The organism is Microcoleus sp. LAD1_D5 (assembly GCF_036702115.1).
GTDB lineage: Bacteria > Cyanobacteriota > Cyanobacteriia > Cyanobacteriales > Microcoleaceae > Microcoleus.
On sequence record NZ_JAUBSA010000028.1, the window covers coordinates 1 to 57,671 of the forward strand.

The window sequence follows — 57,671 nt, forward strand, 5'->3', positions numbered from 1 at the left end:
ATTTTGGTTTGTAAGGCAATTATCTATGTATATCTTGCCTTACAGATTTTTTTTTGCTCACTTTTTCAGTGCCATTGGAATATGGTCCTTTCTCAAATAAGGCATTGGAGGGGACCTCTGGTGATGCACTGACCCTCTGGCGACGACGCTGCTTAGACACGATTCTTCCGAACAACCAGAGGATAATTGGGTTAATTGAGGCTAATAAGAAAAATTTCCCTTATCCGTGGGAAGTTTATAGGCAAATGATGGGTTACAAACTTCATGCAGATTCCTTTCGAGACAACTGCCTGTTGGAAAAGAAAGTCAACGACTACAAGCTATTTCCCAGAGAATTTGATAACTTTATCAAACAGAGCCTTGGTCTACCTGTAGAAAATAGAGAGAACAGACCCGAAGAAGAGATTGAATTTAGACAGGCGACAGTTTCAGCCTACATCGAAAAGTTCTTGGCAAACCACTCGTTTATTGAGCGAATGGAGAAACTCAATATAGCCATGTTTGATGTTGATCTGAAGGATGAGCGCAGCCTTCGAGTATTTGCGACAAATACTTATTTCTTCACCGAATATACGTTTGAGAAGATCATGGCGATTGATCCAGGGGTTGATGCAATCATTTGCTCTAACCCCTATGGGAGGTATACGTGGGAAGCCAAGGCCCTCTGTATAGACCATAAGATCGGCTTATTCACGCTTAGGACATTTATGGGTGCCATCCGTAAAAATGGTGATGAGTTCCTGGACTATCTACTACAAGAAGACAAATCTAGTCGTCTTAGCTACTTAAAATCTCTGCTTGATAAAGCCTCAGTTCCTGTAGGTTTTCAAGTGTATATATTTGGTTCGTATTTGAGACGAGAAATTTACAAAGATATTGATCTCATTCTGGTCTATCCAGTAGGAGCGGCTGAAGGAGTGCTCTTTTCAATAGTGGAGAGCATCAATCAAGCATTTAAAGAAAAATCATCGCAGCTTGATATAACAGTATGTTCGGAAGCAGAGTATAAAGCTATGAGTTTTGAAAATGACAACCGTACCAAAATTAGATAATTCAATAAGGTGACAAAACAGCCCAACAACCGCAATGCACCGGAACTTTGAAGAATGATGGTTACTGACAAAAATTGTCTGAGTCCGGTGATTACGAACGTTATGAGTGGTACAAACTCTCGCTGAATAGCAATGTTTAATCGTGCGATCGAGGCCGCCACTTAATAAAATTTGACAGTCAGCGCTAAAGATGAAAGTGTTGGGCGAAGCGAAGCATTCGATCGCGCTCAACCCAACCTCCAATTTAAAACGGAAAATAATTAATCCGAAAGTATAGGCCTTTTTCCTGCAAAGTTCGATCGCCCGATCGAGCATTTATCAAAGGAATACCATAGTCTAGACGCACATTCAACCGATCGCCCATCTGCCAAACCAGCCCCAAACCCGCACCCAGCAGTTTATCCGAGTCAGGATTCGGCTTTTCCTCCGAATGGTTCCACCCTACCCCAAAATCGATAAACGGAGCGATTTGCAACAAACCTTGGACTTCCGGGACACGCCAAACCGGGATTCGCACTTCAGCAGACGCGATCGCACCGCTATCAGTTAACAGCAAATCTTGGCGATATCCGCGCACGCTTTGAACGCCACCGATCCCAATTTGTTCTAGGGAAAGCAGAGGGCGATCGGCTAATTGAATATCGGAACGCACTATCAGCAAGGTTTCTGGCGCTAACAGCCGCACGTACTGCGCTTGTCCGCGCCATGCCAAAAAGCGGCTGTCGGGCCCGCTATCGTTCGCAGTAGCGCCGAACAGATTAGTACCGACGGAGAATTGCGATCGCGCCGCGAACACTTGGCTGGAACTCCGCTGCACGTATTCTTGAAAAAAGCGCACAGCCGAAACTCGCGTTTCGCCACGCTCATTTGCTCCCGCCGAAAGCGCAAATCGTTCCCCCGACAGGAATGTATCGCTTTCTTGCCGCGAAAAACTCAGTCCCAAAGCCAAAGTGCGATCGGGCTTTTCGACAATCGGCTGGCGGTAAGTTAACTCGTAAGTCCGCGATTTCCCCTCAATTTCAGCAGCATCAAACGGTTCCTCGATGATATTGGTGCTAGCAGCACTCGCAGCGAACGCAATCGTGCCGTTGCGTGCGTTGACGGGGACGGTGTAGCTGCCGTTGAATTCGTTGCTGCCGTCGGTGTTAGCATAAGATACCTCTAATCCGTCGCCCAAACCGAGCAAATTTGCTTGATTGATGCGAACACCGCGGCGAAAACTGCCGACGCTGGGCGATCGGTTGTTGTCTGCGAACACTTCACCGTTAAAGCTGTTTGCTTCTTTTACCCGCACTTCTAAGCGGCTGTTTTCCGGGCGGCTTCCGGCTTGGAGTTCGGCGGAAATATTGCCAATTAAGGGGTCTAGTTGCAGCAGTTGCAACGCTTCCAGCAGGCGATCGCGATTGAGGGGCCGTCTGGTAGCGCGCTCAAGGCGCGATCGCACGTAATTTGAATTCAAGCGCCTGTTTCCAGTAATCACAATTTCATCTAATCCGCCTTCTACAATCCGAATTTTCACCACACCTCCGTCTCTCGGAAAGGTTTGGTTGGCTGTAATTACAGCGCCGGAATTGATGTATCCTGCCGCTACATATTTTTGAGTGACGGCTGCTTCGGCTGCGATCAGTTCAGCAAAGGTGATTTCGCGCCCCGCAAACTGTTGCGTAACTTCTGCTAGTTCGCGATCGCTAAAAGCCGTGTTGCCCTCAAATTCAAAGCCATCGACCCTAATTGTACCCAGAATGCTTGGTCTAGAATCGCCGGGAACAGGTGTTAGCGGCGTTGGTTGAAGGGGAGACGGCGCAGGCGGTTGCGGTGCTGTTGGTGCAGGTAATTCCGGCTCTCTGGGCAGAATTGGGTTGGGCAGTTGGCTTAATTGCAAAGGTTGAGCGATACCCAAATCGGTTTTTTTTCGGTCAATCTTTTCTTCTAGTTTTTGACCTCGGTTAAAAAGCTCGGTTTCTTGAGTGTTTGTGCTAAATGTGCGATCGGCTGAATTAGCCGCTTCCGGCTCTAAGTCGGGAATTTCCGCAGGTGGGGATAAGGGTAGAGTTGTCGCCAAAGCCGATCGTTCTGATTCAGCCGGTAACTCCGTTTCCTCGTCTTTTACGGGCAAGTCTTCGCGTTTGTCAAAAGTGGTATCGTTGGGGGCTAAAGCTCGATCGCCTCCGCTGCTGACTGCTGCCAAATCCTCAACATTTGAGGTCAAAATTTTAACTGTGCTAGCGGATGTTTTCGCTGGTTTTCCCAGCCAAACTAACCCAAAAATTCCAGCGAGTAAAAATAGTTTTTGTGAGCGACAAGCCATAGGATCTAATTATTATCTCGCTTAAGTGGGGAAAAATATTTTTAGGAAGTGAGCACCTAAGAGTAAAAATCAATCTTAACAGCAAAAAAGGAAACAGCCGTCGCAGCCAACAGTTTCGGCGACGCTACAAACCAAAAGATCGATCGACGACTGTTCATTTCCCAAGACTTACGCACCAACCCGGTTCTTATCAGAAAAAATATCGTGTAAGGCGATCGTAAACGGTAAAAAAAACCAATTTTTTTTTTGCAAAACCTACGCTTTCATGCTAATGCAGCAACCAGAATAGCCCTGCACGCCAGGGTAAACCAGAAACCGGGTTGTGTCCGAAAAGACGCGCTACAAATGAGATCTGGCATCATTCTCAATAATCTTTTTATGAACAGGCTTTCCGGCCTGTTCCACAAGAGATAAATTTTCTTGTGGAACGGGCATCTTGCCCGTTCTTGAGAATCGTGCAATGAGATCTGGCACATTCTCAATAATTTTTTTATGAACAGGCTTTCCGGCCTGTTCCACAAGAGATAAATTTTCTTGTGGAACAGGCATCTTGCCCGTTCTTAAGAATAGTGCAAGGTGTGAGTGACAACCCGCAAAGCCACTAAAAAACCCGGTTTCTTTGATTTTGGTGCATCATACCAAATCCGACTTTAATACCCCCTTTATTATTGAGTCAGCGTCTACCCACATCCTGTGCGTAGACGCCGTTTCAACCGCCCTGTGATCAAGAGGATTTGTAACTTTGAATTATGCAGAGCGGCCCGCACCAGTCGCAGCACCAATTTGAGCCCCGTCAGCCAATCCCACCAACTTAGCGCTCAACTCCCACATCCGCTCGCCTTTTTCATCATCGCGAGCCTGGGGAGAAACCTTCTGTACAAAAGACTTACCATCTTTTTTCTGGCGGTTCCCCCAACTCCAATAAGCCCCAGATTGCTTGTATTCTGGATCAGCAACCACCATCGCCAGCCTTTCCCCCGCCAACTCCTGCGAAACGTAACCGCCGGTGATATTCTTCTGAAACAGCGGGAACAGCTTCTGAAATAGGGGATAGTGGTTGCGGAACAACGGGGTATCCGCAACGCATCCCGGATACAGCGAAGTGAAAGTAATCCCCGTGGATTCGTGAAAGCGGCGGTGCAATTCCCGCATCGTCAGCACATTGCAAACTTTGCTATCTTTGTAAGCCTTGACAGGTTCAAACTTCTTGCCATCAACCATCGAAATCGGGTCTTTGAAACCCGCTTCAAAACCCTCAAACTTGCCCAAATCCGGGCGCGGCGGAATCTTCCCGCCCAACTCGTCTGGATTGTGAGTCACAGTTCCCAAAATCACGATTCTCGCATCGGAATAATAGGAAGGCTTCATATTTTCCATCATCAGGTTGCACAGCAGAAAATGACCCAGGTGATTGGTAGTCATCGTCAACTCATAACCCTCGGGGCTCCGCAGCGGTTCCTTAATCAAAGGCATATAAATGGCCGCGTTGCACACCAAAGCGTCCAGAGGCCTGCCGCTGGCCTTAAATGCCCGAGCAAATCGACGCACGCTCTCCAAATCGCCCAAGTCAATCTCCATGATGGAGAAACTGCCTTCAGGTATGCCCAACTCTTGGGCGGCGTCTCCGGCTTTCCGCACGTCCCGACAGGCCATGACTACGTGCCATCCCTTGTCTGCGAGCGCTTTCGCGCCGTACAAACCGACGCCGGAGGAAGCGCCGGTGATGATAACCGTTGACTTGTGATTTTGTGCCATCTTGTTAAAAGCGCTTCCGCTATTGATTTTTTTCAGGCTCTCAAAAGCTGAGCTAGCAGCTCGGATGTTTTGAAGTACCCTATGGTTATTAGGATATGAGGAAACGTTCTCGATCTCAACTGCCTTTTTGCCCTTGGGCTAGATCAAGTCATTTTCGCTCTCTTTGCGGGAGTTGCCCCTCAAACACCGATCGAACATAAGACTGTCATGAAAAACGTAAATTGGTTGATTGAAAAAGATATTTACGATCGCGAATCAGAATTTTTAGCAGAATTGCAGAAACAAGGATACATTTACCAAGAAACTAAATATCTGACTTTTCGCCCCGAAGCAGCTCATCAATATTTTTCCCCTGATGATTGTGTTTTATTCATGGGAACCCTAAATTTAGGTCGGGATATCTTAAGAACTTCGTGGATTCCGGGAGCTTATATGGACGAAAAGAATCTCCGTTGTTCCAGTTACTACACTTATTTCGGTCAATACTTGTTAAATAATAAATATTTCCTTCTTTCTTTCTTTGGGCGAATTGGTCAGAAGAAAAACCGAAATTCTGGAATACTTCAAATCCGATGGAAATTTGTTTGTGCGACCTGACAGCAATATGAAGTCATTTCGAGCCGGGGTTTTTAACCTGAATATTTTAAATACTATGCAATCTCTTGGAAGCAAATTAAAAAGAGATGAAACTACATTGGTATTAGTCAGTGGTAAGCGAGCAATTACGAAAGAATGGAGATTTTTTGTTTATAAAAATCAAATTATTACTGGTTCTCTGTATTTAGTGGGAGAAGAAAGAGTTGATGAAACAATCAGGGGAGGATATTTAGAAAAGTATCTTAGCGAAGTTTTCAAACAAGTGAGTTGGTATCCAGAATCTGTCTACACGATCGATATCTGCGAGTCAGAGGGAGAGCTTTATGTCTTGGAACTTGGTTCTTTTAGTTGTGCAGGAGAATATGCTTGTGATTTGAGTGCGATCGTCGAATTTGGTGCAAAAGCAGCTTGGGAAGATTACCAAGCAGTCAATCAATTTTAGGTTACCCAGAGCCCAGACTTCTTAAAGAAATCTGGGCTCTAACAGCAGGTGTCATCCCTGTAATCTGATGCTCAGGAAATAGCTGCCGGTTCCTGATAGCTAGGGAAATCGATATAACCTTCAGGCCCAAAAGAATACCAGACGCTGACTTCAGCAGGCGGATTGAGTGGCCAACCATTAGTAAAACGCTCTACCAAATCGGGATTGCTGATAAAATCTCGACCAAAAGCAATTAAATCCGCAACTTTGCTGCTCAGGGCCGTTTCAGCCTGTTCTTGAGTATATCCGCAGTTGCCGACGAGCGGCCCTGCAAACACATCGCGAAACTCTGCTATCATCATCGGCGTTCCCAATTCATGAAACCCAAATGCTAGACCGTCCACTAAGTGAAGGTAAGCTAAATCATAGGCATTTAACTGCCCTGCGAAATACAGAAAATCTTCTCGATATTCGGGAGAACCCATGTCATTGAAATTACCGTTGGGAGAAAGTCTAACTCCCACTCGGTTGGCCGGAAATACTGTGATAATCGCTTCTACAATTTCCTTAAGAAAACGGTAACGGTTTTCCACTGTACCGCCATAGGAATCAGTGCGGTGATTGGTTTTGGTTTGCAGGAATGTGTCAATGAGATAGCCGTTTGCAGCGTGAATTTCTACACCGTCAAAACCTGCCATTTTTGCCCGTTCGGCCGCCTTGCGATAATCTTCTACAACCAGGGAGATTTCATCGGTTTCTATACCGCGGGGGGTTTCGTAGGGTTGTTTGCCTAGAGGGGTATGAATGCCTTCTCCGTTTATTTTGATGGCAGAGGCTGCAACTGGCAATTGATTGTTTTCATGAAAACTGCTGTGGGAAGCTCGTCCGCAGTGCCAAAGCTGCATGAAAATCGGCGTTTCGTGGGCATGAACCGCAGTCACAATTTGTTTCCAAGCTTCCCCTTGCTCGTCTGAATAAATACCGGGGGTATTGAGCCAACCCTTAGCTTGAGTAGAAACCACTGTGGCTTCTGTAATGATTAAACCAGCGGAGGCTCGCTGAGTGTAATACTCTGCCATCAAGGCGTTGGGCATCCGCGCTTCACCGGCTCTGGCTCTCGTTAGGGGTGCCATGACTACCCGATTTTTTAAGGGTAAATCTCCGATTTTGAATGAACTTAGTAGGAGTGGAGAAGTTGTTTGAGTCGTCATAATTTTGAGGTTTTCTCAACTGAATAATCTGGGAAATCACATATACCAACCGCTCGTGTTAGGATGCAAGGCGCAAGACATCCAAGGGTCGCCAAAATATAAGCAATCAAACTCATCAAGCTGTTTACGAATTTGACTTTTTAGCCAAGACTCTTCATTGTTCAATTTTGTTAAACTCTGGAGAGTATGGCGGTAAATATAATAGTCTACACCCTGCTGTTTGAATCAATTCCTGAATCTGACCACTTTTATCAAATGTGAGATTATCCATCACCACCACCTGTGCTGTGACAAGTGTTGGAAGTAAACTTGTTTCTAGCCAAAGAGATGAGTAAGGAGATAGATAGCTGCGAGGTTTCAATCCCTGATAGGGTTTTAGGTTGTTTTCGGCGCACTTTTTGGGTTACGACCAACAAACCAAAAAATGGTTTCAATCCCTGATAGGGTTTTAGGTTGTTTTCGGCATGAAGAAGAACGGGAAACAGTGAAGCGGTTTCAGGTTTCAATCCCTGGTAGGGTTTTAGGTTGTTTTCGGCTTGACGGGATAGAGCAGTGCGTTGAGTCGAGATGTGTTTCAATCCCTGGTAGGGTTTTAGGTTGTTTTCGGCAGAACAACAATACCGTTTGGGAAGTGGAGGGAGCTGTTTCAATCCCTGGTAGGGTTTTAGGTTGTTTTCGGCATTATTGGTGGTGGCATTCGGGACGACAAACCAGTTTCAATCCCTGGTAGGGTTTTAGGTTGTTTTCGGCTCTAGATTTAATCAGTGTAGAAAGAGGGGTATTGGTTTCAATCCCTGGTAGGGTTTTAGGTTGTTTTCGGCCCATTTGGGTTGCGCCACTTACATCCCACCTTTGTTTCAATCCCTGATAGGGTTTTAGGTTGTTTTCGGCACGGCGTGAGTGTAGCACTACCGCCAGGAATTGCCAAAGTTTCAATCCCTGATAGGGTTTTAGGTTGTTTTCGGCTCTAAGGCGTACATCAATCCCACTAAAGTCTTCTGTTTCAATCCCTGATAGGGTTTTAGGTTGTTTTCGGCTGTTCTTGCCTTGCTTTCTGTTCGGCTAATTGCATGGTTTCAATCCCTGATAGGGTTTTAGGTTGTTTTCGGCGTGAAAACGCCCCCAATCAATCATCATTTCTGTGTTTCAATCCCTGATAGGGTTTTAGGTTGTTTTCGGCGCAGTCATCACCCGCGCCGATGCAGGGAAACTTAAAGTTTCAATCCCTGATAGGGTTTTAGGTTGTTTTCGGCGGTTTCCGAGAGCTAATCTTTCGGATCGAGCTTGTTTCAATCCCTGATAGGGTTTTAGGTTGTTTTCGGCACCTTGGGCTATATACAGTTCAAGATAGATTTTCTGTTTCAATCCCTGATAGGGTTTTAGGTTGTTTTCGGCGAGGATTACAAGATTTTGCTGCTTTTACTCTTACGTTTCAATCCCTGATAGGGTTTTAGGTTGTTTTCGGCCAGACACAGCAGCATCAAAGCTAATGATAGGCTGTTTCAATCCCTGATAGGGTTTTAGGTTGTTTTCGGCGGTTGTTTATTGTTTGACGAGGTATTAATGAATGTTTCAATCCCTGATAGGGTTTTAGGTTGTTTTCGGCTTAACTGTGCGATAGCTAGCAAGTAGACCATCCTCGTTTCAATCCCTGATAGGGTTTTAGGTTGTTTTCGGCGTTTATCATCCTGCTGGATTTACTGTTGTTTCATGGGAGTTTCAATCCCTGATAGGGTTTTAGGTTGTTTTCGGCCAGGAATCATCAATTTTATCCAATTCCTTTTGGGGTTTCAATCCCTGATAGGGTTTTAGGTTGTTTTCGGCGCCAGCGTCAGAATTCCTTGCCGTTCACCCTTCCAATGTTTCAATCCCTGATAGGGTTTTAGGTTGTTTTCGGCAGCGCGAAACATCAAAGCGCCGAGCCAATAACCAGTTTCAATCCCTGATAGGGTTTTAGGTTGTTTTCGGCAGAAATTGCACCAGCCAATAAGGCGAATCAAATGTCGTTTCAATCCCTGATAGGGTTTTAGGTTGTTTTCGGCGATAAGATGCTGTCAGGGCTGGTATCGACAGCCCATTATCAGTTTCAATCCCTGATAGGGTTTTAGGTTGTTTTCGGCTTTGATCCGTTGATATATTTCCGCAATTCCTTCGTTTCAATCCCTGATAGGGTTTTAGGTTGTTTTCGGCTTTACCCCCAGTCCCGATCTGCGACTTGTCCGCAGTTTCAATCCCCGATAGGGTTTTAGGTTGTTTTCGGCCAACATTTACAAATAATTCCGGTACTTGGATTTTTGGGGTTTCAATCCCTGATAGGGTTTTAGGTTGTTTTCGGCTCAAAAGCGCCGCCGATCGCACTGCCTGCGTTACGTTTCAATCCCTGATAGGGTTTTAGGTTGTTTTCGGCTTTCTTAGGAATGGTGTTTGCCTTTGATTGAGCGCGGTTTCAATCCCTGATAGGGTTTTAGGTTGTTTTCGGCACGTACGCTTACGGCGCATAGATTACTACAGCACGTTTCAATCCCTGATAGGGTTTTAGGTTGTTTTCGGCGATATTTGCTGGCAAAGTCGCGCTACTGGTTAAGTTTCAATCCCTGATAGGGTTTTAGGTTGTTTTCGGCATGAGTGGCATCGCATTGCTCGGTGTCGCTGGTTAAAGTTTCAATCCCTGATAGGGTTTTAGGTTGTTTTCGGCAGCCTCAATTTCAGCAACCTAAAGATTCGTAATCGGTTTCAATCCCTGATAGGGTTTTAGGTTGTTTTCGGCGATAGTGACGATGTGCTTCACCCTGATGCTCTTTGGTTTCAATCCCTGATAGGGTTTTAGGTTGTTTTCGGCTCTAAAATCTAAATCATGTTTACCTCTAAATTGTAGGTTTCAATCCCTGATAGGGTTTTAGGTTGTTTTCGGCTTACGAGCGCTTTTATTGTAATGCAGGTTATCGGTTTCAATCCCTGATAGGGTTTTAGGTTGTTTTCGGCCTAGCTCGTTTAAATGTGCCGATCCGCTAACATCCCAGTTTCAATCCCTGATAGGGTTTTAGGTTGTTTTCGGCGTTAGAATTCACAGTAAAAGGCATCGCCGCCCAGTTTCAATCCCTGATAGGGTTTTAGGTTGTTTTCGGCAAGTAATCGCTCCGGGTATCTCTTAGGGTGCTAGGTGTTTCAATCCCTGATAGGGTTTTAGGTTGTTTTCGGCTGTGGTACGGAAGCGCTAAAAATCGATCGTCAACGGTTTCAATCCCTGATAGGGTTTTAGGTTGTTTTCGGCGTGACACTGTTAATTCCTATCGCCGAGCAAGTCCGTTTCAATCCCTGATAGGGTTTTAGGTTGTTTTCGGCGCACCAAGGAGCATAAAAACGGTAAAACGGTTTGTTTCAATCCCTGATAGGGTTTTAGGTTGTTTTCGGCCTCACACGATCGCAGCCAGTGGGGGAACCAATGCGTTTCAATCCCTGATAGGGTTTTAGGTTGTTTTCGGCCCGGCATTTTCCGCCTCTACCTGCTCCCGATTGGCTTCTCGTTTCAATCCCTGATAGGGTTTTAGGTTGTTTTCGGCCCATACTTTTTTACCATTGCAATCAGGAGGAGTACATGGGTTTCAATCCCTGATAGGGTTTTAGGTTGTTTTCGGCGTGGAGGATTACTGGATTTTCGCCGTCCTGGCAATGGTTTCAATCCCTGATAGGGTTTTAGGTTGTTTTCGGCCGATATTGGTGTCGCCTTCTTCCCATTCCCCAAACGTTTCAATCCCTGATAGGGTTTTAGGTTGTTTTCGGCCGTCTCTGCTTGCTCCCAGTTCTAGTACGGGTGTTTCAATCCCTGATAGGGTTTTAGGTTGTTTTCGGCCCTTCTGTACCAACTACCAACTACCAAAATGATTGTTTCAATCCCTGATAGGGTTTTAGGTTGTTTTCGGCTTTCTTAAATCTATCAGCTTTATAATATTGGTCTGTTTCAATCCCTGATAGGGTTTTAGGTTGTTTTCGGCCAATTTGTGGGAATTTCTCAATCAAAACCGCATCGTTTCAATCCCTGATAGGGTTTTAGGTTGTTTTCGGCATTAGCACAAGCTGCCGAAGATGCTTTAATGCAAAAGTTTCAATCCCTGATAGGGTTTTAGGTTGTTTTCGGCATTGACCGTCCACGAGTAGAACAACATCAAATAAGGTTTCAATCCCTGATAGGGTTTTAGGTTGTTTTCGGCACGATAAGGGATGCAGATAAGCCAGCGCCGAAGTGTTTCAATCCCTGATAGGGTTTTAGGTTGTTTTCGGCCAGTTTCGGGTTAATTGCTCGATCTTGCGCCTATGTTTCAATCCCTGATAGGGTTTTAGGTTGTTTTCGGCTATTCAGCGCGTCGCGGGTTTATCACTCGGCTCAATGTTTCAATCCCTGATAGGGTTTTAGGTTGTTTTCGGCAGGAATTTGACTTGCTCCGATCGCTACAGCTAGGTTTCAATCCCTGATAGGGTTTTAGGTTGTTTTCGGCTGTTCGTCGGTGCGTTTACGGCAATGCCTTCTGTTTCAATCCCTGATAGGGTTTTAGGTTGTTTTCGGCCTAACTTTGCTCCCTTGATTGCAGCATCTGGTTGTTTCAATCCCTGATAGGGTTTTAGGTTGTTTTCGGCCGGGCATTCCCTTCAATTGCGGCAATTTTTCTAGTGTTTCAATCCCTGATAGGGTTTTAGGTTGTTTTCGGCGTACCACGCCACAGGGGTTCCTGTTCCGAGTTAGAATTTGTTTCAATCCCTGATAGGGTTTTAGGTTGTTTTCGGCTTTGATTTTTTCACCTAAAATTTCGATGTCTTGGGTTTCAATCCCTGATAGGGTTTTAGGTTGTTTTCGGCTATTACGGCCCCAACAAAGCCGAGGAGTATGACGCGTTTCAATCCCTGATAGGGTTTTAGGTTGTTTTCGGCCCGTTTGCTTCTACATGGCTCTCACCTCCTGGGTGGTTTCAATCCCTGATAGGGTTTTAGGTTGTTTTCGGCAGCTTATGCAATGGTTAAGTCAGCAGGCAATAAGTTTCAATCCCTGATAGGGTTTTAGGTTGTTTTCGGCTGGTTGTTTAGCCAACTAATTGTAGGCCTGTATGGTGTTTCAATCCCTGATAGGGTTTTAGGTTGTTTTCGGCTGAGGATTAAACGCGGCTAAGAACCATGTTTAAGTTTCAATCCCTGATAGGGTTTTAGGTTGTTTTCGGCAGCGGTCAAGCTAGCTTGGTGAAAATGTTGGGAGGTGTTTCAATCCCTGATAGGGTTTTAGGTTGTTTTCGGCCTGGTGATTTCTCTGACGATTCTGCTCCTAAGCCATGCCCCAGTTTCAATCCCTGATAGGGTTTTAGGTTGTTTTCGGCACGGGCAGCCCAAGGAGCTAAGCCCGCGCTGAAGTTTCAATCCCTGATAGGGTTTTAGGTTGTTTTCGGCTGTTTGAATGCGAGTCAAATAAGCAAGTAGATTGTTTCAATCCCTGATAGGGTTTTAGGTTGTTTTCGGCATTAACTATATTCTGCAACAGTTAAAAACTTGTTGTTTCAATCCCTGATAGGGTTTTAGGTTGTTTTCGGCCAGACGAAGTAATAACGGAAAACCAACGCCTGCGAGGTTTCAATCCCTGATAGGGTTTTAGGTTGTTTTCGGCTCTACAGTTTTGGCTGATGTTTATGGTTCTGAGTTTGGTTTCAATCCCTGATAGGGTTTTAGGTTGTTTTCGGCTTGGAAGCTTGGGAAATTTCCACTATTAGCAGCCGGGTTTCAATCCCTGATAGGGTTTTAGGTTGTTTTCGGCCAGATTGCCACCAATGGTGAGGAATTAGATCCTCAGTTTCAATCCCTGATAGGGTTTTAGGTTGTTTTCGGCTTAAAAGGCTGACGGCGTATAGGTTTCAGAAATTGTTTCAATCCCTGATAGGGTTTTAGGTTGTTTTCGGCCGCCGGGGTCTGGGAGGCTTGAAATATAAGGTTTTCAAGGTTCAGTTGCGTCTGACTGCAATCAATATACCGTTTCAACGATCGCTCTGTCAAGGGGGTAAAATTCAAATAGACCTCAAACTCTCTTCCCGTAAAGCTTTCAGCATTTGCGTCTGAGCCTCATGAGGTACAAACCACCGCAAACCCAGTCCTAGTAAAGCTCTCAGCCCTTAAAATTCACCCCCTCCGTTCAACACCTACAGCCAGACGCAAAATCAAACCATAAAAATCGTAGTATCCAGCGGTGCCCGGCCGCCAATCCGCTCGATCTTGCCCTGACAGCAAGCGCACAAATAGTGAAACAGGATGCTATCTTCTTCTGACTTAATCACCTTACTCAAACGTTGGCGCATCCGGGCATACTGAGTATCCGTCACCTCGCAATGAAACACCGAATACTGCTTCCATTCCCCATAAGACTTGAGAATGTTGTGAATCTTAGTGCGGCGCTTGTCCTCAGATATATCGTAGCAAACCAAAACAAACATAACTCGATCGCCTCCCTATTTAAGAATCAAAGGTGGATACTTATCAACTTCACCCATCAAATACTTAGCCATCAACCGCCCTTGAATTTCAAAAGCTTCTTGATAAGTACACAACTTTCCCATCACTGGATGCTTGAACTTTGACTGTTTCTTTTGTTCGTAAAGTCGCAAAAAATTGTGCAGCGCTTCTTTTGTCAAAGAAACCGCCCCGCTCAACGGTTCTGCTGTAAAATCATTAGGCGAAACTTTCTGCAAATTAATCGCCGTCAACACTACAGCATCAACTACCAAAGGCCGAAATTCTTCCATCAAATCCAGCGCTAAGGAAGGACGGCCATAGCGCTCAAAATGCAAATATCCCAAATACGGATCAAACCCCACAATATTCACCGCACTTTGAACATCGTGCCGCAGCAGAGAATATCCCAAACTTAACAGAGAATTTACCGCGTCAGTAGGCGGACGGCGGCGGCGAACTTCAAAGCTAAAATCCGGCACCCGAATCAGTTGATTGAAGCAGCCAAAATAAGTCGCACTACCCGCCCCCTCCAATCCTCGCAGAGAATTAATACTGGAAGTTTTGTCAATAGACGCAATTACTTGTTTCAATTGGGCGATCGGCTTTTCAAAATCCTGGGGAGAATATTTGCGCTGACACTCTAACAAAGTATTGCGGTAATTCTTGAGTTTTCCCCGTACAAATCCCCTAACTAAATGCACGGCTTGTTCCGATTCCCCAGCCGCTTGCCACTGAGCTTTTCGCACAAATATATTTTTTGTCATTTCCGGTTCCAACCTCCCCAAATAACGTCCGTTTACTGTCAAAAAACTCAAAGGAATGTGACGTTCCAAAAGTTCCACAACGACAGCGGGCGAAACTGTAGCGCGTCCCAATGCAACAACACCATCAATCTTAATTAATGGCACGTCCAACAGATTTTTCTTGTCAGCTTTAACCGTCAGACGTTCATCCACTTTGCCGATAAAAGCATCTTCTTGAGTAATATAAACTGTTCCCATTGTGAAATCTCCTATTTGCAGGTTAACTTGCTTCTTGATAGCGGTTGACTTTGGCGGCAGCTTGGGGCAGACATTGGGGAAAAAGACTGCATCCCGTACACCGAGCGGTGTAAACTGGTAAAGGGATATTTCCCGATCGCCAAAGAGCAGCGACTTTTTCAATAGTGGCGATCGCTTCCTGTCTCAATTGCTCAGAAATCTCGACTAATTGCCGCTGATGCGATTGCGCGTAATACACATATCCAGCCGCAATAGTTTTCCCGGTCATCTCCTCCAAACAAAGCGCTTGAGCGCAAACTTGCAACTCATCATTATCCCATTCCCCCTTCCGTCCCCGCTTATATTCCACGGGGTAAATCTCACCATCAGCCGACTCAATCAAATCCGATTTACCAATCAGTTTGTAGCGCTCCGACTTCAGCCAAATCGCCCGCACCTGCCAAGTTTCATCCCGGTTAATCTCGCCCATCGTGTGAACGCGATCGTGCAAACTCGTGCCTTCAATGGTATACTGATTATCTGCAAATTCCCCCGCACAAGACATTCGCCAACAGCGGTGAGGACAGTAAGAATACTGGTTGAGAGTTGCGATCGAAATGTAATCAGAATCGTTCATAATTTTGATGGTTTGTAAGAGATTGGTAATTTGGAATTAGTGATCCGCCAGTCCGCCAGGGGTTTCAACCCCTGGCGGACTATGGGTTTTACGTTAAGTTTCAAGAACTTTTTTTAACAACTATTCGCCTAGTCATGCCCATCCCCATCGGAGTTTTCCTCCCCACCCCGCAGTAAACAGCAAAATCAGCCAAAGCATTAATTTGCTTAATCACTAAAGGCTCCACATCTCCCAAAATCCGATAACTAACCTCCCCAACCATGCCGACAAAATCGCTTTGATAGTTAGTCAATTTTTCACTTCGGATATTGACAAATGTAGAAAAAAGTGCATCGAAGGAAAGATCCGGAATTGCGATCGGGCTGTACTTATTCCAGCGACTGAGGAGACTATTAAAAACGCAGTCTCTAGTAGGAATCACTGAATCGAATTTTCCCTGTCGAAAGGTAGTAGGAGTCGCAAAACTGAAGGCAATTAAACGATTAGTTTCGGAAGCGCGATCGTACAATTGAGAGTAATCGCAAGCATTAGCCCAAGGCTGATCTACTTGGGGCGTTCCGAGAATCTTAGTAATCATCAAATCGGCGGGCCCGATATGCCACGGTTTCGACGGATTGAGGTTCAGCCAAAGCTGAGTTAACTTGCCAAATAAAGTGTCATCAAGCAGAGTAATCCGCCACCAACAGAGGGTGTGTTCTGGAATCGATTCTGTGTGTTCCCATTGCAGGAAATGGTGTTTTTTGAAAGGGCATTTTTTAGTTTGCAAAGGGCTGAGGGTGAAGGATTTTTGGGCGGCGGCATCGTGGAGGTAATCGCCGAGTTTTTTGTCAACGGAACTCACGAGGGTGAGGAAGAGGGCGTGCAGGTGTCTTCCGGTGAGGTATCCGGGGGGAATTGGGGCCAGGGGAAGGATGTTGAGGACGAGGCTGTGTGGCATAATTGGTTAATGGTTAATGGTTAAAATTGGTTTAATTTTTATCGTTCCCAGGTAGAACCTGGGAACGCATTTCTAGAGGCTCGGCTTCCTATTAATCGGCCCGAAAGCGGTATTCCATACACGCCGGAATTTTGAGTTTGTCAAACTCGTAATATCGCCCTAGCATTTTGACATTTTGAATGAGGCTAACCGGAGGCATATTAACCACATCGTAGCTAATCACTTGATGGGAAAACATCACATCTAAAGGGTTGAGAAGATAGGGAAAGATGAAGTCTGTTTCTGAGGGCGATCGCTTCACTTCCTTCTGTTCTACAATTTCGACTGCTGCTTTGCTCATCCACTTTCCCAAACGAATCCATTTCGCTAGTTTCAGAGACTTCTCTGAGATTAGGAAAAACTCAAATTTGCTTTCCGGCGCAATTTCTTTTGTTCTTCCAAAACTAGGGATATTTTTCTGAGTTTTCTCCATCTCAACGTGATAGTTGTTGTTGGCGTATTTCCAAGTATTAAGAGTGGAAGAGTGAGAAAGAGAACGCCCCGGAGTAACATAAATCCCCTGTTGGTTGAGCGCCGTTAAATGCGGCTCGTATTTAGGAACTTGTTCGGGACAGAAATAGCGATAGGAATCTTCTTCAGAAACGGTGGTGGAATAGATTTCGCTATCCACCAAACCGAGAGCGTAACAAAGCGCGTAATTGTGAATTACCGGCTCAGTTTCGTAAAGTCTCCCTATCTCGCGAGTTGCAAAATAAAGGCTATCGTGCAACTCGATTTGACAGCGGTAAATAAAACTCATGGTTGTTACTCCGCTGCTGCTGTAGCTCCTGCCTTACTTTTGATATGCTTCTTCGCGTAAGCTTTAGCTTCATCATCGGCTTTCTTCAACATTTTTTTGAGTTCATCTTCATTGCCAATAACAGCTTTAACCTCTGTCACTAATGGTGTAAACTTATCCCCAATAAAGTCTTCATGCACGATAAATTCCTCAGACAGTAACGTTTCGATAGCAGCCCTAGCAGCCATAATCACATCATCTTCATTGAGAGGGTTGTTGGAATTAAGTTTATCCTCAACCTGCAATTTGTCGTAAATTGCTTGCGTCCAGCGGAGGTTACTGGTAATTTCGCCATCGGCAAATACGACACCTATTAACTCATTTCTGACTCTACCTGTGCGGGTGGTTTGAGCGCCATAGTGTCTGGTTCTGAGGATGTTGTTGAAAACATACAAAAAACTAGCTTCTGTAGGGTCTTTCAGGGTGACAATGCTAGGAAAGAAAATCTGGGGTTTGATGTGGTCTTGCTGATTGATGCGACTGGTAACTTCGCCTGGTTTGGAACCTGCTTCACCCTTAGATGCCATTGTGCCATTCTCAAAGGGAGCATTGAGGGTAAAAGTCTCGTGAGATTCATCAAAAGCGGTAATTGAAAATGCTGTATCAACTACGACTTTTGATTTTTCTGAACCAGAATCACCGATCGCAAATCCGTAGATAATGCAATCAGGATTATTCATTGCAAACTTGACATTATATTCGCAATCTTCAGGCGTCATAAAACCGTAGTTACGCAGCAACTCGCGACCGACCAAACGTTCTGGTGTCGATTGCTTGCGCTTAAACATGGTAAGGCGGCTGATAGGTTTTTGGTCTTCAATTCCGGCCCGAACTCGTGCTTTATTCAGTTCTCCATCGGTCTGAAATAGGGGATAAGATTCCGTCACCCGCACAGTCAGGAAGTGGGCATATTTTCCCATTGGTTTGTAAGGAATGTTAGTGTGGAAAAATTTAGAGTCAACTGTTTTCAAGAAAGCCATGATTTGTGTCCTCTGTAAAAAGGTTAGTTTTGTAGTTAGCTTGTAGCCGATCGAACAAGAGATTCAGCTTTAATCATCACCTTCTTCGTGAGATCCGTCAGGAGATTTGTCATTTCTATCGCGATTGTCTTTGTCATTTTCTAAACGGTAAAGGAATTCGCAGGTATCTCGGATTAAGTTGATTTGGCGGCCGGCTAAACGAGCCCGATCGCCTGCAAATGATTTCTCAAATACCTCCTCAACAAAGTAGCAAGCAAACTCTAAAATGGCCTCTCGTTCTTGCTCTCGCTTGCTGAAAATCCAGCGTCCTTCAGCAGTAGAAGAGTGAACGCGATCCATGAGCTTTGAAACTTCAGCAGCCACAACTGAAACTAAAGCATTCCCCTGAAAACTTGGATCGGCTTCCAGGATGGTTTTAGAAGCAATATCAATCGGTTTCAGCACAGCATTTGCCTTGGGATTATATCGCTTACTTGCACGGTAAAATCTGCGATACAATTCCGTCAATTTTTGGGGGTGGTTTAAACTTGATGCTGTTGTCACAGTCAATCGTTCCTCTTCATGATTATATTGGGCATAAGCGTCAAAACAAGGGTAAAAATGATAAGCATAAAGCTTGATTTTTTGAATTGGCGCCGTTTCATTTTTCTGTTTCCGCACCCACTTATTGAGGTAGCTAAACACATAAAGAGGGCTGGTTTCAAAATCAGTGGCGAGTTCAGTTAATTTTCCCCAGTTGGAGTCATAGCCGGACTTCCCCTGTTTCGCATTAACATCAAGGTGAATGGCATAAGCAGCAGTTAAGACATTTAAAGGTGCAGGATAAGATTTGCCGTTTTCCTCCCAACCTTCTAGGATATAGTCGAGGCGGAAGCGATCGCGCTTCGTCAATACCCTAAAAGCTTGGGGTACACTGTCAAAAAATACGGTTTCTTCAAATTCTGCACCGTCGTTAAAAGGCGGAATTGGCGACTCTGAAACTACGGTTTTAACATCTAGAATCATGGGAAAAGCAAAAGCTAGCCAAGCTGGCATTACCCAAGATTCGGTATCAGTTGCATCTCTACCGGGGGGAAGCGCCATGAAGTAAAATGTTAGGGGCTGGTCTTCGGGATAGGAAAGTTTGAAGGTGCGGTCTTTTCCTGGTTCGATGTTTTCATCTATGAGGAAAGCATCGATGCTTTGGTAGCGATCGCGTCCAAAATCGGCTTGCAAATCCTTGCTGATAAAATGATTGCGTATGCTGGTATCAAAGCGAGTTTGGAAAATGCTAGTGTAGGCTTTTTGCAGAAACTTATTTGTTTCTGGGGTGAAGTAATATGTGGGATAAAAATAGAGATAGCGATATTTGCCATCTTCAAATTTTTTGCCCACAGCTTGAGTTTGATTCATTAAAATTTGCCTCAGCATCATTTCCAAACCTGCAATACTAGAAATATTGCGTTTAGCGTTAGAACCTCCCAACATTTGTTTATTAGTGTAAACTTGAGGCGTGAACAAAACGGCTGATTCCATTTGTTCTGTCACCGTGTAAGCTGAATGGGAAATTGAACAGATTAACTGTCTTCCTCTACCCTGTTTCTTAGCGAGTTGGTAGCGTTCCAACTCATCTAAAAATACGTCACTGGATGCTGTGTCCAAGGGTGTCTTTCCGGGTAACATGACAACCCGCGTTACCCACAGTCGCAAATCGTCCCAACCGTCGGGCAATTTGTACTGTGAAAGAATGGGTTTTATCATTTGGGAAATGTGGGCGATCGCCTGTTCGCAAACTTGCCGGCCATCCTCAATTCCTGGGTGATGTTCTAGGTACTTTGCTGCTAAATAGTACCATGTTACCCACAGCCACAAATCATCCCAACAGTCTGACAATTTGTACCGTGAAAGAATGGGTTTTATCATTTGGGAAATGTGGGCGATCGCCTGTTCGCAAACTTGCCGCACATCCTCAATTCCTGGGTGATGTTCTAGGTACTTTGCTGCTAAATAGTACCATTCGTAAGGAACGCCGCCTGTATTGCCTTTTAGTTTAAGTTCTTTGAGGCGTTCATTAATCCGTTGAATTTCTCTTAGGGCTGGTAGATAGTCGGACAGGTTCCAAAACTTAGCAATTTCATCTACAATATCTAGATGAGTTAGGGCGGGTAGTTTTTTGTCTTTCTTGCGTGCCGCTTCGATGGTATTAACCTGTTCTCCCCAAATCTTGCGACTCACTAAGTCGCCAAGTTCAGCAATCTGATCGATCCGAATATCGTCGTCAAAGTTGAAGTTATAATCAGCAGACAAAACATCCTGACGCTGAAATTTTATCAGATTATCGCTGCGACTTTTGGCAACAGAGTTTTTTCCTATTTTGAGAATGCGTAAAGTAGCATCAACAGCAACTAGCATCAACTCTGACGTATCAAAAAACAGGTTATAGTAGTCGGCATATTTCATGCCTTTACCATCTCTGCCAAAACCAGTTTGTCGCCGTTGCAATTGTCCGGCGCAGAGTTGTTTAATCTTGCTAACTACTCGTTTGGGTAAGTCTACAATTGAAATAGCAGGAGCATCCGATCGAGCTAAGTAAATTACACCTGTTGGTAAGTAAAGCAGTGGTTCGTAGTAGGTGCGATCGTCGGTATTCAGCGCCGTATGCACTTCCATTAAAGCGTTATTGACGACGTTAGTAAGTACGCCTCTGTTTTCAGCGATGCTGTGATAAGTAAATTTTAATTGCCCGTCGCTGAGGCTGTGGATTAACTCGTTTAGTCTGGTATTTTCTGCATCTTGGGGATGTTTGATAATAGATGCTAGGGAATCTGCTAAACAGGTCAAGTCTGAGAGACTGCGGAGTGTGCGATCGCGCAACACTGGATTTAACCCAAATTCGGAAAAATTCCAGTTAGTATCCCAACGCCGCTGAGCGTTGTAAGCAAGGCAGAGCAAATCGTCAATATATTCTCGATAAGCCTCTGGATCGTCGGGATTGATGAAGCTATCTATTCCTAACTGTCGCACTTTTTCATCAATAATTTGACGGTGCTGTTCTAGCGGTAACTTGCGGCAATCGTTGGGGACATCGGGGAATTTTTCAAAGTCGTGGAGAATAAATCCAGCAATTACTAACCGCCGTTCTTTTTCTCCCACCGCTCGCCGCACGGTGGTGTCGATTTTTTCTAACCGCTGTTCAATTAAATTAGCAGGAAATAATCCATTTAGCAGGTGAGTATTTAGAGACTGATCGCCTGCATTATGCCGTCTCACATTCTCTTTTCCTTGCTTGCGATCGAGTTCGTCAAAAAATTTGCCCCCTTTGGCTGTTACGCCAATGGCAACTCGCAGCAGATTTGGCAAGACATATTCTGCGAAGTCTGCCATGACGCGATCGCCTGGATTTTGACTCTGAATGGCTTCTCGCAAGAGTTTGAGCGTTAGTAAGTCGCGAGTTTGAGGTTCGATTGTGCGATCGGACGTTTGAAAGTTTGACCCTAATTCTTCATCTTGCAACCAGTCATCATCTGGATCATCTAATTGTTCAGAGTTCAAATTAACTGGGATATCAAAATTTAATGAGAGTTGTTGGTACTCTTCGTCTGGTTTGTGACGTTTTTTAGCCATTTTATGCCTCTAGGGAGTCTATGAAAGAATCTCACTTATCTTTTTTTTGACAAAAAAGCTCTACAGGCTCTGATTTAGTTACACTAATCCTGTAGAGCCTAACTATTGAAAATTCGCAAAGTGCTACTATCTAGCGCCTTTGAGATACCTTTTTAGAGCCTCGGAGGATTACTAAAAAGTCATAAACTTCTGCTTTGACCTCCTCTGACTCAAACTCATTTCTGTCCAATGCAGTTTCTAATAAGTTCTGAACTTTTTCCAGCAACTCAAAGGGGTGGCGATTTCTCCCTCGAACTTTCTTTTTGTTGTCCAAAAAAGGTTTCCGCGAATAGGGAATAAATAGCAAAGGCCCTCCCTCACCAGAGCGTTTTAGCTTTGGCATTGTTAATGTCTCCTGTTTAGTTTTTACAGACTGGAAAGACTCACGGCTGCTGACTGCTAACAGCAGCAGAAGGGGGGTGTTATACCCCCACCCAAATAAAGTGACGCTAAAAACCGTTCTGTCTAAAGAACAAGAAGGGCTGCGATTACATATCTGTGTTCCTACTCGCGATCGTTGCTCACAGAGCCGCGAAGCTTTCCATTGCCTGAGTATAAATGATCTAAACAATTGTTGTCATCCTTGGTATACTGATGTAGGGTGTGGATAGGTAGAAAAAGCTTTACAATTTTTATTTAGAGCTTAAACCCCCTACTAGGGATTGAAAAGATGCCCTGTGCTGCTAATGGCGTTCGTTCCTCTACCTTCCTACCTGATTTAACCAAAACCCCTATCAGGGCTTGACCTTCTACGCAATCCATATTTCATCCCCCTTGCTCTTGAGCCAGTGGGCCAGCGTGTCCACCAACAGGGCCGACTGCCCAAAGGCGATCGAATAAGGTGCAGTCGCATCGTGGATACTGTACCGATCGCAAATCGGATAAATCTGAAAGTGCATCGGCAGTCGCAGGCGCGATCGCACTTCAGCCACTGGATAGCGCAGCACATAACAAACCAATGCTTGCTTCTTCAAACGCTTGTTGATTTCCCCGATCCAATAATTCTCAGGTTGCACAACCTCAATCCCCGTTAAAACCTGAACCTTCCAAGCAGAAGCATTTTCCTCTAAATTTCCCGAATAAGTAAATTTCCAATTCAGTCTTTCCTCCCGATAACTGTGCAACTTCAAAAAAGCCAGACAGTGTTTAAATCGACCTTTGGCAATTGGTTGCCCAAGGCGTTCCGATGTCTCGTTCAACATTCGCATAAATGCAGATTCCGTCATCGGTTCGATTTCCAAGTTGCTCAAAATTCCTGGTAACTCGTAGGTTTTAAATTTGTCTGCCTCATGGGAATCGGTTAAATCGCAAATGCCGCATTGCAGGGGACTAGAACCTCGAAAACTGCTAGCATCCTCAACTATCGGATTTCCTGTCTTATTTCCCGATCGCTCTTTCCACTCTTTACCCCACTGTTTAATATCACCTGCCACTTTCCCCAAGCTAGTTTTAAATACTTTTTGAGCAGCTTCCTGAAAAGCTTTCTGACTTGATGCGTACTGCTGTTTAATTGTCTTGTGCCCTAATTCCCAACAAATTTGAACTGACTGCACCGCACCCCACCGCGAATAATATCCCTCAAAATTGTTGATTTGGCGGTACTTTTCGCGAATTTGTTGATAGAAAAAAGGACGATCGTAAATTCCGTTAGACTCTAAAGTGGCAGTCTCACCCGAAAACAAGCGTTCGACTAAGAAATTAGGGGTGAGTGCGATGGCTGTGAAATTTTTAAACTGAATAAACTCTCCATTGCGATCGCACCCATCGTGTCGCCCCAACCTTCCCAATCTTTGGATGAAGTTGCCCGCATCGGCGGATTCAAAAATTAGCAAATTGATTTTGAAGTCTACCCCGACATCAATGGTGCTAGTACCGAGAACTAAGTCTGACGAGAGCGATCGCTCTTTTTCCCTCTTTCCCGACAACCCGGTATTTTCGCCCACAACTAAACCGTGAGGCGCGAAGAATTCCCGAAAAAATGGTGTCAGCCGCTTGACGGCAGCAATTGAATTCAGGATAATAGCTCCTTTACTTCCCGGATTGTGTTTAAAGTGAGTCAGGATGAGATTTGCGCTGTCCTTCAGCCAAGTTTCAGAAGCTTTTGAAGTTGGTTCTAGGGAAATAAAAGTCAGCGTACTTTCCCTCAATATCTGCCGCCAGGAGTCTGCTTTCAACTGTTCGATTTCAGCAGGGCGATCGGGAAACTGATATTTGCCTGCTTTTAAAGGGTCGATAGTTTGACAGCGAAAACCTGCTATTTCTAGTCTGCTAATTAATTTGTCGTCAGGAGTTGCTGACAGGAATACAAACTTTTTTCGGCGGTTTGTATTGCGAATTAACAACATAGTATTGATGACGCTGGCAATCTGGGGAGCCGCCAAAACATGAAATTCATCAAAAATGGATAGGTCAAAATCTTTGTCGATGCGACCCCACAGTTTATCTGGGCTATCTTCAGAGCTTAAATACGCTCCTCGGTGGAGATAGTGCAAGATATCAGGGTTAGTTAATAAAATCTCTGATTGACCTGTGCGAGATGCGATCGCGGCTGCTTTTCTCAGTTTTTCATTTTCTGCATAGATTTCTAATTCCGAGCCGCTGAGTCGGACAACGCGGGGTTGATGATCGGGTTGGAATTGTTCGATATAGCGCTGAATTTGAGTCTCCTGATCTCGCGCCAGTTCATTCGTTGGATATAGCGCCACTACACAACAATCTGTCTGCAATGTTTCTAAAAAAGCAGCTAAACTTTTGCCATCGCTAGTGATAGCAAAGTTGAAAATGACATCAATATTGGGATTGCGAATTGCCTTTAAAGTTTCGGCTTGATGCCAAGAAAGTTTCCAACCTTCGGGTAATTTAACTCCCTTGGGAATCTCCGCAGCGGGACAGGAGTAAACGGATTTGAGAGTAATTTGGTAATCGGACATATGCTGAATCTGTGTCCGTAGAAACTGGATATTCCCATATTGACACCGACAATAGAGATAATCAAGCCTGTACAATGAGAAAGTGTCCGTATATTTATGAGTCGCAAAGGTCAATCGATCACCCTGTCGGTTTCTGAACGAGATAAAGCCCAGTTGGAAGCCTTGGCCCAAGAATTCGGGAAGACGTGGGGCGATCGCCCGAACATATCCAAACTGATAGAAGCGATCGCCCGCCGCCAACTGACGATCGCCCCCAACCACGATTGGCCGCAAACCCGCATCAAAGCCCTAGACATCGCCCGACAGCAATTGCTTGACTTGGGCAAAACTGATGAAGCGCTGGCCATTGCCCAATTGTTGAGCGATCGCAGCGAACTGACTCTCCCTTTCCGGGCTGAAATCGATCAGTTTTTGAGCAACCCCTTACCTACTTGGCGGCAAAAAATCGATAATTTTATCCACAGACAGCAACCATTTCGCCTTTCCTATCGAGATGCAGCCGATCGACTTTGGCATTACACCATCTTGCACGCTCGCATTGTCCCCATAGAAAAGCGACAGTATTTAATGTGTCGCTGCGAAGAATCGGAAGGTAATCAAGACGTACTAGGACTCGAACATAACTGGACGCTGCTGCTCGATCGCATTGAAGATGCTGCGGTGATTTCGGTCGATCAACCTTGGCTGCCAAATTTAGCGCGGATTCCCGTAGAATTTCATTTATCCGGCAGACTTGCCTTTAACTACAGACGCAAGCAGGAAGATGAGGAAGTCAGCGAACCAGAAGGCGATCCGCCTATCAAGCGAGTGATTCGGAATATCTCAAATACCTTCTGGTTTTTTCGCGAAATCGCTCCTTACTGGGAAGATTGCGCGATTGTTGCCCCAGAGTCAGTGCGCGATCGCTTCCAACAAAAACTGATCGCCCTCTGCCGCCAGTACAACCTCGAAATCCGCGATTAGATCAAAAAAAAGCAGCCTGTAAAGGCTGCTTTGACAAATAAACCGTTGTTGAGTTAGAGGAGAAAACTTTAAATCGAATTCAAATTACTGCTGTTTCAACTCCTGCCTGAGTTTCCACTATTTTCATCTACCGCTGACTCACCTTGCCTTCAGAACAAAACTTCAAATCCCGATTAGAATGCTGCTGAAAGTTCGTTGACTACTGTCACTCGGCCTCTGAGCACCGCCCGCAACAAGCGGTTGACACAGCCTCTGTCTTCGTCATTCAGAGAGTCGTCGAAGGTGGCGGCCATCAAACCGTAGCGATCGGCCAGAGTCAAAACGCCTGTATCGGTTACAGAAGCGAGGATTTCAGAGATAGCGCCGGGGAGAAGTTGTACGGGGTGCATGGCAGTGCGGTTGAATTCGATATATTTATCATCTTCTGGTTTCCTCAAAAGATCGGTGATATTAATGAGGCCGCGAAGGTGATTGTCAGGGGTGAAAGCAAGTGATCCGAGTAGAGTAAAGTTGTGACTTCGGTCACAGGGCGATCGCCCCACAGCTTAAAACCCACCTCTGGCAGATGCGCCAATACCAGCGGAATTTATACACTTGGTATGATTTCTAAATGAGTTCCACCCCTACCCCCCTACTGAAAATGCTTGATTTTCTCAATCCTCTCTTGGGCCGTAAGCCCGATCGCATCAAAGCCAATGTGGAAATCTATACTTGGCAAACCTGTCCCTACTGCATCCGCGCCAAAACTTTGCTGTGGTGGAAAGGCGTAAATTTCACGGAATACAAAATTGATGGCGACGAAGCCGCTAGAAAAGCAATGGCCGAACGCGCTAACGGACGCCGCAGCGTACCCCAAATTTTCATTAATAAGCAACACGTAGGCGGCTGCGATGACATTCACAAACTTGATGCAGAAGGACAGTTAGATCCGCTGCTAGCTCAACCAGCAGTTTAAACTGAGATATTGCAGCATTCCCAAGAACAGGCAAGATGCCTGTTCCACAAAGAGTGAATTTTCTGCTTGTGGGGTGGGCATCTTGCCCGCCCGCGAAAGGCTTATTGACAAAAATCGTGACTACAAATCTTTGGCAAATTTACCTAGATTGTCTTGCCGCCATTTAGCATCCGATCGCCTGTCTGTTTGCAATTCTAAGACGCGAATCCCGCTATTTGGCAGCAAATTTAATTTTTCTTTGAACTGTTCCCAATCCTCAATTACCTCGTGTTCCACGCCATAAGTTACACACAACTGAGCAAAATTTATCTGCTGCGGCGTGGCAAAAAACTCTTCAAAGGGCGGGTCAAATTTGGCAACGGGCAACATTTCAAAAATTCCGCCGCCGTTGTTATTAATTAATATGATTGTCAGATGACCGACAAATTTATTTTTAATTAAAAAACCGTTTGTATCGTGCAAAAGTGTTAAATCACCTGTTAGGATGATGCTGCTTTGATTGCGGTGAGCAACTCCCAAAGCTGTTGATAATGTGCCGTCTATACCGTTAGCGCCGCGATTGAAAAACGGTTTTATTTCTAAGTTGTTCGGCTTCCAGAAAAACTCTACATCTCGGACGGGCATACTGTTGGCAATAAATATCGGTGTTGCTGGGGGCAAAATTTGGGAAAGCAGCCAGGAAACTTTGGGTTCGATTATGTTGTTAATTGCTGATATTTTGTGATCTATTGTTTCTCTGACTTGGATTTCGGTGTTGCGCCAAAGTTGGAGGTATTCGTTTGAGGGAGAGGTTTGAACCCCGCCTAACCCCCCCTTGCTAAGGGGGGGGACTTGAGTTGACTCGCTCTTGTTAAGGGGGGGGACTTGAGTTAATATAGTTGCGAGATTAGTTGCGAGATTTTCTACGGAGGTTCGCAGGTGAATTGTTTTGCCGTGTAGCGGATCGAAGTTGTGGTGGCTGGGGTCGATTATGTAGCGTTTTGGTTGGGTTTTGTCTAGCCAGTTTCGCAGTTCTTTGCTTGTGGGTAAGTCTCCGATTTGAATGGCGATTTCTGGGGTTAATTTATCTGCTAGTTCGCGGTTTCGCAGGATTAAATCGTAGGTAGAAATTAGATGGGGATTTAGTTTGGCGTAGTTTCTGACTGGGGATAGTCCTTCTGCTAAAACTGGCCAGTTTAATAATTGGGAAATTTGGGCGATCGCACTACAGTATTTTTCGGCAAATTGAGGCTGTGCAACGCCTGCAATAATTATCCCTTTGCTGCACTTGTGCCATTGTTGCATGGTACTTTCTTCTCCCCCCCTTAACAAGGGGGGGCTGGGGGGGGTAGAGCTTTCTCCGGCAAAAATTGGTTCTAATCCTGCAAAGAAATGTTCGGGATTGAACTGTGTTTCTAAAGCTTCTACAGCAATGTCTGGAACGGGTACAAGCGGGTCGCGAAAGGGGATATTGAGGTGGACGGGGCCTGGTGTTGGAAATTGCGATCGCTCCCAAGCATACATTACCGTCTGCCGCAGATAGTCTAGCATTCCTGTGGACGCAGAAGGTATCGCTAATTCGGCTTGCCAGTTCGGATAATTGCCGTAGATTTTCACTTGGTCGATCGCTTGTCCGGCGTGACAGTCCCGCAGTTCGGGAGGTCGATCTGCTGTGAATATTAGCAGCGGAATTCGACTTTCTCTGGCTTCTATTATCGCAGGATAAAAGTTCGCGGCGGCGGTTCCAGATGTGCAAATTAGTGCGGTTGGTAAACCGGATTTTTGGGCAACTCCTAATGCAAAAAAGCTGGCTGAACGTTCGTCTAGTATGGGAATAGTTTCTATTTTGTTGTTCTGGGCAAAGGCAATTGTTAGCAGTGCCGATCGCGAACCGGGACAAATCACGGCTGTAGTTAATCCCAGTCGTTGCAATGTCTCTGCTAATACGGAAGCCCAGACGGTATTTGTGTTGCGAAAATCTATTGGCATTGCTAAACCTGAGTAGCTCAACTCTGTATTGTGCTACGATATTATACCCAAATAATTGTCAGGATACATTTTTATGATTCTTGAGGCGGTTGTGCTGAATGTCAAATCTGGCTGTGAGGGGGATTTTGAGATAGCTTTTAGAGAAGCCTCCCGTCTGATAGCGTCTATAGATGGATATTTATCTCACGAACTTCATCGCTGCACACAAGTTCAAGGAAAATATCTATTATTGGTTAGATGGGAAAATTTAGAAGCTCATACAATTAGATTTAGGAGTTCCCCTGCATATCAAGAGTGGAAAAGAATGCTGCACCATTTTTACAATCCTTTTCCCATAGTAGAACATTTTGAGGAAGTGAAAATTAATTAACATGACTTACCCACTCCAACCAAAGAAACCGGGTTTTTACGGAATATTCGGGCTATAACGCGTCTTTTCGTAAAAAACCAGGTTTCTGGGAGCGGATTAAAATTAGTTTAATTAGACCAAAGCGTTTAAAAGTGGTTGTAATTTGAGCTGAATTTCTGCTAGTTCTTTTTCCGGTTCGGAACCTGCCACAATACCATTACCAGCATAGAGTATAGCCCGATCGCCGTCGATTAATGCCGATCGAATCCCGACCGCGAATTCCCCATTGCCACGGGCATCGATCCAGCCGATGGGTGCTGCGTAGAGGGAGCGATCGCAGGTTTCGCAGCGGCGAATTTGTTCGAGGGCGATGTCTCTCGGAACGCCTGCTACCGCTGGGGTTGGATGCAGTTGAGCTAAAATCTTTAATAAATGAATATCGGCGGGAATTTGAGCTGTGATTGGTGTCCACAAATGCTGAATGTTTGATAGTTGCAGCAGTCTGGGAGTTGGGGAACAATTGGGGGTTATGCCTAGTTTAGAAAGGTGATGGACTATAAAATCAATCACAACTTGATGTTCTCGAATATCCTTCTCACTCTCTAGCAATCCCTGGGCTAGTTTCGCATCTTCTGCTTCAGTTTTTCCCCTCGGTGCTGAACCTGCTAAAGCATCTGTTGATAACTGATTGTTGTGAATGCTAATTAAGCGTTCTGGACTGGCACCGATGAAATTTTGACCTTTGCCGTTACTGGTTGAAAATACATAGCAATCTGGATAACTGAGGCGCAAGTTATTTAAGGAATCTATTAAACTGAAAGGGGTTTTAGAAATTACACTTATGGCTTGGTATAAAACAATTTTACTAAAATATTGAGATTTTATCAATTCTAAAGCCGACTTGACTGATGTTTTAAATTGACTGGCCTCATTGACGGGGATTTGTTTCAAAGATATCGAACTGTCGAGCGCAGTAGTTAATTTATGGTATTTTCGAGAGGCAATTTTATCAAATGTTTGCCAGATATTTTCGGCGATGCTTTTAATGTTTATATCTTTTTCTATGACGGCATTGGCGACGATAATGCAGCTATCTTTCTGTCGGGAAATTTGCCATTTGGGTAAAAATATGGTAGCGGGCGGAAAGTAAGAATTAGCCGAAATGTTCTCATCAAAAAAAGTAAAACTGCAAAAAAAGTGAGGCCCGCTAAATGGCAAGCGTTCCGCACCAAGGGTAATTGTATTGGCAAGTGTTGAACGAATAAAATTTTGAGCTAAGGTAAATCGATCGGTTCCTGCTACTGTGAGATGGATTGCCGAATCGAGGGCTGCGATCGCAAAACTGTTGCCGACAATTGGGTTTCTTTTTTCAAAGTAAAAGTGCCGCTGACAAGGTTCGGAAATCTCTTGCAGTACAGCTAGCGGATCGACGGGGTAAATTTCCTGAGAAATACTAACTATTTTTGTGCGATCTTTTTCGGTTAAAGACTGCTGGCAATTTAACAGAAACTGATGCAGTTGATTGCGGTTTTGCAAGAGATTAGCGCGGTGCGGTATTACTGTCATGAAAGCGAGAATAGCAGATTTGTCAGATAGAGTGTGGGTTTGTCCGGCTAAAACCCCTATTTCGATCTAAGCACGGGAGGGCGATCGCAAAACATGACCTTTCGAGTTTCCCGGAAAGTTTGGGCTCGCTTGGGGCAAAAAACAGACGATCCTCTTCGAGGGCTTCGCCAACGCGCGATTAATCGAAACATTTAGACATAAAACTTTAAGATTGAGCGACTCAATTTCGACAAAAGTCGATCGACCCCGCAGAGGTTTGCAGACGGGCATTACCGGGCGTGCGATCGCCCGCAAAGTCTCTCAACGGATGCCCCCCGCGCACTCAACCCGATACAGAGTAGAGTTTGTTCACCAATAAAATTGTAAAATTACTACGCTGCTATCAATTGCATCAAGTTTGTGTAATGACAACAAAGTTAATTGAACGTCCAAATAGTAAATTGTGGCTAGCGGCAATCAAGCCGCCCATGTACAGCGTTGCGGTGATTCCTATTTCAGTAGGAACAGCAGTTGCTTTTGCCGAAACTCAAACGATTAATTCGTCAATTTTTTCGACATTTTTAATGTCAGCCATTTTGATTATAGCATGGCTGAACCTCAGCAATGATGTATTTGACTCGGAAACAGGAATCGATAAAAACAAAGCGCATTCCCTAGTTAACTTAACCGGAAATAAAGCTTTAATTTTCGGGCTGGCTAACCTGTTTTTAGCAGTCGGAGTGTTGGGAATCTGCGCCATAAGCTGGTGGCAAAAAGACCCAACAGTAATTTTGCTAGTAGTTTTGTGCTGTGCTCTGGGCTACACTTATCAAGGGCCTCCGTTTCGTCTTGGCTATCAAGGTTTAGGGGAAATCATCTGCTTTTTCACCTTTGGACCGCTAGCCTTCGCCGCTGCTTATTACAGTCAGACTCAAACTTGGTCTGCAACTAATTTTGCGGCTTCGGTAATCGTGGGAATTACTACGAGTATCATCTTATTTTGTTCCCACTTTCATCAAATTGCGGATGATGTGGCGGCGGGTAAAAAATCGCCAATTGTGCGACTCGGTACAAAGAAAGGTGCCCAGTTGTTGCAGTGGTTGTGCGGCAGCGTTTATGCTTTGACGGTGCTATTTGTGGCTTTGGGAATGTTCCAAATTTGGACGCTGTTGATTTTTGGGAGTTTGCCATTTGCGATCGAGCTTTGCCGCCATGTCACAGACTATCACGACCAACCTGCAAAGGTCAGCAACTCTAAGTTTATCGCAGTTACGCTGCATTTTTCGAGCGGATTGCTGCTGGCGTTGGGCTTTGGTTTGTAGATCGGGCGATCGAGAATTCCGCTAAATTGGAGGTATGGTTTGCTAAGCTGAGGGAGTTGGGGGAGTGGGCAGAGTTGGGCGACTTCTCAAAATCTTCTTTAATTCAGCAATCCGTACCTCACATTGAATCGTAAAAAATGAGCATCAAAGCATGAGTACGCAAGTAGAAAGTGACAAAATCCTGAGCCTAGAAGAAATCATCCACTTATATCCTAGCGAGTAGGTGCTAATTGCTTACACTGAACTGGATGAGGATTTGAATGTAATTCGAGGTGAAGTTTTAGCACACTCACCGGAGCGCGATTTGCTTTACAATCATGCTTTGTCAAGGAATTGAAAATCTCTAGCACTAGAATATACTGACTCGATACCTGACAACCTAGCACTGATGTTATGAGGAAATGGCAAAATTTAATAATTATCACTTTCACTATTTCTTAACTGGCCACAAGAATCAGCAGACAATTCTATTCTTGCATGGATTTACTGGAAATTTTCAAGATTTTAGCAGCGTAATTTTCTTACTTTCTAACAGTTATTGCTGCATAGCAGTTGACCTTCCCGGTCACGGAGAAACCGGAGTCAGCGGCGACGAAAGTTGCTACAATATATCAAATACAGCCAAAGCATTGATACAGTTATTAGATGATTTACAAATAGACAAATGTTTGTTGTTGGGCTATTCAATGGGCGGTCGATTGGCACTTTACATGACTTTACATTTTCCTGAGAGATTCGAGAAAGTAGTGTTAGAGTCAGCCTCTCCGGGATTGAAGACAGAAAAAGAGCGATCGCACCGCCGGGAAGCCGATTCACAGATATCACAAAAGCTGGAAAATAGCAACATTAAAGATTTTTTATTAAACTGGTACGATCGCCCTTTATTCAAATCTTTAAAAAACTCTCCCCACTTCGACAAACTCATAGAAACCCGCTTAGCAAACAATCCCTTAGAATTAGCAAAATCCCTCCGCAACATGGGAACCGGCAACCAGCCCTCTCTCTGGGAAAAACTCGCACAAAATCAAATTCCCATCCTCTTGCTAGCGGGAGCTTATGATGATAAATTTACAAATATAAATACCGAAATTGCCAGCTTGTGTCCGGCCGCTAGTCTGGAAATTGTACCAAAAGCAGGTCACAATATCCATTTTGAAAATATTGATAAGTTTGTCACAGTTGTGAGACAATTTTATGATTAACTAAAAAACTAATGCTTTATCAAGTCGAGTTTCGCACTTATCAGCGAAAATTTAAGCGCCCCTTGCAAACAAGTCACGGCATCTGGGATACTCGCTCAGGAATTATCCTGCGACTTGTGGGCGAAAATAATCAAATGGGTTGGGGAGAAATTGCCCCTTTGAGTTGGTTTGGTTCGGAAACTTTTGAGCAAGCTTTAGATTTTTGTCAGCAGTTGCCAGGTAATATTTCATCAGAGATGATTTTCGCTATTTCCGCTGAATTGCCGGCTTGTCAATTTGGGTTTGAGTCAGCACTCTCAAACGACAAAAATTCACCCCCCCCAGCCCCCCCTTGGCAAGGGGGGGAGAAAAGCGAAAATTTAACTTACCTTTCCCAAGAGGAGGAGAAGAAGCTGAGTCAGTACAGCGGTTTATTGCCAGCAGGTGAAACAGCTTTGCAGGCTTTACCAATGCTTTGGTTAGAGGGATATCGCACGTTTAAATGGAAAATTGGTGTTGCTGCAATTGAACAAGAATTAAAGATTTTTCAGCAGCTAATCCAAGCAATGCACAATTTGTGCGATCGAGAATCGGCATTTTTGCGGTTAGATGCCAACGGGGGACTCAGTTACTCGCAGGCTAAAACATGGCTGGAAGCTTGCGACAAGGTAAAAGCAACTGACTTTTCCCCAAGCATTGAATTTTTGGAACAGCCGCTGCCCGTAACACAGTTTCAGGAAATGGTAGAATTGAATGCTATTTATGCAACTGCGATCGCCCTTGATGAATCTGCAGCCAACCTCGATCGCATCCAAGAGTGCTACAGCCAAGGCTGGCGGGGAATTTTCGTCATTAAACCTGCGATATGCGGTTCTCCATCCCAACTGCGAAAATTTTGTCAAACTCACAATATAGACGCTGTTTTCTCATCCGTATTTGAAACCCAAATCGGCCGACAAGCAGCATTAAATTTAGCAACACAATTGTCTTTAAATAATAGGGCACTCGGCTTCGGCACCGATTGCTGGTTCGATGACAATCATTCGATTTTAGATTTTAGATTTTAGATTACTCCCACGACTAAATCAACCGGGTTAGGTAATTGTTTTGAATCGAGAAAGTTGGTGAAAGCATCTATGGCAACAAATCTAACAGTAAATATCCTGGATATCGCGTCTGGCTTGCCCGATGATTGGCTTATCGGTTGTGACAGTCGCGAATTTGCCCGAATTGTCGATCGGCTATTTCAAGAAATTACCCAAAATCCCGCACAAAAAACACCCCCAAAAATTTGCCTCGCAGAACCAGAACCCGTGCAATTTCTTGCCAGTTTCACCGCCGCCCGCGCCGCCAAATGCCCGATTTTTCTCTGCAATCCCAACTGGGTAAAACAAGAATGGCAACAAGTCTTTGATTTAGTTCAACCAGACATATTTTTAGGAAAATACCCGCTTCCCAAAAATCCCTATATCCCCGTCCGCGAAGGCGGACTTCGTTTGTATAGCCGCGAATTCCATTCGCCCGACTTCAATTCGCCCACTAAAAACGGTTCTGATACGATCATGATTGCCACCGGCGGTTCTTCAGGAAAAATCCGTTTTGCCATCCACACTTGGGAAACGCTAACAGCATCAGTGCAAGGTTTTCAACAATATTTTCAAGTTGACAAAATTAACTCATTTTGCGTTTTGCCCTTATACCACGTCAGCGGTTTAATGCAATTTATGCGTTCCTTTACTACCGGAGGAAAACTCGCTGTTCAGCCATTTAAAGAATTAGAAAATGGTAAAAAAAGCGATATCAAACCCGAAAAATTTTTCATTTCTTTAGTTCCAACTCAACTGCAACGGCTGCTGCAAAACCCAGATACAGCTAATTGGCTGGGACGGTTTTGTACTGTACTTTTGGGCGGTGCTCCCGCTTGGCCGGAACTTTTAGAAACAGCTAGAAACTATCACATCAACTTAGCGCCCAGTTACGGCATGACCGAAACTGCCTCGCAAATTGCTACACTAAAACCCCAAGATTTTCTCGCTGGCAATAACAGTTCCGGTCAAATTTTACCCCACGCGCAAATAACTATTCGCAGTGCAAAAGGCGAGATTTTGTGCGATAATCAAATCGGAAACATTGCGGTAAACGCTAAATCTTTGGCGTTGGGTTATTATCCTGAAAATTTTGGCGATGCTGGCGAATATTTCCAATTAGACGATTTGGGATTTTTTGATAAAAATAACTACTTAAATATCGTCGGACGCAGCAGCGACAAAATTATCACAGGCGGAGAAAATGTATTTCCGGCGGAAGTGGAAGCCGTTGTGCGAGCGACTAATTTAGTTGCGGATATAGCTGTAATTGGCTTGCCAGACAAAGATTGGGGTCAAGTCGTTACGGCTATCTACGTTCCCGCTAATTCCGAAGTTACTCTCAAAAATCTGCAAGCGGCAATAGAAGATAAGTTGAGTAAGTTTAAGCGACCGAAATATTGGGTAATCGTCGAACAATTGCCGCGCAATTCTCAAGGCAAAGTTAATCGAGAACAATTGCAAGAAATTGCGATCGAATATCAATAATTATTAGATGATCGCACTCAATGCAAAAGGCCGAATTTCTCATGCTTATTTCCGACTTCTGACAACAGTCAACAGTCAACAGTCAAGAGTTAACTGACTAATTACGATAAACCTAACAGCCTTCTGGTCCTCTCTGCTTCTTGTCTTTGAACATCCACAAATTTCAACATTCGGTAAAGTACCTCTATTTGGGGCAACTTAATACCTGCTTGCTGCGCCACCCGTATCGGATTACCAAAAATCGCCTCAACTTCCAGGGGTCGCGATTCATCATAATCGATTTTCATGCTGGTGCGGTAAGGCTTCATTTTCTGAGTGTATTCGAGCATCTGTGGGATAAAGTCATCGGGAATAATGCGATCGCAACTTTTGGCGGCTGCTATCACTTCCCCCATGATTTCCTTGACTAAAATCAGAGTATCAGGATTAGCCATCAGTTCATCTGTTCTGGCATCCAACACTACAGACATCCCGTTATAAGGAATATTCCAAACCAGCTTTTTCCACCTTGATAATAACAAATCTTCGCTCATTTTAATAGGAATATGAGCACGTTTAAAGTCCGCAGCAATTTTGTGCAATCTATCAGTAATACCGATTATTTTGTAGTCTTGGGCGTATTCTCCCAGCGTGATAGTGCCGTAATCTAGGTGGCAGATGTGACCTGGCCCAACTTTATAAGAACAGAGAAAACACAGCCCGCCAACCACTCGTTCTGCGCCGACAATTTTAGCGACTTCCGGTTCCGTATTTAATCCGTTTTGCAATACTAAAACCGCGCCGTTATCCTTTAATAAAGGAGGCAAAATTTTGGGCAACAAGTGATTTTGAGTTGTTTTCAGCGCTAGAATTACTACGTCGCACTGAGGCATTTTGTGCGCGTCGTGGTAGGCGCGGACGTGGGGGAGGGTGAAGTCGCCTTCGGGAGACTCGACAATTAAACCGTGTTTTTTGACCTGATCGTAGTCGCTGCGTAGCAAAAAATTGACTTCTAAACCTGCTTGTTGCAGTCTAGCACCGTAAAATCCGCCTAAGGCTCCCGTGCCCACAATGGCATAATTGCGATTTGACATAATATCAAAAAGTCAGAAATAATATCAACAAAAAAGAAATTTGACTGTCATACCCTGCTATTATTTAAAGATAGAGCTAATCACAACTCTCAACTCTCAAATTTTCTCATCCACTCCATCAAGTCTTCCGATAGCTGTTTTCGAGTTCGGCTAACTGCATCGATGCAGACGTGCTTAGTAAGAGCTTTAGCAGCGCTTCTTCCTGCAACTTCCTCAGAAAATACTTGATAGGCAATTTCAAATTCATCGCCAGTAACTTGTTTGGGCGTCAATTGAATCGTCAGCCGATCGCCCGCAAACATTGGGCGATAAAAATCTACACTAGCATGAATTATGGGAAAGGCAACCTCGGTATTGCTGAAAAATGCTTTGAGATTGATTCCTGATGCTGCTAGAGATGCCTCGTAAGCTTCGTGGCACATCGCCAAAACGTTAGCAAAGTAAACGACTCCAGCAGCATCGGTATCTTGAAAGTGAACAGTGCGGGTGTAAGTGAAAGGCATTTGAGGTAGTAACGGGCGATCGCAAATTTGATCGCAATTTTACCAACCATCATATCGGTAAAACCGCACTTATGCAGAAGTGATCAGCTAAGTAAGTAGGCGGTAATTTTTTATATTGGAAAATTCGCCCTCCTCACTCCTTCCCCTTCTTTCTTAACCTTTGTTCTTAATCAACATCACGTCTATAATCTTGAGTGCAACATCTTCGGAAAGCCCCAATGCACTGTAAAGATCGTTCAAAAGTTGTTCTTCTTCTTCTGAAACCTCGCCATCGGCTAAAGCGATATCAGTTGTCACAGCAAAAACAGTTTCTTTAAGTTCGTCGGGAAGCGTTGCTAAAGCCGCATTAAACAGTACCTCCACTCCTTGCCGTTGCAGAATCATCAGCAGGCGATCGAGCATTTTTCTCATCACGTCATCGGGATAACTGCGGAACAGTTGCATCCGAGATAGGGTCATGCTAATCGCTTTACTTTCGCTGTCATTGATGTAACCGTCGGCTGCTACGGCAATTAGCGCGATCGCCGCAAATGATTCTGCCGGCCCTAACGTTACGTCCGTTTCTTGACGAGTCTGCGATACTTTATCAAATAAACCCATGATATTTTCCTCATTATTTAGTGGTCGATCTTATGGAGTCAGGATGGGTTCTGGCTCGGGAGATTTCTTTGGGGATTTTGATAATTATATCAAAATTTGTTAGTTATTTATTCTCAATAAAATTAGGAAAAAATTAAGAATTTTTATTTCGCCCTTTGGCGCTGCAATGGGGGGTTTATTCCGATCGTGAATTGCCTTCCCATAGGTCAGGTAAAACCCGCCCTCCCACCGCAGACGATCTACTTGTCCAAAATGGCTAAATCTGCTTTCAGGAAATCAACAAACTGCCGCGCAGTCCTGCCCGATCGCCCATTGCGACGAGTTGCCCATTCTTTAGCGCGGTGTTCCAAATCCTCAGCAGCGAGTTTGATTCCAGCAAGTTCTGCCAGATGTCGGACAATTGTTAAATAAGTGTTTTGATCGGCCGGTTCAAAAGTTAAAGTCAAGCCAAATCGATCGCTAAATGAAAGTTTTTCCTGCACAGTATCCCAAGCGTGAACTTCTTCTCCATCGCGGGGGCGAGGCCTGTCGTCAAAAAACTCTCGAATTAAATGCCTGCGGTTAGATGTTGCGTAAACTACCACATTTTGAGAGCGAGCAGTGACATTTCCTTCCAAAACCACTTTCAGAGCTTTAAAAGCATCGTCATCTTCTTCAAAGGAAAGGTCGTCTACAAAAACAATAAACTTTTGAGGAACTCCCCGCAACTGCTCGACAATTAGTGGCAAATCTTGCAAATCCGATTTAGATACTTCAATCAAGCGCAGATTGCGAGAGCCAAATTCATTTAACAGCGACTTCACCAAAGAAGACTTGCCCGAACCGCGGCTGCCGTACAGCAAAACGTGCAAAGCCGGATAACCTGCCAACAAAAAATCCGTATTTTTCACCACAGCATCCCGTTGCCAATCGCAGCAAACCAACTCTTTTAAAGTTATGCGATCGGGATGTGAAATACTCGCAAACTGCCCTCCCCGCCACGCAAAAGCGCGATATTCGGCAAACAAACCCGTGCCAAACTGTCGGTAATAAACTGCCAAAGATTCCGCAGCGCTCGACCATTTTTCCAGTTTTCCGTGCAGGGGCAAATCTCCCTGTTCGGCTACAGTTTCTGAATGCCAAATCGGAGGCACCGCGCCAAGTTGACCCGCTACCGCCACCCACTTGCTCAATTGTTCGCTGCTGCATTCGTAAATATTTTGCAGCACTTGTAAATCATGTCGGGCAGCCTCCACCAAAGCCGGAGGCAAACTTGCAAAATCTGTTTGCTGTGCTCGGCGTGAAAAGGGGTTTTCGTCTTTGAGAATTTCGGAAATCAGAGAATCTTTCCAGCTCAGATTTTTAGCAGCCTGAACTTTGAACCAGTTCCCGTAAGCTACCTGACATTCTAAACCGCTGACTTCGTTGTGGTGGAGGGCTTGCAGCAAATCGAGAAAAGCTTGACCTGCGGGGCTTTTGAGAACTGATTGATACAGCAGCAGGGATGCGGCTTGGCGCTGGAGGTAACGGATTTGGGCGATCGCACCAGAAGTTAGGGCTGACATAATGGCAATTGTATAACAGTTAGATATCCTGACAGGGTTTAATAAATTTTCTAACAATTCGTGACACTAATTGCAGGTCGCGCTGTATAAATTTAGATGCAAAGAGTGAAATTTGGAGGATTAAAAATGAATTTAGGGACAGCAGCGGCGATCGGCTACGGCATTTTAACACTGGTTGGCGGCATCATGGGTTATATCAAGGCCAAAAGCCAAGCCTCGCTCATTTCCGGCCTGATTAGCGGTTCGCTGCTAATTTTTGCTGGCTCCGCGCAGCTTATGGGACAAAGTTGGGGTTTAACATTAGCAGCAGCCATCTCCGCTGTTTTAGTAATAGTCTTTATTGTGCGCCTGGTTAAAACTCAAAAATTCATGCCGGCAGGAATGCTAATTTTAGCTAGCTTAGCGTCTTTGGGCGCGATCGTTTACGAAATCAGCGGTCAATATCAATAGTCATTCGATTTTAGATTTTAGATTTTAGATTTTAGATTGACTCCCCAGCCTTGAGTGGGAGCTTTAACTAAAGTCTAATTTTTTGATTTCCATGACTTATACCAATTCTGAAAAGGACGCGAGTAGGGACACGGCAATGCCGTGTCCGGTGCGGGAAGATGCGACTTTTAATAATTGGTATAATTATCAGCTTCTGTGGTTGAAACCGCCACTACACTTACCTCGGAGCCGAGCGAGCGAAAAACTAAAGATTCAAGGAGTATTAAAGCCGGATTCGGTGTCAGCCTGCATTACCAATTCCCAATTACTAAGGACTGATAAGTGCTTCAATATACTGCTGAACTTCCCTGAGTTGCTGCCGCTGGTATTCGATCCAATCTTTTTCCGCAGCTCGCTGTTCCGGCGTCTCTTTCTGATACCGCGCCTGCTTCTCTAAAAAATTATTGTAGAATTTAATTGCTTTTTCAACTGTTTGAATTGCCAGTTTCATACGCGCATCAAAAATCGCTATAATTACATTATCCAGGATTAACTCAATCACTTTACACGAATCTTCAAAATCGACCAAACTGATTCCTATCTTGCTTTTATGAACTAGAGTTTCTACAGGCTCTTTCAGCGTTTCTTTAAAAGTCTTCATATAAGAATCCGGCAAATATTTTAGTGGCTCGGTAAACTTCGATACAATCTCCCCTCCTATAGATTGCAGTCGCTCTCTAAATTTCGACTGACTATTTAGGTCAAAGCATTCAATACAAACTTCAATTTTTTCTATATCAATAGATTGTAATTCTTGAAAAATTAAACTTAGTTCATTCTCCATAATTAAAATCACTCGCTCGGCTTGGACATCAACTTCATTCCGCAACTCTTTGTGCAAATTATCTTTTTCAAAAAAACCAATAGTATCTCTTTGAAAGACTTGAGGGTTTTTATCCCACAAAAACCACTGATTTTTTAACTTGGTCGCCTTGTCGATCCAAGATTGGCGAACTTTAGCAATAGCATCATATTTGCCCTGTTTTCCTAAACTGCGAATTCTCACATCGCATCCGCTTAGTTCGCCAATTTGCTCCCAGACATCAACAGGAGATGCTCCAGCAATTCTCGGCTTGCTATTCCAGACATCCTCAGCCTGAGATACATCTTTGAAACATACCTGAAGTAACCCCTTGAGTCTGATGGCAGATTGCTTAATTTCGTCAATACAAGGTTCCACATCTAAACTGAGTTGGGTAGCTGACTGTTTAATCTCCACGGATTGATATTCGTCTGCCAACAATCGATCGCTAAACAGGGTAATAGCCTGGAATGCCTTGAGATACTCATTCATTTCCTTTAATCCCTCGTTTCCCTAAACAGCATACAATACAGAACATCTGCCTTTTTGAATGGAAACTGAGTCACAACATGGATTATATATTCACTCCTGCAACTCAGGCGCGACTCAATAGTGGCAACCTTGTACAGCCTGCTGTCAAAACAGGAAAATTGCTCCCTGCTGCTAGAGATCCGGTGACAGGGGAGTTTGTGGAGATCGGAAAAATTTTTTATCAATCAAGAAGTGAAACTCTATCCTCGCGCGGAGTTATAGGATTGCTCGCACAGTTAGCCGGAGGTGGCCCCGTACAGCCCCTGGTAGCTCCCGTATACGTGACAGTGGCGCCGTTGCAGGTTGCTCAAACTCATCAGGGGTTTCAAAAAATATACAGAATGCTTAACTGTCTGAAAATTAATTTGGCAGTGATGCAAGCGACTGCTGCTGTCATGGGTATTGGCGCTGTATCGAGCACAGTTTTGTCAGCAGTAAACCTCAACCAAGTATTAAAAATCCGAGAAGAGGCCAAGCACCAGAAGCTAAAAATTAAAGACGGGTTTATCGATCTCAGACACATCCTCAAAGATAGGGGAGTAGAGGTAATCCAGCAGATTTTTAAGGTGGCTCACGACTCTAGTTTTGAAATGCACCGCCAGAAACTGGTTAACGGTTATGAAATTTTTTCTAAAGCTATTAAACGCTGTCAGTCAGCCCTGACAGTGCCAGATATTAAACTTCGGAATTCCGAAATTAATAGCGGGCGGGATATGCTGTTTGAGGCTTTAAAAATTTATGATAATCCTAGTTTGTTGGAGGGGGTGTGTTCTGCCGGACAACTCAGGCAAATGGAATGTGTTTGGGCGATCGAGCAGGCGATCGGGGTCACGTTTCACTTGCAGCGAGCCTACGATAGGGTGAGCGATCGCCTGCTGGAACTCCAATCAAAAATTCGTCAAAATCTTCTAACTGTTGTTAAAAAATGTCAATCAGAAGCCGAACTAGATTTTTTATTTCCTGAAGTTACTAGGATTCTCGGTCATGATTTAAGTGTAATAGAATTTTGGCAAAATGAGGTTGATTGGATGGAAACTTTGTCTCCAAAAGAGCAGCACCAGTTAGCTAGTTTAGATAAACTCACCAGCGAGAGCTTAAAAAGCAGCGTGTACACTACATTCACGGTATTAGCTGCGGAACCTTCCCTTTATGAAAGTTTAAAGCAAAAGTCTCACTTTCTATCCTTGCGCGACCAGCTAACCTTCGCTGTGTCGCCGGAAATCCGCCGGGGATACGAATTTTATATCAGCCAGCAGGCGATCGCTACTGGCTATCAAGCTTTAGCTGCCTCGAATTGGCAAGAAATATCCGATTTAACTGTCGCTAACCTCTACTACTTTTTTCAAATCCGAGAAAACTCAACTGAAAATTATCCAACTGAGGACGAATTAGAAACGCCTTATTGGCACTTTCCCAAAACCTTAAAAAACGAGCTTAATTACAGCAATTAAATGACAGGAAACCAATTACCTCAGCCACAACTTAATAGTATTGTCTTTAGAACCGCTAGCAATAGTTTTGCCATCAGGACTAAAAGTCACCACATAAACCTCATCGGAATGTCCCGTCAAAGTATTCAGCAATTCTCCGGTAGCAAAATCCCAAATTTTAATAGTTTTATCCTTGCTCCCGCTCGCAATAAACTTCCCGTCGGGGCTGATAGCAACCGAGACAATATCGTCAGAATGTCCCTTGATAGAGCGAATTAAATCTCCTGTTTCGATATTCCAGATTTTAATACTTTCATCGTAGGAACCGCTAACAATTGTCTTGCCGTCTGGGCTAACAGCAATCGACCTCACGGGGTCGCCGTGTCCCTCAATAGTTTTGAGCAACGCCCCTGTTGCGACATCAACAACTGTAATTTTTTTATCCTTAGAAGCGCTCACCAAACTTTTTCCATCGGGAGTGAAAGCAACAGAATAAACAAAATCTGTATGGTCTGGAAAACTCTGAATCAAACGACCAGTTGCTGCCTCCGAAATCTTTGTGGTTTTGTCTCCGCTACCGCTAGCCACAAGCTGTCCGTCGGGACTGAGAGCGACAGACCAAACAGAAGCAGTGTGGTCGAGACTGCGAATCACTTGCCCTGTTTTCAAATCCCACAGCATGACTCGCCAAAAACCGGTTCCAGTCGCCAGTTTCGTACCGTTTGAGTCAAAAGCAACCGACCAAATAGTGGAGGAATCTCCTGGAAAAGTGCGGATCGACTTGCCTGTAGCTAAATCCCAAATTTGGATGGTTTTGTCTTTAGAACCGCTGGCTAACATTAAGCCGTCTGGACTGAAAGCAACAGACCCAACGGCATCTGAATGCTGAGCGAAGTTTTTGACTTTGGCGTTCTTCCACCGCAGACCTGCTTGGCACTGTTCCTGTAACTCCTGAGCGGACGCATAGCTGCTGGAAGTATCGGCAATTGTTGGTATTTGGCTGATGCAGTCTTCATAATTACTGCCTTTATAAAGAGCTGCAATTTGATTGAGCTGTTGGGATTCTTTCTGGACTCGCTGCTGCCATTCTTGCCACTTGAGATATCCGTAAATTCCGCCGATCGCAGCTAAGATAGCCGCAATTGTTGCCCCGGCGAGATAAGGATTGAATTTGCGAGTTTCTCTGGGGACAAGTGCTGCTGGGCTGGCGATCCTCTCCGAGGGCTGCGCTAACGAGAAATCGGTTTTTCCGTTCAGATTTACCTGCGAGGATACCGCCGGACTTGCCTGCAATTCGAGTTGAGGGGCGCTGCTGGCTGGTGGCCCATTGGGGTTGCGGTGTCCCTCCAAAACTGTGGAGATCGCCTTGTACAATTTAGCAAATAAAGATTTAGGAATGACTAATTCTTCGATTTTCGCGGCATCTTCGTCGGTAAGCCCTAAAACTTGCTGCAAGCGTTTTAATTCGCCGCGAGTTTCCACAGAAAAGGGATATTCTTGCTGCATTGCTTCTTGCAGTGATTGTTCGTAGCGTTCGCCTTTTTGCCTATATTTGCGGTAAGGGTTCAACACCTCATCTTCGATCGCCTCTGCTTCTTCTGGCAGCAATTCCAAACTGACGCGCAGTTCATCTAATATTCTCCGACCGACGACTGTAATATCACCCCGGCTGCTGCTGCGCCGATCGACTTCTTCGCGATATATTGTCAGCTTGGGAATCCGCGCCCGCGAGCGATCGCCAATTTTCCTCAAATCGGCTAAAGCTTCCGCCGCCGACTGGTATCTCTCCCGAAAATCGTAGCGCACCATATTATCCAAAACATCGGCCAGCGCTTGGGAACACGTGGCTAAATGCCGCCAAACAATTTCGCCTTTATTAGAATTTTTCAAATCCCGCAGTTTCGGCAAATCGTAAGCCGGCAAACCCGTCATTGCTTGGATGCCAATCATTCCCAAAGCGTAGATATCGCTGTTGAGTTGCGGGTTGTATTGAAATTGTTCGATCGGCATATATTCCAGCGTGCCAATCCGCACAGTTACCGGCGCTTGTCTTTGAGCGATGTGAATTTCTTTCACCGAGCCAAAGTCGATTAAAACTAACTTATTGTCTGAATAGCGGCGGATTAAATTGGCTGGTTTAATATCTCGGTGAATTACTCCCTGTCCGTGTACAAACACTAAAATTTCTAACAGTTCCTTCAGCAAAGCAATCATTTTTTCTTCTGTTAGAGGTTTGCCCGGTACAATCTCGGTTGATAGCGAGTGACCTGCAACAAAGGATTCAACTAAGAAAAATTCTTCATTTTCTTCAAAATAAGCGAATAGCTGAGGGATTTGGTCGTGTTGACCGAGCTTTTCTAGAACTTCTGCTTCTTTTTGAAAAAGACGGCGCGTAGTATTAATTAATTTCGGTTCGGTGGTACCGGGACGCAGGTGCTTGACAAAGCACTGCGGTTCTCCGGGACGGCGAATATCTTTGGCCAGATAGGTTTGTCCAAATTCTCCTGTTTCTATGACTTCAATGATTTGATAGCGTCCATCTAAAAGTTGGCTCACCATGATAATAACGCAGCCTTTTTTTGGTTGATTTTCGCAAGAAACAGTTGCACTGTTGAGTCAGTTGTAAAGCCTTTTTCCGGTAAATTAGGTGTTCCTGGGCCTTGGCAAAACAGGGCATTGGGCCTTGGCAAAACAGGGCATTGGGTATTGGGAATAGTTGTTTCTTTCCTTCTTCTTTCTGTCCTTCTTCCGACTTCCATCGGACTTCTTCCCTCTTTCTTTTTTCCTTCTGACTTCTTTCCTTCTGACTTCTGACTTCTGACTTCTGACTGAGATATTACACCATTCTCAATTACTTGTTGAGGAACAGGCAAGATGCCTGTTCCACAAGAAAACTCATTCTTTGTGGAACGGGCATCTTGCCCGTTCTTGACAATTGTGCAACATCTCAGTTCTGACATACTTTATTTTTTCAACATCTGCAAAGCTTGATATCCCAAAAAGAAAAAACCCAAAGCGCCGAGTACCGCTATCGTGTTCGCAAACACATCGACTGTAAAAAATTCGCCCATTGCAATATCCTCTGAAAACTGATATCTATCCTCGGCTTTTCGGTCGCTGTCTGGGTGAGGGGTCTTGCCCCTCGCTGCGGGCGAGCCGAAAGATGCTCACAAATTATAGCAAAAGAGGCGGTCAAAATAACTTTTCGGGCGATCGACTAGCTTTTTGTTTTAATATTTTTTAATATTTAGGGAGACAAATCGTGTACCGAAATTTTGAGGTCAGTTCGCTTTGATATTGTTAACCCTGCTAATTTTTTCTCTGATTGTAAGTAGAGCTTACACTAAGAATTTGCGCCGATCGGTCGAAAATGCGCCTCGAACGGACAGAAGTTTGGCTAAACTGTCACCGGAGTCCACCGCGCAGTTCCCTAAAGTTTCGGTAATCGTACCAGCATACAACGAGGCAGAGAATATTCGGGATTGCGCGATCGCCATTTTGGAGAGTACACCGCTGTCTGTGGGCAACTTAGAGGTTTTAATTGTAGACGATCGATCGACAGACGACACCAAGGCGATCGGGCAAACCCTGCAACAGCATCTCAACGACCCCCGGCTTAAAATATTAGCAGGTCAGCCGCGACCAACCAACCAATATTGGGCGGGCAAAAACTGGGCCTGCGCCCAAGCTGTTCAAATAGCAACCGGAGACTTCTTATTATTTATCGATGCCGACGTGCGACTCAAACCAGGGGCGATCGAAACCGCTATCGCCACAGCCGAAACCGAGAAAATAGACTTGTTTACCTGTATGCCAGCGCTGGTTTGCGAGTGTTTTGCCGAGTGGTTGGTGCAGCCGATAATGTTCAATAACTTAGCAGTTTGCTTCGACTTCACCGCCGTCAACGATCCCTCGAAAACAGACAGTGCTTTTGCCGCCGGCCCGTTCATGTTATTTAGGCGATCGGCTTATGAAAAAATCGGCGGTCACGAAGCAGTTGCCGGCCAAATTGTCGAAGATGTGGAATTAGCTAGGCGCATTAAACGTGCGGGTTTAAAGCTCGGACTTTATTCCGGGTCAAATTTGGCATCCGTGCAGATGTATCGGTCTTGGAGCGCCTTGTGGGAAGGCTGGACAAAGAATCTGTATCTCGGCGCTAACCGCAGTTGGGGCATGATGGTTTACATGGCCGCAATTATGTTTTTTCTTTATCCTATGCCGTGGTTGGCATTAGGTATTTTGCTCGCTAACGGCGGCTTCACAGAAATTCTGACAATTACCAATTACCAATTACCAATTACCAACTACCAATTGCCAATTACCTGGTTAACTATCTGTTTCTCCGTAATCGTAATTTGGCAGCATTACAATTTGCGCCGCTTGGGTGCCGAGATTTCTGAATGTCCTAGGAAATACTGGTGGTTGGGAGGTTTCGGAGGTGCGTTAGTGGCGGCGATGGCGATCGGTTCTGCGATTAAAACTGAAACCGGTTGGGGATGGACTTGGCGGGGTAGAACTTTGCAAATTAAGAGTTAATTAAGACTTGCATATGGGCAGGTAAGATGCCCAACCCCTACTCCCCACAAAAAAATAACTCCTTGTGGAACAGGCCGGAAAGCCTGTTCTTAAAAATCATCTAAAATGTGAGTTATAGAAGAAAGAAGGAAAAAGAAATAAGGCAGAGCTAATCATAACATCCGTTACAGAATCCGTTGCCGAACTTCCGCGTATACAAAAGCAGGTACGCGCTTGTAAGCAGGCGTGCCCGATCGCTTTTCTATTTCCGGGTTAAAAATCACATTAACTTCAGGATAAAACATCAAAGCAGCACCCTCACGAACCGCCCCGTAAATCACCTCGACATTTTCCATTTTCCCCACATTTCCCTGCACCGTAACCCGCTGATGTTCTTGAAAACCCGTGCTTTCTGCATCCGCGCGGTTCATCAAAATGCAGTTGCGGTGCGGCATTCCCCGGTATTTGTCATCAATTTTGTAGACGACAGTATTATGCTGAGAATAGCTGCGTCCCGTCATCAATGCCACAACTAAACCCCGCACCGATTCCGGTACTCCAAACTCTTGAGGTCGCGGTAATTTCAGTTTAGGTAAAGGCGCGACAAACATCTTCGCTTTCCCAGACTCTGTAGGAAATTTAGGTTCTGTAAAAATGCGACCGCTGATGGTGAATTCCTCTTTGGTTTCATCAATTGTCGCTATTTTTTCATAGCCCGGAATAGTTTGGGCAATCACTTGACGAACGTATTTTGTGTCTTGAAGTCTGCGCCAATCAACGGGAAAATCGCCGTGAATTCTGCTAGCTAATTCTGTCAAAAAATAGACTTCAGGAATCAAATCCGAATTCTGGAGATGAGTTTCGCCCTCATCATTTAAACGCACAAAATTATTACCGGCTTCCACCGTTGTTTTGTGGGGGTTTTCAAAGCGATTCAGCACGGGAATCACAATTGTATTGTGTTTTGCCAATCCGTGAAAATGCCCTAAATTCGGTTTGGTTGCGAGGTAGATAACGGTTTCAACATTGGCTAAAGCGCGTTTGGCCTGAGTTGAATCGGGATTTGCCCCGTATAAGTTGCCGCCCAGACAGATCAGGGTATCGACTTTGCCTGCATCTGCTGCTTCAATGAGCGATCGAGTGTCATAACCCTTAACAGGGCTGAGGGGACGATCTAACAGTTTTTCTAAAGCTTGTTGAATTTCTTTTTTCAGCTTTACAGTCACGCCCATAGAGCCGAATCCTTGGACGTTTGAGTGGCCTCTGACGGGCATTAATCCAGCACCTTCTTTGCCGACATTTCCTGTTATTAAGGCAGTGTTGGCGATACTGAAAACATTATCTACACCGTTATCGTGTTGGGTAATTCCCATCGCCCAACCGAAGACAACTCGCTGGGACGTGCCGATAATTTTGGCTGCTGCCTCTATTTCTGCGCGGGAAACTCCGCAGGTTTTAGTAATAGTTTCCCAATCGGTTTCGCGGGCGTGCTGGACTACTGCTTCCCAGCCTTCTGTATAGGCTTGTAAGTATTTTTTGTCCAGCAATCCTTGTTCGATTATAGACTTTTGAATACCGACAAAGAGCGCCGTATCGCTACCGGGAATTGGTTGCAAGTATAGCGAAGAAATATCGGAACCGGGGATGAGCGACTTGACAGGAAATGCCGGAGAACCAAACTTGACTAAGCCGATTTCCATCACCGGGTTAATTACAATTATTTTACCGCCTTTGTCGCGAATTTTAATCAATTCGTTCATCAAGCGGGGATGGTTGTAGGAAGAATTGCTGCCCGCGAGCACGACGCAATCTGCTTCCTTCAAGTTTTCTAGACTCACTAACGAGGTGCGGGTGGCAAACATTTCGCTTAACCCGATTGTCGAGGGAGCGTGGCAGAGATCAGAACAATCTGCTAAGTTATTGGAACCCATCGCCCGCATCATCAATTGCAACAGAAAAGCCGCTTCGTTGGAAGAACGGCCAGAACTGTAGGATGCCACTCGTTCGGGGGTTTTGCGGAAGGCAGCTTCGGCAATTTGATAAACTTCTTCCCAAGAAATGCGATCGTAATGAGAGGAACCAGCCCGCAAAATCATCGGAAAACTCAGCCTTCCCAGCCTGTCTGCTTCCATTGAAGTTAATTGCTGAAGTTTGGCAATACTTTGTTGTTCAAAAAATTGAGTTGAGATAGCCGGCTTGATTTCAGCGGAGATTGCTTCGACGCTTTTCATGCAGCGCTGAAGTTTTTCGCCCTCTTCATTTGTAAAACCTCCTTTCTGCCCGCCAGTGCCCCAAGAACATGACAAACAAGCACTTTTGTGCAGCAAAGTTTTCCAAAGTTTCGGGCCTTCCGGGGACAATGTATGTTTTGCCCAATATTCTATTATGGGCAAACCGCCACCTATCTCTGGTGTTTCCTCGTTTGTCTCGTTGAAGGGCGGGATTGGTTGGACATTTTGGGAGTTGACATCCATGCGGTTTACCTTTTGTTGGAATTGCGGATTGATGCGGCGGGCAAACCGCCAAAGGAGTTAAGTTTATTACTGGAATTTTACCGCAAATTTATAGCAGAAAACACCAGTCAACAGATAGATATTTTAATCTAAATTTAACTCGATGTTCGCCGCCACGAATGCAAGTTTTTATTCATCCGCCGACAGAGGAATGCAGTCCTCACTAAAGGGTTTATTTCCTCTTATTTAACGCCTGCTTCCCAAATCCAAGACAAAGCAGTCGATCGCCCTCAGCAACATTCGGGCCATTTTGCAAATAATCTCCCAACCACTCGCAACTCCGAGCAATGATATTATTGAGTTCCAAATTCTCCACAGGTAACAGAATTACAGTCCTATCCCTACTAGCAAAACCCAGAGTTTTGCTATCAGAACTAAAAGTAACGCTCAACACGCGATCGCTCGATTCCAAAGTCTTAGATAGCAGCGCCTTCTGGCCGTCAAAATCCCACAGCTTAACAGTGTTTCCCCCACTTGCCGCCGCAATCAACTTGCCGTCGGGACTAAAACTCACGCTTTCTACAGTATCGCTGTGGTCGAGTTTTTCAGTTAAATTCGCCATTTTTCCATCAAACTCCCACAAGTAAACTTTTTTGTCACCACAAGCAGCAGCAATAGTCTTACCGTCGGGACTAAAACTAACATTTTTAACGCTGTCTTGGTGGTCGAGAGTTTTCAGAATTTTCGCCGACGAACCGTTAAATTGCCACAGGTAAACTCTCTTTTCTCCGGTAATTTCAAAAGCCTTTTTCTTCCCGCTTGGCTTGTCCTCAGCAGCGGTAGCAGTAGCAATAGTTTTGCCGTCGGGACTGAAGCTAACGCTAATTACTGGATTGCTGTGATCGAGTTTTGCAAACAAAGTGGCTTTAGAACCGTTCCAGCGCCAGAGGTACAATTTGCGATCGGCACTTGCGGCGGCAATTATCTTTCCGTCGGGACTAAAACTCACGCTTCTGACAATGCCACTGTGGCTGAGAGTATCTAACAGTTTGCCGTTTAAATTCCAGACTTTCACTGTTTTGTCATCGCTCGCCGAAGCAACAGTTTTATTATCAGGTGAAATGCTCACCCAGGTAACAGAATTCTTGTGATCTTCTAAGGTTTTGAATAAACTGCCGTCAGCCCGCCAAAGTCTCACGGTTTTGTCCCCGCTAGCAGAAGCAATTGTTTTGCCGTCAGCACTAAAACTGACTTTGTAAACCCAGTCGCCGTGTCCCGATAAAATCTTATTCAGCGGAGTGCTGTCCGGTTTCCAAATTTTCACTATTTTGTCCTTACTTGCGGAAGCAATAGTGCCGTCGCCGCTGAAAGTTACGGATCTTACGTCGTCTTGATGTCCTCGAAAAGTGTTGAGCAAAGTGCCGCTGCGACTCCAAACTTTCACCGTATCGTCTGCACTGCCGGTGACAATTTTTTTGCCGTCGCGACTGAAACTCGCGCTGACAACTTCATCGTTGTGTCCTTTGAGAGTTCTGATTTCCTCACCGTTTCGGTTCCAAATTTTGGCTGTGCTGTCCGCACTTGCTGAGACGAGTTCTTGACTGTTTGGACTGAACTTAATGCTGTACACAATGTCAGAATGTTTGGTTAGTGTTTTGGGATTAATTTGAAATTTATCGGTTTTACTTTCTCGGTTCCAAAGTTTGACAGTTTTGTCAACGCTTGCTGAGGCTATTGTTTGGCCGTCGGGACTGAAACTGACGCCGAGCACCCAGTCTTTGTGTCCGGTTAAGGTTTGCAGCAATTTTTTGTTCGCAAGGTTCCAGATTTTGACGGTGTTGTCGTGACTGGCGGAAGCTAAGGTTTTACCGTCGGGACTGAAACTGACGCTGGTGACGATATCGCGGTGGCTGGATAAAATGCCGATGGCACTTTTGTCGTTATCTACTTGCCAAATTCTAATTGTGCGATCGGCACCACCAGTAGCGATCGTTTTCCCATCGGGACTAAAACTAACACTCGTTACGCTATCCGGGTGATTGAAAGTTTTTAATAACTTACCTTCTTTCGTCCACAATTTAACAGTTTTGTCAGCACTTGCCGAAGCAACTGAATTGCCGTCCGGGCTGACACTCACATCCAAAACAAACTTGCTGTGCTGCTCGAAACGGTTGCGTTCTTGCACCCCGGAAACTGCTTGTCTGAGTCTTTCAGCAATTTGATTTTTAGTGTCCACAGGCAGCGCTGTACTTTTCTGAGAATCACGACCAATTTTGATACTATTTCCCAACACTCCTAATTGATTTTTTTCATTAGAAAGCACCAAAGCTTCCGACGCCGAATTTAGGGCATCAGTCCGACTTTTTTCTGCTTCTTGCCGTGCGATTTCTGCTAATTTTGCTTGCTCGAATGCCATCCCCGAAACACCTGCGAGTACAAGCACTCCTACAACCGCCGCCCGCAATTGCCATCTCCGAGATTGGTAAAGTTGAGCTTCTGCTTGGTACTGTTTGTCTCTAGCTTCCGACAGTAAAGCATCTTGCTCTCTGTCTTTGCGAATTTGTTCAATTTCATCTCGGTTAATTTGGTTTTGCTTTAGCAGTTCCTCAAATTCTGCCTTTTTATCTAATTCTTGCTGTTGGCGAATGAAGCTAACTAAATAATCGTGAACGAGCTGATAAAGCTCTGCCGGTAGTTCCGTCCATCGAAAAACTAAACCAGAGTTTACTAACAGTTCTAAGACTAAATCTAATTTGTCAGCTTCAGCAAATGTCGCTAAATTTGAGGCTAATTCTGCGCGGGTTTTTAGGGGACGGATCTCATCTTCATCTGTCAGCAAATACAATACTCGGCGCGCCGCTACTTCATTCTCTGGGCCGCAATCTTTGATGACTTCTTCGAGAAAATTTTCGACTAATTTTTGTTGCGGATTGTTGCCAAGTTCCTGATATTGAGTTAAAGTTCTAATGTTCTCTTGTTGCAGTTGAGCGCCGACAAGTTGTAGTTCGATCGGGCGGACTTCTCCCAATTCTCCAGCTAAATTTTTGACTAATTCTTCGATCAGCTCTGGTTCTAAGTAAAACTGCGCTCGCTCAGTTAAAGTGCGAATTACAGATCGCGCATCGAGCAGCGAAAAATTTCCCAAATAAAACAGAATATTTTTGCTGAGAATGTCCTCTAAAATATCATTATTAACCAATACTGTCGGGTTTTTGGGTCGGGAAAATTCCAGCAAATAGTGCAGGTAATCTTCCCGCAAACACAGGACGACTTTTAAATATTTGATTTTCAAGCATTCCCGCAAAAAATCAAAAAATATTTGTCTTTCCGCTGGCTCTTTCCATACGAAAAAAAATTCTTCAAATTGGTCAAATATCAGAACAGTCACTAAATGTTCGGAATTTCTTTGCAGCTCCTTGATAAGGTTTTCGTATTCGATCGCCTGTTGTTGTATGATTAATTCTACTGGCTGTGACTGTTCCCTTTGATCCTCATTATTCCCAGTCGAGCCACCGTGAAATCCCGAAATAAGATTTCCCTTGACTAAGCTTGCTTCTACGGTCAAATCTACCGGAGCCATTTCTGGTACTGCTTCGGCAATTTCCGGATCGAATATTTCAGCTTTCCCAGCAGATAACTGTCTGGTCAATTCCCGCGGCCAGTTGTTGTAAACTTGCAGCACTACGGGCAAAACCGTCCGCATTTCTATTTTTTTTTGTTTAAGAGCTGGTACTAATCCTCCCGTGACTATTGAACTTTTGCCAACTCCAGACTGACCGTAAATTACTGTCAGTTTGTCGGGGGTATTGTTCATCCTATATATCAAGCGGTTGAGGTCTTGCTCTCTCCCGGAAGCTGTAATTTCGTCAGCAATAGTAGCAGCGCCCGCAACAGTTTCGGCGACGGAATTAACCGCTTCTCTGTGCGGCTGCAACTTTCCGGCTCCAATAAAAGCTCGGAACCGATAGGTGTGTTCCACCGCTCGATAATCTTGCTTAATTTGAAATGCTTCGAGATATTGTCCCCCCTGAAAATAGAGCGATCGCAGCATTTCTAAAACCCGCAAATACAGTTGCGGGTTGTAGCAAGGTTCGGTTTCCGAGCGAGCAAGCTCTAAATGTGCGATCGCCTCCTGCACCTCACCCAACTGGCTCTGTGCCTCTGCTAAAATTAACAGATATAAGCCTTGATGCTGCGACTTTACAGGCGTTCCCTGTCCCGTCCCTTCTAAATTTGAGTTGAGAACGCCTAGAGCGACTAAAGCCCATTCTTTCGCCCCTTGCCAGTTCTTTTGCTCTAAGGCTACTCTAGCCAAAAAGCCGTAATCTTGAGCCAAATTAACTGCTGAATTTTCCATATTTTCATGTAACCTCCGAGCTTTGATAGCTAAATTCCAGAGTGCATCCCAATCTTCTAAATGCTGCAATACTTCGCCAAGTTGATTGATGAATATACCAACGGCATCCGACCGTCCCGCCCGTTCTAAAACATCAATACATTCCTGAAAATAATTCTTAGCTTCCGTCCAGTAAGGACGGTTGCCACTGCGGTGTTGTTCTGCTTGGAAGCGGTAGCAAAGACCGATGTGGAATAGGATAATTCCCTCTAACACTGGTGCAGGGTGAACGGTAAATAACAAATCGCTAAATTCTGTTTTGGCTCCAATAAATGCTACTTGATGCTTCCAAAAAGTGAGACTTTTGTGATACAATTCAATAGCCGCAGGGATGCGGTGACAAGCATATTCGTGCCGCCCGCGAATAAATTGCAAACTCGCTTCAATAGCTGGTTCTAACCTGATGTTGCAAGTTTGCAAGTCTTGGCTAGCCGACTCTAGTTCAGTTAAAGAATTGGCTCCGAGAATGGCAGAATTAGTTAAACGCCAATTGCCACTTTCTAAAATGTTGGAAAAAATGCGATCGGCACTTTTGCCCAGGAAATCCACCAAGTCGTCGGGGCCAATCACAAATTCAACACTTGTCGTCCAAGTTTCGATATCTGTTACTAACCGAATCAGTTTTTTTAAGATTTTGTCTGTCACCCACAGCACCACCGGGAAGGGAAAATTATTCCGAAATTCTTCCCTCACGTAGTTGGTAGAAGTCAGCAGTCGATCAATCGCACTTACAGATTCCAATCCAAACACCATTAAAGCTGAGGGGTGGCTGCAGGAAACTTTGGTTTCTATCGTCGTGTAAAGAGTTTTAACAGATGGGGGGAGGACAATTTCTCGAATTTCTATCCCAGACTCCTCCCGCAATTGCCGTGCAGTTTCCTCTCTCATCGCACTGTAATTGCACCGTACCAAAATTAGCGAAAATTGCCCCTGAGACATTCTCAGAGTCCGGGAGAGAGTTTGCAGCGAACTTTTGTTTTGTTGTGCTGCGGTGTCTTGCTGGCAGTGCGAATTAATCATAATCATAATTAATTTTTGAAAAAGTTTCTCAGGATAGATGCTGTCAACTGCCGAAAAAAGGAAGTTCGGCAACAGATGTAACGGATGGCAACGGATGTAACAGATGTAACGGATGGCAGTTCGGCAACGGATTTTTTAACGGATGTAACGGATGTAACGGATGTCAGGAATCGACTGCTGGGGAAAGTGTAATTAAGAACTTCCTAACTATTTTGGCGGTTGCTCTAAGTTCACTTTAACCCGTTTTTACGTTTACCAATCACAGCGAACAATCACATGATTAATTTTATTTCTGCCCTTTGGGGCGATTTCCAATCACTGGGAACTATCAATTAGTTAATTTTATTTCAGCCTGCATACTTATTATTTTAGCCGATCGCATTAAAGCATACCCAAAAAAATACATACTCTGTTATTCGCATATTCCCAGCAAAATCAACCTAATTTTACTGAAATCTTGATGATTGCTCAAATTCTACCCAGCAAAAGAGTCTTTGTTTGCGGGACTCCCAGCCATCGCCCAAATCGCCCAAATCCGATTCAGTTATTCGCAGATCCCAGAAATCCGGCATTCCCGGGTTGACTGGCCCCTGGCCGCACTGAGATAAACTATCGGCGGCGGCTCATCAATTACAGCTTGAAGATTGTTTGTCATAAATTTACTAATCTCGATATCTAAAGTAGCTGTAAAATCAGGTTCATCCCAATCCTCGCTTTCTTCAATGCTGATTGTTGTTGGTGTCGCCATATCAAAATCTAGTTCATCGCCAAAATCCGAAACTTTCTTAATTGGATCTATTTTCTGACCGGTATCAGTGGCAAAAGCTTGAGTTGTATTGGCTATTAATACGATCGGCAGTGCTACTATGGCGCTTATCGTTTGTCGCGCCCTGATTTTCCTCATGCTATCCTCCTGGTATAAACTAAACTTTGGTGCTGCTATAAATTCAACATCCGCCGCTACTTTCCTGGGCTGTAACTCGCTTTTAGATTTTAGATTTTAGATTTACTCCCCAGATGAATCTGAGAGCTTGAACTTTGATCTAAAATTGTGGGCTACTTACCACTCCGGCAGTTCGCAACTATCCGTTTTTGAGCAGAGTCATTAATAAATAGTGGCTTGTTTTTCCACAGGATATAACCTTATCTGTGACTCTTCGTGGCAAGTTTGCTTAACGGAGCATATCCGGTCAACTGTTTGCCATTCTTATTTACTACGTGAAAACTCTTAAACAGTCAGGTTTTCCCGTTAAGTAATTCCCCGGCGTTTGCGAGCCTTCATCTCAGACTCAAAGCAAAGTGGGTGAGAAGTTCGATCGCACACCAGTTTTCGCACACCAGTTTTCGCACTCCCGCGCTGCCACCAGCAAGCTGATGTGACATACCACAGCCACCGGATATCTGTCAATACTTATATCTTAACATTTCTAATTTTTTGCATAATTCTCGTTACCAGGAAGAGCCTGGTAACGCAGCTCGGCGAGGCAGAGCCTCCAGCCAAGTCGAGATGGCTCCTATTTCGTCAAGCCGTGTTCGAGAGCGAAGCGAACCAACTCAGTACGGCTGTTAGTACCCGTCTTGCTAAATAAACGGCTGACGTACTTTTCCACATTACGCACGCTAGTTTCCAAGCGGCGGGCAATTTCCTTATTCATCAAACCTTGAGCAACCAAATCCAAAACACTTTGTTCTCGCGGAGTCAAATCAATTTTAATCGGCGAAGGACTTTGGGCGATCGAACTCCGCCCACTCAGCAAAGACTCAATTCTCGCCATTTGGCTTGTCAAAGCAGCAATATCTGGACTTTCAGCATTTTCGCTTGTCTCCTTAGCAGCCGCGCGGCGGGCCAGCAAATTGGTTACTATTGCTACTAATTCGTCGGGATCGAAGGGCTTAGAAAGATAAGCATCGCAGCCTGCTTGATAGCCTTGAATACGATCGCTCGTCATCCCCTTAGCCGTCAAAAACACCACCGGCAAAGCCTTATAGCGAGGATCTTCCCGCACTTGCTTGAGAAACTGATAACCGTCCACCTGGGGCATCATAATGTCTGAAATCAGCAAATCGGGATTGTACTGCTGCAAAAGTTCCCAGCCGTCGCGAGCATTACTGGCAACCTCAACCGCAAAATCGCTATCTTCCAAATAAGCTTGTACTGCTTCCCGCAAACCCGGTTCATCATCTACCAATAATAATCGTGCTGACATAGTTGTTACCCTTACGCTTTACCACTATTTTTTAATTTAGCTGAATTCAACTATTATTGTCACTCTATCCATCGAAGGAAGTTAAAAACTTGTTGTCCAACTCAAGAGTTTTGAGTTAGGTTTTGATCTAACGATTAAAAACTGATTAAATCTTTAATTCAAAACTCAAAACTCAAAACTCAAAATTATTCTTGAACCCTTCCACTTAAACTTTGGAACGATCGGTCAAAATTTCATAACCAGTTTCCGTCACCAACACAGTATGCTCAAACTGAGCAGACATAGCATTGTCAACCGTTACAGCAGTCCACTTGTCAGAAAGCGTCCGAGTGTACTTAGAACCGGCATTCAGAATTGGTTCGATCGCCAATGTCATGCCCGCTCGCAATTTCACGTTCGGCATTTCGCGGGTGCGGAAATTGAAAACCGACGGTTCCTCGTGCAAATTTCGTCCGACACCGTGGCCGGTAAACTCCTCAACGAT

The 57,671-nt window shown here is 44.7% G+C and carries 43 protein-coding genes, 1 pseudogene and 1 CRISPR repeat array (1 of these 45 running past the window's edge); of the genes and pseudogenes, 14 read left to right on the forward strand and 30 right to left on the reverse strand.

Features of this window, described 5'->3' with window-relative positions; translation table 11 throughout:
* Positions 1 to 53 precede the first annotated feature (53 nt).
* Entirely contained in the window at positions 54 to 1,052 is a 999-nt protein-coding gene (locus QUA70_RS14075) for a hypothetical protein (RefSeq protein WP_333347719.1), read from the forward strand.
* Between the two features lie 244 nt (positions 1,053 to 1,296).
* Here the strand turns inward: QUA70_RS14075 and QUA70_RS14080 are convergent, their stop codons facing one another.
* The 3 genes from QUA70_RS14080 to QUA70_RS14090 all read right to left on the reverse strand — a co-directional run bounded on the left by QUA70_RS14080 (position 1,297) and on the right by QUA70_RS14090 (position 5,115).
* Positions 1,297 to 3,360: a ShlB/FhaC/HecB family hemolysin secretion/activation protein gene (locus QUA70_RS14080; protein ID WP_333347722.1), complete on the reverse strand. Its 2,064-nt coding sequence runs from the start codon at positions 3,358 to 3,360 to the stop codon at positions 1,297 to 1,299.
* 339 nt (positions 3,361 to 3,699) lie between these two features.
* Positions 3,700 to 3,909, reverse strand: coding sequence for a hypothetical protein (locus tag QUA70_RS14085; RefSeq protein ID WP_333328636.1), 210 nt, complete (start codon positions 3,907 to 3,909; stop codon positions 3,700 to 3,702).
* 198 nt (positions 3,910 to 4,107) lie between these two features.
* The gene (locus QUA70_RS14090) at positions 4,108 to 5,115 is read right to left on the reverse strand and encodes a protochlorophyllide reductase (RefSeq protein ID WP_333328638.1); all 1,008 of its coding nucleotides are present in this window, start codon (positions 5,113 to 5,115) and stop codon (positions 4,108 to 4,110) included.
* A gap of 207 nt (positions 5,116 to 5,322) precedes the next feature.
* Between QUA70_RS14090 and QUA70_RS14095 the strand changes: the two genes are divergently transcribed.
* Together QUA70_RS14095 and QUA70_RS14100 are read left to right on the forward strand one after the other, a co-directional pair.
* Entirely contained in the window at positions 5,323 to 5,712 is a 390-nt protein-coding gene (locus QUA70_RS14095) for a hypothetical protein (protein ID WP_333328641.1), read from the forward strand.
* Positions 5,713 to 5,719: 7 nt separating this feature from the next.
* A complete protein-coding gene (locus QUA70_RS14100; protein WP_333328644.1) occupies positions 5,720 to 6,154 on the forward strand; it encodes an ATP-grasp domain-containing protein in 435 nt (144 codons plus the stop codon).
* Positions 6,155 to 6,225: 71 nt separating this feature from the next.
* On the opposite strand, the gene QUA70_RS14105 is transcribed toward QUA70_RS14100, so the two are convergent.
* From QUA70_RS14105 to cas3, 11 genes and pseudogenes are all read right to left on the reverse strand, one after another.
* On the reverse strand, positions 6,226 to 7,344 hold the full coding sequence (locus QUA70_RS14105; RefSeq protein WP_333347725.1) for an alkene reductase: 1,119 nt from the start codon (positions 7,342 to 7,344) through the stop codon (positions 6,226 to 6,228).
* Positions 7,345 to 7,498: 154 nt separating this feature from the next.
* Positions 7,499 to 7,654: pseudogene (locus QUA70_RS14110) on the reverse strand (transposase); the annotation flags it as partial.
* A gap of 44 nt (positions 7,655 to 7,698) precedes the next feature.
* Positions 7,699 to 13,278: direct repeats of the CRISPR family, unit length 37 nt; unit sequence GTTTCAATCCCTGATAGGGTTTTAGGTTGTTTTCGGC.
* A 254-nt stretch (positions 13,279 to 13,532) separates the two neighbouring features.
* Complete coding sequence (cas2, locus tag QUA70_RS14115; protein ID WP_333328652.1) at positions 13,533 to 13,805, reverse strand: CRISPR-associated endonuclease Cas2; 273 nt, start codon at positions 13,803 to 13,805, stop codon at positions 13,533 to 13,535.
* A 15-nt stretch (positions 13,806 to 13,820) separates the two neighbouring features.
* On the reverse strand, positions 13,821 to 14,825 hold the full coding sequence (cas1d, locus tag QUA70_RS14120) for a type I-D CRISPR-associated endonuclease Cas1d (protein WP_333347727.1): 1,005 nt from the start codon (positions 14,823 to 14,825) through the stop codon (positions 13,821 to 13,823).
* Positions 14,826 to 14,847: 22 nt separating this feature from the next.
* Positions 14,848 to 15,441, reverse strand: coding sequence for a CRISPR-associated protein Cas4 (gene cas4 / locus QUA70_RS14125; protein ID WP_333347730.1), 594 nt, complete (start codon positions 15,439 to 15,441; stop codon positions 14,848 to 14,850).
* 100 nt (positions 15,442 to 15,541) lie between these two features.
* Complete coding sequence (gene cas6, locus QUA70_RS14130; protein WP_333347734.1) at positions 15,542 to 16,378, reverse strand: CRISPR-associated endoribonuclease Cas6; 837 nt, start codon at positions 16,376 to 16,378, stop codon at positions 15,542 to 15,544.
* A gap of 91 nt (positions 16,379 to 16,469) precedes the next feature.
* Entirely contained in the window at positions 16,470 to 17,177 is a 708-nt protein-coding gene (gene cas5d, locus QUA70_RS14135; protein ID WP_333347737.1) for a type I-D CRISPR-associated protein Cas5/Csc1, read from the reverse strand.
* Positions 17,178 to 17,182: 5 nt separating this feature from the next.
* On the reverse strand, positions 17,183 to 18,196 hold the full coding sequence (gene cas7d, locus QUA70_RS14140; RefSeq protein WP_333347740.1) for a type I-D CRISPR-associated protein Cas7/Csc2: 1,014 nt from the start codon (positions 18,194 to 18,196) through the stop codon (positions 17,183 to 17,185).
* Positions 18,197 to 18,265: 69 nt separating this feature from the next.
* Complete coding sequence (gene cas10d / locus QUA70_RS14145) at positions 18,266 to 21,799, reverse strand: type I-D CRISPR-associated protein Cas10d/Csc3 (RefSeq protein ID WP_333347743.1); 3,534 nt, start codon at positions 21,797 to 21,799, stop codon at positions 18,266 to 18,268.
* A 130-nt stretch (positions 21,800 to 21,929) separates the two neighbouring features.
* A complete protein-coding gene (locus tag QUA70_RS14150; protein WP_333347746.1) occupies positions 21,930 to 22,181 on the reverse strand; it encodes a hypothetical protein in 252 nt (83 codons plus the stop codon).
* 406 nt (positions 22,182 to 22,587) lie between these two features.
* Positions 22,588 to 24,768 (reverse strand): type I-D CRISPR-associated helicase Cas3', encoded by a 2,181-nt coding sequence (cas3, locus tag QUA70_RS14155; protein ID WP_333347749.1) that lies wholly within the window; start codon positions 24,766 to 24,768, stop codon positions 22,588 to 22,590.
* A 96-nt stretch (positions 24,769 to 24,864) separates the two neighbouring features.
* Here cas3 and QUA70_RS14160 point away from each other — a divergent pair, with 96 nt between their 5' ends.
* Complete coding sequence (locus QUA70_RS14160) at positions 24,865 to 25,731, forward strand: WYL domain-containing protein (protein ID WP_333347752.1); 867 nt, start codon at positions 24,865 to 24,867, stop codon at positions 25,729 to 25,731.
* 173 nt (positions 25,732 to 25,904) lie between these two features.
* Here the strand turns inward: QUA70_RS14160 and QUA70_RS14165 are convergent, their stop codons facing one another.
* The gene (locus QUA70_RS14165; protein WP_333328678.1) at positions 25,905 to 26,120 is read right to left on the reverse strand and encodes a hypothetical protein; all 216 of its coding nucleotides are present in this window, start codon (positions 26,118 to 26,120) and stop codon (positions 25,905 to 25,907) included.
* Between the two features lie 251 nt (positions 26,121 to 26,371).
* Here QUA70_RS14165 and grxC point away from each other — a divergent pair, with 251 nt between their 5' ends.
* Positions 26,372 to 26,686: a glutaredoxin 3 gene (grxC, locus tag QUA70_RS14170; protein ID WP_333347813.1), complete on the forward strand. Its 315-nt coding sequence runs from the start codon at positions 26,372 to 26,374 to the stop codon at positions 26,684 to 26,686.
* Between the two features lie 120 nt (positions 26,687 to 26,806).
* On the opposite strand, the gene menD is transcribed toward grxC, so the two are convergent.
* The gene (gene menD / locus QUA70_RS14175; RefSeq protein ID WP_333347754.1) at positions 26,807 to 28,654 is read right to left on the reverse strand and encodes a 2-succinyl-5-enolpyruvyl-6-hydroxy-3-cyclohexene-1-carboxylic-acid synthase; all 1,848 of its coding nucleotides are present in this window, start codon (positions 28,652 to 28,654) and stop codon (positions 26,807 to 26,809) included.
* Between the two features lie 73 nt (positions 28,655 to 28,727).
* Between menD and QUA70_RS14180 the strand changes: the two genes are divergently transcribed.
* A complete protein-coding gene (locus QUA70_RS14180; RefSeq protein WP_333347757.1) occupies positions 28,728 to 29,024 on the forward strand; it encodes an antibiotic biosynthesis monooxygenase in 297 nt (98 codons plus the stop codon).
* A 111-nt stretch (positions 29,025 to 29,135) separates the two neighbouring features.
* On the opposite strand, the gene QUA70_RS14185 is transcribed toward QUA70_RS14180, so the two are convergent.
* Entirely contained in the window at positions 29,136 to 30,569 is a 1,434-nt protein-coding gene (locus QUA70_RS14185) for an isochorismate synthase (RefSeq protein ID WP_333347760.1), read from the reverse strand.
* Between the two features lie 211 nt (positions 30,570 to 30,780).
* Between QUA70_RS14185 and QUA70_RS14190 the strand changes: the two genes are divergently transcribed.
* From QUA70_RS14190 to QUA70_RS14210, 5 genes are all read left to right on the forward strand, one after another.
* The gene (locus QUA70_RS14190; RefSeq protein ID WP_333347762.1) at positions 30,781 to 30,927 is read left to right on the forward strand and encodes a hypothetical protein; all 147 of its coding nucleotides are present in this window, start codon (positions 30,781 to 30,783) and stop codon (positions 30,925 to 30,927) included.
* Between the two features lie 46 nt (positions 30,928 to 30,973).
* A complete protein-coding gene (gene menA, locus QUA70_RS14195) occupies positions 30,974 to 31,870 on the forward strand; it encodes a 2-carboxy-1,4-naphthoquinone phytyltransferase (RefSeq protein ID WP_333347764.1) in 897 nt (298 codons plus the stop codon).
* Positions 31,871 to 32,271: 401 nt separating this feature from the next.
* The gene (menH, locus tag QUA70_RS14200; protein WP_333347767.1) at positions 32,272 to 33,072 is read left to right on the forward strand and encodes a 2-succinyl-6-hydroxy-2,4-cyclohexadiene-1-carboxylate synthase; all 801 of its coding nucleotides are present in this window, start codon (positions 32,272 to 32,274) and stop codon (positions 33,070 to 33,072) included.
* 11 nt (positions 33,073 to 33,083) lie between these two features.
* The gene (locus QUA70_RS14205) at positions 33,084 to 34,118 is read left to right on the forward strand and encodes an o-succinylbenzoate synthase (RefSeq protein ID WP_333347770.1); all 1,035 of its coding nucleotides are present in this window, start codon (positions 33,084 to 33,086) and stop codon (positions 34,116 to 34,118) included.
* A gap of 69 nt (positions 34,119 to 34,187) precedes the next feature.
* Positions 34,188 to 35,624 carry a 2-succinylbenzoate--CoA ligase gene (locus tag QUA70_RS14210; RefSeq protein WP_333347772.1) on the forward strand — a complete coding sequence of 479 codons (1,437 nt, stop codon included), beginning with the start codon at positions 34,188 to 34,190 and terminating at the stop codon, positions 35,622 to 35,624.
* Between the two features lie 101 nt (positions 35,625 to 35,725).
* On the opposite strand, the gene QUA70_RS14215 is transcribed toward QUA70_RS14210, so the two are convergent.
* The 4 genes from QUA70_RS14215 to QUA70_RS14230 form a co-directional block, all read right to left on the reverse strand.
* Entirely contained in the window at positions 35,726 to 36,697 is a 972-nt protein-coding gene (locus QUA70_RS14215) for a putative 2-dehydropantoate 2-reductase (protein WP_333347774.1), read from the reverse strand.
* An 89-nt stretch (positions 36,698 to 36,786) separates the two neighbouring features.
* A complete protein-coding gene (locus tag QUA70_RS14220) occupies positions 36,787 to 37,200 on the reverse strand; it encodes a thioesterase family protein (protein WP_333328706.1) in 414 nt (137 codons plus the stop codon).
* 153 nt (positions 37,201 to 37,353) lie between these two features.
* Positions 37,354 to 37,800, reverse strand: coding sequence for a tellurite resistance TerB family protein (locus tag QUA70_RS14225; protein ID WP_333328709.1), 447 nt, complete (start codon positions 37,798 to 37,800; stop codon positions 37,354 to 37,356).
* A gap of 239 nt (positions 37,801 to 38,039) precedes the next feature.
* Positions 38,040 to 39,344, reverse strand: a complete 1,305-nt coding sequence (locus QUA70_RS14230; protein ID WP_333347777.1) for an ATP-binding protein — start codon at positions 39,342 to 39,344, stop codon at positions 38,040 to 38,042.
* Between the two features lie 126 nt (positions 39,345 to 39,470).
* On the opposite strand from QUA70_RS14230, the gene QUA70_RS14235 reads away from it, so the two are divergent.
* A complete protein-coding gene (locus tag QUA70_RS14235) occupies positions 39,471 to 39,794 on the forward strand; it encodes a TMEM14 family protein (RefSeq protein ID WP_333328714.1) in 324 nt (107 codons plus the stop codon).
* Positions 39,795 to 40,101: 307 nt separating this feature from the next.
* Here QUA70_RS14235 and QUA70_RS14240 read toward each other — a convergent pair whose 3' ends face one another.
* Positions 40,102 to 41,127, reverse strand: coding sequence for a hypothetical protein (locus tag QUA70_RS14240; RefSeq protein WP_333328717.1), 1,026 nt, complete (start codon positions 41,125 to 41,127; stop codon positions 40,102 to 40,104).
* A 77-nt stretch (positions 41,128 to 41,204) separates the two neighbouring features.
* Here QUA70_RS14240 and QUA70_RS14245 point away from each other — a divergent pair, with 77 nt between their 5' ends.
* A complete protein-coding gene (locus QUA70_RS14245; RefSeq protein WP_333347780.1) occupies positions 41,205 to 42,617 on the forward strand; it encodes a hypothetical protein in 1,413 nt (470 codons plus the stop codon).
* A gap of 15 nt (positions 42,618 to 42,632) precedes the next feature.
* Here the strand turns inward: QUA70_RS14245 and QUA70_RS14250 are convergent, their stop codons facing one another.
* Positions 42,633 to 45,155: a protein kinase domain-containing protein gene (locus tag QUA70_RS14250; protein ID WP_333347782.1), complete on the reverse strand. Its 2,523-nt coding sequence runs from the start codon at positions 45,153 to 45,155 to the stop codon at positions 42,633 to 42,635.
* Positions 45,149 to 45,556 (reverse strand): hypothetical protein, encoded by a 408-nt coding sequence (locus QUA70_RS14255; protein WP_333347784.1) that lies wholly within the window; start codon positions 45,554 to 45,556, stop codon positions 45,149 to 45,151. Before QUA70_RS14255 ends, QUA70_RS14250 begins: the two co-directional genes overlap by 7 nt.
* A gap of 331 nt (positions 45,557 to 45,887) precedes the next feature.
* Between QUA70_RS14255 and QUA70_RS14260 the strand changes: the two genes are divergently transcribed.
* Positions 45,888 to 47,132, forward strand: a complete 1,245-nt coding sequence (locus QUA70_RS14260; protein ID WP_333347787.1) for a glycosyltransferase family 2 protein — start codon at positions 45,888 to 45,890, stop codon at positions 47,130 to 47,132.
* A 164-nt stretch (positions 47,133 to 47,296) separates the two neighbouring features.
* On the opposite strand, the gene QUA70_RS14265 is transcribed toward QUA70_RS14260, so the two are convergent.
* The 6 genes from QUA70_RS14265 to map form a co-directional block, all read right to left on the reverse strand.
* A complete protein-coding gene (locus tag QUA70_RS14265; protein WP_333347790.1) occupies positions 47,297 to 49,585 on the reverse strand; it encodes an FdhF/YdeP family oxidoreductase in 2,289 nt (762 codons plus the stop codon).
* 211 nt (positions 49,586 to 49,796) lie between these two features.
* Complete coding sequence (locus tag QUA70_RS14270) at positions 49,797 to 54,986, reverse strand: nSTAND1 domain-containing NTPase (protein WP_333347793.1); 5,190 nt, start codon at positions 54,984 to 54,986, stop codon at positions 49,797 to 49,799.
* A gap of 538 nt (positions 54,987 to 55,524) precedes the next feature.
* On the reverse strand, positions 55,525 to 55,884 hold the full coding sequence (locus QUA70_RS14275) for a hypothetical protein (RefSeq protein WP_333328735.1): 360 nt from the start codon (positions 55,882 to 55,884) through the stop codon (positions 55,525 to 55,527).
* Between the two features lie 345 nt (positions 55,885 to 56,229).
* A complete protein-coding gene (locus tag QUA70_RS14280) occupies positions 56,230 to 56,388 on the reverse strand; it encodes a hypothetical protein (protein WP_333347796.1) in 159 nt (52 codons plus the stop codon).
* Between the two features lie 106 nt (positions 56,389 to 56,494).
* Entirely contained in the window at positions 56,495 to 57,187 is a 693-nt protein-coding gene (locus QUA70_RS14285; RefSeq protein ID WP_333328740.1) for a response regulator transcription factor, read from the reverse strand.
* Positions 57,188 to 57,392: 205 nt separating this feature from the next.
* On the reverse strand, positions 57,393 to 57,671 hold the final stretch of the coding sequence (map, locus tag QUA70_RS14290; protein WP_333328742.1) for a type I methionyl aminopeptidase. Its footprint extends 549 nt past the window's final position; 279 of the gene's 828 nt are visible here — the last part of the coding sequence; the start codon falls outside the window, past its right edge; the stop codon is at positions 57,393 to 57,395.

Excerpts from the sequence above, each read along its gene's own strand:
- QUA70_RS14080 (WP_333347722.1), bottom strand. The coding sequence starts at position 3,360 with ATGGCTTGTCGCTCACAAAAACTATTTTTACTCGCTGGAATTTTTGGG.
- QUA70_RS14085 (WP_333328636.1), bottom strand. The coding sequence starts at position 3,909 with ATGCCTGTTCCACAAGAAAATTTATCTCTTGTGGAACAGGCCGGAAAG.
- QUA70_RS14090 (WP_333328638.1), bottom strand. The coding sequence starts at position 5,115 with ATGGCACAAAATCACAAGTCAACGGTTATCATCACCGGCGCTTCCTCC.
- QUA70_RS14095 (WP_333328641.1), top strand. The coding sequence starts at position 5,323 with ATGAAAAACGTAAATTGGTTGATTGAAAAAGATATTTACGATCGCGAA.
- QUA70_RS14100 (WP_333328644.1), top strand. The coding sequence starts at position 5,720 with ATGAAGTCATTTCGAGCCGGGGTTTTTAACCTGAATATTTTAAATACT.
- QUA70_RS14105 (WP_333347725.1), bottom strand. The coding sequence starts at position 7,344 with ATGACGACTCAAACAACTTCTCCACTCCTACTAAGTTCATTCAAAATC.
- cas2 (WP_333328652.1), bottom strand. The coding sequence starts at position 13,805 with ATGTTTGTTTTGGTTTGCTACGATATATCTGAGGACAAGCGCCGCACT.
- cas1d (WP_333347727.1), bottom strand. The coding sequence starts at position 14,825 with ATGGGAACAGTTTATATTACTCAAGAAGATGCTTTTATCGGCAAAGTG.
- cas4 (WP_333347730.1), bottom strand. The coding sequence starts at position 15,441 with ATGAACGATTCTGATTACATTTCGATCGCAACTCTCAACCAGTATTCT.
- cas6 (WP_333347734.1), bottom strand. The coding sequence starts at position 16,378 with ATGCCACACAGCCTCGTCCTCAACATCCTTCCCCTGGCCCCAATTCCC.
- cas5d (WP_333347737.1), bottom strand. The coding sequence starts at position 17,177 with ATGAGTTTTATTTACCGCTGTCAAATCGAGTTGCACGATAGCCTTTAT.
- cas7d (WP_333347740.1), bottom strand. The coding sequence starts at position 18,196 with ATGGCTTTCTTGAAAACAGTTGACTCTAAATTTTTCCACACTAACATT.
- cas10d (WP_333347743.1), bottom strand. The coding sequence starts at position 21,799 with ATGGCTAAAAAACGTCACAAACCAGACGAAGAGTACCAACAACTCTCA.
- QUA70_RS14150 (WP_333347746.1), bottom strand. The coding sequence starts at position 22,181 with ATGCCAAAGCTAAAACGCTCTGGTGAGGGAGGGCCTTTGCTATTTATT.
- cas3 (WP_333347749.1), bottom strand. The coding sequence starts at position 24,768 with ATGTCCGATTACCAAATTACTCTCAAATCCGTTTACTCCTGTCCCGCT.
- QUA70_RS14160 (WP_333347752.1), top strand. The coding sequence starts at position 24,865 with ATGAGTCGCAAAGGTCAATCGATCACCCTGTCGGTTTCTGAACGAGAT.
- QUA70_RS14165 (WP_333328678.1), bottom strand. The coding sequence starts at position 26,120 with ATGCACCCCGTACAACTTCTCCCCGGCGCTATCTCTGAAATCCTCGCT.
- grxC (WP_333347813.1), top strand. The coding sequence starts at position 26,372 with ATGCTTGATTTTCTCAATCCTCTCTTGGGCCGTAAGCCCGATCGCATC.
- menD (WP_333347754.1), bottom strand. The coding sequence starts at position 28,654 with ATGCCAATAGATTTTCGCAACACAAATACCGTCTGGGCTTCCGTATTA.
- QUA70_RS14180 (WP_333347757.1), top strand. The coding sequence starts at position 28,728 with ATGATTCTTGAGGCGGTTGTGCTGAATGTCAAATCTGGCTGTGAGGGG.
- QUA70_RS14185 (WP_333347760.1), bottom strand. The coding sequence starts at position 30,569 with ATGACAGTAATACCGCACCGCGCTAATCTCTTGCAAAACCGCAATCAA.
- menA (WP_333347764.1), top strand. The coding sequence starts at position 30,974 with ATGACAACAAAGTTAATTGAACGTCCAAATAGTAAATTGTGGCTAGCG.
- menH (WP_333347767.1), top strand. The coding sequence starts at position 32,272 with ATGGCAAAATTTAATAATTATCACTTTCACTATTTCTTAACTGGCCAC.
- QUA70_RS14205 (WP_333347770.1), top strand. The coding sequence starts at position 33,084 with ATGCTTTATCAAGTCGAGTTTCGCACTTATCAGCGAAAATTTAAGCGC.
- QUA70_RS14210 (WP_333347772.1), top strand. The coding sequence starts at position 34,188 with ATGGCAACAAATCTAACAGTAAATATCCTGGATATCGCGTCTGGCTTG.
- QUA70_RS14215 (WP_333347774.1), bottom strand. The coding sequence starts at position 36,697 with ATGTCAAATCGCAATTATGCCATTGTGGGCACGGGAGCCTTAGGCGGA.
- QUA70_RS14220 (WP_333328706.1), bottom strand. The coding sequence starts at position 37,200 with ATGCCTTTCACTTACACCCGCACTGTTCACTTTCAAGATACCGATGCT.
- QUA70_RS14225 (WP_333328709.1), bottom strand. The coding sequence starts at position 37,800 with ATGGGTTTATTTGATAAAGTATCGCAGACTCGTCAAGAAACGGACGTA.
- QUA70_RS14230 (WP_333347777.1), bottom strand. The coding sequence starts at position 39,344 with ATGTCAGCCCTAACTTCTGGTGCGATCGCCCAAATCCGTTACCTCCAG.
- QUA70_RS14235 (WP_333328714.1), top strand. The coding sequence starts at position 39,471 with ATGAATTTAGGGACAGCAGCGGCGATCGGCTACGGCATTTTAACACTG.
- QUA70_RS14240 (WP_333328717.1), bottom strand. The coding sequence starts at position 41,127 with ATGAATGAGTATCTCAAGGCATTCCAGGCTATTACCCTGTTTAGCGAT.
- QUA70_RS14245 (WP_333347780.1), top strand. The coding sequence starts at position 41,205 with ATGGATTATATATTCACTCCTGCAACTCAGGCGCGACTCAATAGTGGC.
- QUA70_RS14250 (WP_333347782.1), bottom strand. The coding sequence starts at position 45,155 with ATGGTGAGCCAACTTTTAGATGGACGCTATCAAATCATTGAAGTCATA.
- QUA70_RS14255 (WP_333347784.1), bottom strand. The coding sequence starts at position 45,556 with ATGTCAGAACTGAGATGTTGCACAATTGTCAAGAACGGGCAAGATGCC.
- QUA70_RS14265 (WP_333347790.1), bottom strand. The coding sequence starts at position 49,585 with ATGGATGTCAACTCCCAAAATGTCCAACCAATCCCGCCCTTCAACGAG.
- QUA70_RS14270 (WP_333347793.1), bottom strand. The coding sequence starts at position 54,986 with ATGATTATGATTAATTCGCACTGCCAGCAAGACACCGCAGCACAACAA.
- QUA70_RS14275 (WP_333328735.1), bottom strand. The coding sequence starts at position 55,884 with ATGAGGAAAATCAGGGCGCGACAAACGATAAGCGCCATAGTAGCACTG.
- QUA70_RS14285 (WP_333328740.1), bottom strand. The coding sequence starts at position 57,187 with ATGTCAGCACGATTATTATTGGTAGATGATGAACCGGGTTTGCGGGAA.